Annotated in this window: 53 protein-coding genes and 3 pseudogenes (2 of these 56 only partly in view); 23 read left to right on the top strand and 33 right to left on the bottom strand. The window is 65.9% G+C overall.

The genetic code is table 11. The features are described 5' to 3' along the window. From ACIBJI_RS29320 to ACIBJI_RS29295, 6 genes and pseudogenes are all read right to left on the bottom strand, one after another. Positions 1-581: the 5' portion of an ABC transporter permease gene (locus ACIBJI_RS29320; protein ID WP_364347387.1), read on the bottom strand. The gene continues 295 nt to the left of window position 1, outside the view; the window shows 581 of its 876 coding nt (coding positions 1-581); its start codon is at positions 579-581; its stop codon lies beyond the left edge, outside the window. A 29-nt stretch (positions 582-610) separates the two neighbouring features. Continuing rightward, complete coding sequence (locus ACIBJI_RS29315) at positions 611-2041, bottom strand: ABC transporter substrate-binding protein (protein ID WP_364347390.1); 1431 nt, start codon at positions 2039-2041, stop codon at positions 611-613. Between the two features lie 22 nt (positions 2042-2063). Then, the gene (locus tag ACIBJI_RS29310; RefSeq protein ID WP_327098653.1) at positions 2064-2291 is read right to left on the bottom strand and encodes a ferredoxin family protein; all 228 of its coding nucleotides are present in this window, start codon (positions 2289-2291) and stop codon (positions 2064-2066) included. Continuing rightward, positions 2291-4956 (bottom strand): annotated as a pseudogene (locus ACIBJI_RS29305) (fumarate reductase/succinate dehydrogenase flavoprotein subunit). Before ACIBJI_RS29305 ends, ACIBJI_RS29310 begins: the two are co-directional and overlap by 1 nt. Before the next feature lie 12 nt (positions 4957-4968). Then, entirely contained in the window at positions 4969-5787 is an 819-nt protein-coding gene (locus tag ACIBJI_RS29300) for a GntR family transcriptional regulator (RefSeq protein ID WP_364347394.1), read from the bottom strand. A gap of 122 nt (positions 5788-5909) precedes the next feature. Then, the gene (locus tag ACIBJI_RS29295; RefSeq protein ID WP_397086750.1) at positions 5910-6839 is read right to left on the bottom strand and encodes a LysR substrate-binding domain-containing protein; all 930 of its coding nucleotides are present in this window, start codon (positions 6837-6839) and stop codon (positions 5910-5912) included. A gap of 147 nt (positions 6840-6986) precedes the next feature. On the opposite strand from ACIBJI_RS29295, the gene ACIBJI_RS29290 reads away from it, so the two are divergent. The 3 genes from ACIBJI_RS29290 (at position 6987) to ACIBJI_RS29280 (ending at position 9514) form a co-directional block, all read left to right on the top strand. Then, the gene (locus ACIBJI_RS29290) at positions 6987-7985 is read left to right on the top strand and encodes a YeiH family protein (protein ID WP_397086748.1); all 999 of its coding nucleotides are present in this window, start codon (positions 6987-6989) and stop codon (positions 7983-7985) included. Positions 7986-8173: 188 nt separating this feature from the next. Continuing rightward, positions 8174-8425 (top strand): DUF6228 family protein, encoded by a 252-nt coding sequence (locus ACIBJI_RS29285; RefSeq protein WP_364347403.1) that lies wholly within the window; start codon positions 8174-8176, stop codon positions 8423-8425. Positions 8426-8539: 114 nt separating this feature from the next. Then, the gene (locus ACIBJI_RS29280; protein WP_397086746.1) at positions 8540-9514 is read left to right on the top strand and encodes a helix-turn-helix transcriptional regulator; all 975 of its coding nucleotides are present in this window, start codon (positions 8540-8542) and stop codon (positions 9512-9514) included. Between the two features lie 113 nt (positions 9515-9627). Here the strand turns inward: ACIBJI_RS29280 and ACIBJI_RS29275 are convergent, their stop codons facing one another. The 3 genes from ACIBJI_RS29275 to ACIBJI_RS29265 form a co-directional block, all read right to left on the bottom strand. Next, positions 9628-10158, bottom strand: coding sequence for a hypothetical protein (locus tag ACIBJI_RS29275; protein WP_397086744.1), 531 nt, complete (start codon positions 10156-10158; stop codon positions 9628-9630). Positions 10159-10329: 171 nt separating this feature from the next. Next, positions 10330-13938 carry a cobaltochelatase subunit CobN gene (gene cobN, locus ACIBJI_RS29270; RefSeq protein WP_397086742.1) on the bottom strand — a complete coding sequence of 1203 codons (3609 nt, stop codon included), beginning with the start codon at positions 13936-13938 and terminating at the stop codon, positions 10330-10332. A 178-nt stretch (positions 13939-14116) separates the two neighbouring features. Beyond that, complete coding sequence (locus ACIBJI_RS29265) at positions 14117-14557, bottom strand: nuclear transport factor 2 family protein (protein WP_364347415.1); 441 nt, start codon at positions 14555-14557, stop codon at positions 14117-14119. Positions 14558-14665: 108 nt separating this feature from the next. On the opposite strand from ACIBJI_RS29265, the gene cobG reads away from it, so the two are divergent. Together cobG and ACIBJI_RS29255 are read left to right on the top strand one after the other, a co-directional pair. Then, positions 14666-15880, top strand: a complete 1215-nt coding sequence (cobG, locus tag ACIBJI_RS29260) for a precorrin-3B synthase (protein WP_396955550.1) — start codon at positions 14666-14668, stop codon at positions 15878-15880. A gap of 134 nt (positions 15881-16014) precedes the next feature. Next, a complete protein-coding gene (locus ACIBJI_RS29255; protein WP_396955611.1) occupies positions 16015-16527 on the top strand; it encodes a hypothetical protein in 513 nt (170 codons plus the stop codon). A gap of 16 nt (positions 16528-16543) precedes the next feature. Here the strand turns inward: ACIBJI_RS29255 and ddaH are convergent, their stop codons facing one another. Further along, a complete protein-coding gene (gene ddaH / locus ACIBJI_RS29250; RefSeq protein ID WP_396955610.1) occupies positions 16544-17419 on the bottom strand; it encodes a dimethylargininase in 876 nt (291 codons plus the stop codon). 171 nt (positions 17420-17590) lie between these two features. On the opposite strand from ddaH, the gene ACIBJI_RS29245 reads away from it, so the two are divergent. The 4 genes from ACIBJI_RS29245 to ACIBJI_RS29230 all read left to right on the top strand — a co-directional run bounded on the left by ACIBJI_RS29245 (position 17591) and on the right by ACIBJI_RS29230 (position 21064). After that, the gene (locus ACIBJI_RS29245; protein ID WP_040691444.1) at positions 17591-18028 is read left to right on the top strand and encodes an Lrp/AsnC family transcriptional regulator; all 438 of its coding nucleotides are present in this window, start codon (positions 17591-17593) and stop codon (positions 18026-18028) included. A 104-nt stretch (positions 18029-18132) separates the two neighbouring features. After that, positions 18133-18759: a precorrin-8X methylmutase gene (locus tag ACIBJI_RS29240; protein WP_396955549.1), complete on the top strand. Its 627-nt coding sequence runs from the start codon at positions 18133-18135 to the stop codon at positions 18757-18759. Next, complete coding sequence (gene cobJ / locus ACIBJI_RS29235; protein WP_396955548.1) at positions 18756-20402, top strand: precorrin-3B C(17)-methyltransferase; 1647 nt, start codon at positions 18756-18758, stop codon at positions 20400-20402. Before ACIBJI_RS29240 ends, cobJ begins: the two co-directional genes overlap by 4 nt. Before the next feature lie 107 nt (positions 20403-20509). Further along, positions 20510-21064: a dihydrofolate reductase family protein gene (locus ACIBJI_RS29230; protein WP_364347435.1), complete on the top strand. Its 555-nt coding sequence runs from the start codon at positions 20510-20512 to the stop codon at positions 21062-21064. Positions 21065-21107: 43 nt separating this feature from the next. Here the strand turns inward: ACIBJI_RS29230 and ACIBJI_RS29225 are convergent, their stop codons facing one another. Beyond that, positions 21108-22334: an MFS transporter gene (locus ACIBJI_RS29225; RefSeq protein WP_364347438.1), complete on the bottom strand. Its 1227-nt coding sequence runs from the start codon at positions 22332-22334 to the stop codon at positions 21108-21110. Next, the gene (locus tag ACIBJI_RS29220; protein WP_364347441.1) at positions 22334-22975 is read right to left on the bottom strand and encodes a GntR family transcriptional regulator; all 642 of its coding nucleotides are present in this window, start codon (positions 22973-22975) and stop codon (positions 22334-22336) included. The genes ACIBJI_RS29225 and ACIBJI_RS29220 overlap by 1 nt, the downstream gene beginning before the upstream one ends. Before the next feature lie 102 nt (positions 22976-23077). On the opposite strand from ACIBJI_RS29220, the gene ACIBJI_RS29215 reads away from it, so the two are divergent. After that, positions 23078-23608, top strand: a complete 531-nt coding sequence (locus ACIBJI_RS29215) for a PadR family transcriptional regulator (RefSeq protein WP_364347444.1) — start codon at positions 23078-23080, stop codon at positions 23606-23608. Position 23609: 1 nt separating this feature from the next. Here ACIBJI_RS29215 and ACIBJI_RS29210 read toward each other — a convergent pair whose 3' ends face one another. From ACIBJI_RS29210 to ACIBJI_RS29190, 5 genes are all read right to left on the bottom strand, one after another. Continuing rightward, the gene (locus ACIBJI_RS29210) at positions 23610-24353 is read right to left on the bottom strand and encodes a cobalt-precorrin-6A reductase (protein ID WP_397086760.1); all 744 of its coding nucleotides are present in this window, start codon (positions 24351-24353) and stop codon (positions 23610-23612) included. After that, entirely contained in the window at positions 24350-24931 is a 582-nt protein-coding gene (locus tag ACIBJI_RS29205) for a hypothetical protein (RefSeq protein ID WP_397086740.1), read from the bottom strand. The genes ACIBJI_RS29210 and ACIBJI_RS29205 overlap by 4 nt, the downstream gene beginning before the upstream one ends. Positions 24932-25029: 98 nt before the next feature. Then, on the bottom strand, positions 25030-26271 hold the full coding sequence (gene cbiE / locus ACIBJI_RS29200; RefSeq protein ID WP_396955545.1) for a precorrin-6y C5,15-methyltransferase (decarboxylating) subunit CbiE: 1242 nt from the start codon (positions 26269-26271) through the stop codon (positions 25030-25032). Next, positions 26268-27023, bottom strand: a complete 756-nt coding sequence (locus ACIBJI_RS29195) for an SDR family NAD(P)-dependent oxidoreductase (protein ID WP_396955544.1) — start codon at positions 27021-27023, stop codon at positions 26268-26270. Before ACIBJI_RS29195 ends, cbiE begins: the two co-directional genes overlap by 4 nt. A gap of 43 nt (positions 27024-27066) precedes the next feature. Beyond that, positions 27067-27591, bottom strand: coding sequence for a hypothetical protein (locus ACIBJI_RS29190; RefSeq protein ID WP_364347456.1), 525 nt, complete (start codon positions 27589-27591; stop codon positions 27067-27069). 138 nt (positions 27592-27729) lie between these two features. Here ACIBJI_RS29190 and ACIBJI_RS29185 point away from each other — a divergent pair, with 138 nt between their 5' ends. After that, positions 27730-28140 carry a PPOX class F420-dependent oxidoreductase gene (locus ACIBJI_RS29185; RefSeq protein ID WP_364347459.1) on the top strand — a complete coding sequence of 137 codons (411 nt, stop codon included), beginning with the start codon at positions 27730-27732 and terminating at the stop codon, positions 28138-28140. Between the two features lie 156 nt (positions 28141-28296). On the opposite strand, the gene ACIBJI_RS29180 is transcribed toward ACIBJI_RS29185, so the two are convergent. Further along, a complete protein-coding gene (locus ACIBJI_RS29180) occupies positions 28297-29424 on the bottom strand; it encodes a Xaa-Pro peptidase family protein (protein WP_364347462.1) in 1128 nt (375 codons plus the stop codon). An 89-nt stretch (positions 29425-29513) separates the two neighbouring features. Here ACIBJI_RS29180 and ACIBJI_RS29175 point away from each other — a divergent pair, with 89 nt between their 5' ends. Beyond that, the gene (locus tag ACIBJI_RS29175) at positions 29514-30485 is read left to right on the top strand and encodes a 5'-3' exonuclease (RefSeq protein ID WP_364347465.1); all 972 of its coding nucleotides are present in this window, start codon (positions 29514-29516) and stop codon (positions 30483-30485) included. 304 nt (positions 30486-30789) lie between these two features. Here ACIBJI_RS29175 and ACIBJI_RS29170 read toward each other — a convergent pair whose 3' ends face one another. The 7 genes from ACIBJI_RS29170 to ACIBJI_RS29140 form a co-directional block, all read right to left on the bottom strand. Next, positions 30790-31515, bottom strand: coding sequence for a DUF4333 domain-containing protein (locus ACIBJI_RS29170; RefSeq protein WP_364347468.1), 726 nt, complete (start codon positions 31513-31515; stop codon positions 30790-30792). Between the two features lie 150 nt (positions 31516-31665). Further along, the gene (locus tag ACIBJI_RS29165; protein ID WP_364347471.1) at positions 31666-34404 is read right to left on the bottom strand and encodes an RNA helicase; all 2739 of its coding nucleotides are present in this window, start codon (positions 34402-34404) and stop codon (positions 31666-31668) included. Positions 34405-34406: 2 nt separating this feature from the next. After that, positions 34407-35360, bottom strand: a complete 954-nt coding sequence (tatC, locus tag ACIBJI_RS29160; RefSeq protein ID WP_397086738.1) for a twin-arginine translocase subunit TatC — start codon at positions 35358-35360, stop codon at positions 34407-34409. A 105-nt stretch (positions 35361-35465) separates the two neighbouring features. Beyond that, positions 35466-35738, bottom strand: a complete 273-nt coding sequence (tatA, locus tag ACIBJI_RS29155) for a Sec-independent protein translocase subunit TatA (RefSeq protein ID WP_364347477.1) — start codon at positions 35736-35738, stop codon at positions 35466-35468. A 197-nt stretch (positions 35739-35935) separates the two neighbouring features. Further along, complete coding sequence (locus tag ACIBJI_RS29150; protein ID WP_364347885.1) at positions 35936-36967, bottom strand: 2-dehydropantoate 2-reductase; 1032 nt, start codon at positions 36965-36967, stop codon at positions 35936-35938. Positions 36968-37001: 34 nt separating this feature from the next. Further along, positions 37002-37979: a YafY family protein gene (locus ACIBJI_RS29145; protein WP_364347480.1), complete on the bottom strand. Its 978-nt coding sequence runs from the start codon at positions 37977-37979 to the stop codon at positions 37002-37004. 70 nt (positions 37980-38049) lie between these two features. Continuing rightward, complete coding sequence (locus ACIBJI_RS29140) at positions 38050-39045, bottom strand: YafY family protein (protein ID WP_364347483.1); 996 nt, start codon at positions 39043-39045, stop codon at positions 38050-38052. Positions 39046-39133: 88 nt separating this feature from the next. Between ACIBJI_RS29140 and ACIBJI_RS29135 the strand changes: the two genes are divergently transcribed. Continuing rightward, positions 39134-39430, top strand: coding sequence for an MTH1187 family thiamine-binding protein (locus ACIBJI_RS29135; protein WP_397086736.1), 297 nt, complete (start codon positions 39134-39136; stop codon positions 39428-39430). A gap of 160 nt (positions 39431-39590) precedes the next feature. Here ACIBJI_RS29135 and pafA read toward each other — a convergent pair whose 3' ends face one another. The 5 genes from pafA to dop all read right to left on the bottom strand — a co-directional run bounded on the left by pafA (position 39591) and on the right by dop (position 44856). Beyond that, on the bottom strand, positions 39591-40949 hold the full coding sequence (pafA, locus tag ACIBJI_RS29130) for a Pup--protein ligase (RefSeq protein ID WP_364347489.1): 1359 nt from the start codon (positions 40947-40949) through the stop codon (positions 39591-39593). 176 nt (positions 40950-41125) lie between these two features. After that, entirely contained in the window at positions 41126-41905 is a 780-nt protein-coding gene (gene prcA / locus ACIBJI_RS29125) for a proteasome subunit alpha (protein ID WP_364347492.1), read from the bottom strand. Beyond that, the gene (gene prcB / locus ACIBJI_RS29120) at positions 41902-42783 is read right to left on the bottom strand and encodes a proteasome subunit beta (RefSeq protein WP_397086734.1); all 882 of its coding nucleotides are present in this window, start codon (positions 42781-42783) and stop codon (positions 41902-41904) included. Before prcB ends, prcA begins: the two co-directional genes overlap by 4 nt. Further along, on the bottom strand, positions 42780-42974 hold the full coding sequence (locus ACIBJI_RS29115; protein ID WP_014351559.1) for a ubiquitin-like protein Pup: 195 nt from the start codon (positions 42972-42974) through the stop codon (positions 42780-42782). Before ACIBJI_RS29115 ends, prcB begins: the two co-directional genes overlap by 4 nt. A gap of 382 nt (positions 42975-43356) precedes the next feature. Continuing rightward, entirely contained in the window at positions 43357-44856 is a 1500-nt protein-coding gene (gene dop, locus ACIBJI_RS29110; RefSeq protein ID WP_040691614.1) for a depupylase/deamidase Dop, read from the bottom strand. Between the two features lie 138 nt (positions 44857-44994). Between dop and ACIBJI_RS29105 the strand changes: the two genes are divergently transcribed. The 5 genes and pseudogenes from ACIBJI_RS29105 to ACIBJI_RS29085 all read left to right on the top strand — a co-directional run bounded on the left by ACIBJI_RS29105 (position 44995) and on the right by ACIBJI_RS29085 (position 49275). Continuing rightward, complete coding sequence (locus ACIBJI_RS29105; RefSeq protein WP_397086732.1) at positions 44995-46209, top strand: DUF418 domain-containing protein; 1215 nt, start codon at positions 44995-44997, stop codon at positions 46207-46209. Between the two features lie 197 nt (positions 46210-46406). Further along, complete coding sequence (locus tag ACIBJI_RS29100; protein WP_397086730.1) at positions 46407-47165, top strand: hypothetical protein; 759 nt, start codon at positions 46407-46409, stop codon at positions 47163-47165. 10 nt (positions 47166-47175) lie between these two features. After that, positions 47176-47703 carry an NUDIX domain-containing protein gene (locus ACIBJI_RS29095; RefSeq protein WP_364347505.1) on the top strand — a complete coding sequence of 176 codons (528 nt, stop codon included), beginning with the start codon at positions 47176-47178 and terminating at the stop codon, positions 47701-47703. A 162-nt stretch (positions 47704-47865) separates the two neighbouring features. Further along, positions 47866-48168: pseudogene (locus tag ACIBJI_RS29090) on the top strand (NAD(P)-binding domain-containing protein); the annotation flags it as partial. 93 nt (positions 48169-48261) lie between these two features. After that, complete coding sequence (locus tag ACIBJI_RS29085; protein ID WP_397086757.1) at positions 48262-49275, top strand: DUF4873 domain-containing protein; 1014 nt, start codon at positions 48262-48264, stop codon at positions 49273-49275. Here the strand turns inward: ACIBJI_RS29085 and ACIBJI_RS29080 are convergent. Then, positions 49272-50141, bottom strand: a complete 870-nt coding sequence (locus ACIBJI_RS29080) for an alpha/beta fold hydrolase (RefSeq protein ID WP_397086728.1) — start codon at positions 50139-50141, stop codon at positions 49272-49274. The two genes, ACIBJI_RS29085 and ACIBJI_RS29080, sit on opposite strands and share 4 nt — an antisense overlap. 45 nt (positions 50142-50186) lie before the next feature. Between ACIBJI_RS29080 and ACIBJI_RS29075 the strand changes: the two genes are divergently transcribed. The 5 genes and pseudogenes from ACIBJI_RS29075 to ACIBJI_RS29055 form a co-directional block, all read left to right on the top strand. Beyond that, positions 50187-50963 carry a helix-turn-helix domain-containing protein gene (locus ACIBJI_RS29075; protein WP_397086726.1) on the top strand — a complete coding sequence of 259 codons (777 nt, stop codon included), beginning with the start codon at positions 50187-50189 and terminating at the stop codon, positions 50961-50963. 110 nt (positions 50964-51073) lie between these two features. Continuing rightward, positions 51074-51370, top strand: coding sequence for a fatty-acid--CoA ligase (locus ACIBJI_RS29070; protein WP_397086724.1), 297 nt, complete (start codon positions 51074-51076; stop codon positions 51368-51370). Between the two features lie 21 nt (positions 51371-51391). Then, entirely contained in the window at positions 51392-52564 is a 1173-nt protein-coding gene (locus ACIBJI_RS29065) for a helix-turn-helix domain-containing protein (protein ID WP_364347520.1), read from the top strand. A gap of 307 nt (positions 52565-52871) precedes the next feature. After that, positions 52872-53690: a helix-turn-helix domain-containing protein gene (locus ACIBJI_RS29060; protein ID WP_396955540.1), complete on the top strand. Its 819-nt coding sequence runs from the start codon at positions 52872-52874 to the stop codon at positions 53688-53690. 55 nt (positions 53691-53745) lie between these two features. Beyond that, positions 53746-53946 (top strand): annotated as a pseudogene (locus ACIBJI_RS29055) (sterol desaturase family protein); the annotation flags it as partial. Between the two features lie 11 nt (positions 53947-53957). Here ACIBJI_RS29055 and ACIBJI_RS29050 read toward each other — a convergent pair. Continuing rightward, positions 53958-54746, bottom strand: a complete 789-nt coding sequence (locus ACIBJI_RS29050) for an FkbM family methyltransferase (protein ID WP_364347526.1) — start codon at positions 54744-54746, stop codon at positions 53958-53960. Next, positions 54740-57671, bottom strand: the 3' portion of a protein-coding gene (locus ACIBJI_RS29045) for a non-ribosomal peptide synthase/polyketide synthase (protein WP_397086723.1). 21503 nt of this gene lie beyond the right edge of the window; the window shows 2932 of its 24435 coding nt (coding positions 21504-24435); the start codon falls outside the window, past its right edge; it ends in the stop codon at positions 54740-54742. Before ACIBJI_RS29045 ends, ACIBJI_RS29050 begins: the two co-directional genes overlap by 7 nt.

Genomic DNA, 57671 nt, shown 5'->3' with positions numbered 1-57671 from the left:
AGCGTGCGAGCGGCTTCTTCCCACACCTTCGGCAGGGCGTGCATGGCATGGATGGTGCTGACCGCTACCGGGAAGAATGCCGCGAAGAAGGTGATGAAGACGATGCCCTGCTCCCCCGTCGGGAACAGCAGAATAGCCAAGGGCACCAACGCGATTGCCGGTATCGGCCGGAATACCTCCAGTATCGGTCGCACCAGCGCGCTGACCATGTATGAGCGACCGATCGCCATACCGACGAGCACACCGCCCACCGTCGCCAGCCCGAAGCCGATCAGAATTCGGCGGATGCTGGAGACGATATTGCTGTAGTAGGAATGGGTGCCCAGCTGAGTTCGGAACGAGTCCAGAACCTCCGCGGGCGTGGGGATCTTGTCGAAGCGCAGCCAGAACACCACCTGGTTCGCCGTGAGCAGATACCACAGCAAAACCAGCGCGCCCAGCGGTACCGCAGTGAGCAGTGCCGTGCGCAGTCGGCCAGGCAGCACTACCCGGACGGGCCGTCCGGTCGATCGGTGGGTGGTCGCCTCCGTTTCGGCAGACGTTGCCGGGATTGCGGCAACCGGTTCGGCGGATACCGTCATATCGAACCTCCTGATCTCGTGTCGGATGTCTAGCGGGCCAGCAGTGCTGCGGCGTAGTCGATTACGGCTGCGCCCGGATGGCCGCCCGCATAGGCCTGGGCGTCGGCCTTGACCGCGAACGGTTTCAGCCGCTCGTCGGGTGCGGCCGCGGGATCACTCACCCAGGTGGCGGTGGCCGCGAAGATCCGCATTCCGGACGCGGTATCCGGGACATAGCCGACCCGGGCCGAGCCGCCGTGCTGGGCGATCAGGCGAAGCAAGCAGGTCGGGGTCTTGGCCACCGAGGTGGTGTCGGCACCTTCGAACCACACCTCGGAAGCGGTCGCCGTATTGTCGACGGCGCCCCCACAGACCGAGTCGATACCGGTCAATCTGCTCGGGGCGCTGGTCGAGGCGCGCTGGGTCTCGTAGTCGGATCCATACAGCGCCCGAACGTATTTGTCGTTGACGAACTCGCCGAGATCCAGATCAGCCAGCGCACCGAGCCCCTTCAAGAAGGGCAGCAATTTGCCGAGCGCATCGACCTGCTGGGGCTTGATGGTCGGATCGAAACTCACCAGGCCATTGGGGCCGTTGTACAAGTACACGACTTCTGCCGGTATTCCGGTGATCTCGGCGACCCGCTTCGCGGCGGCCAGCGGATTCTGGTTCAGATAATCGGTGGTCTCGCGTTGCGCGGCGAGGAATGCCGCGACGATATCCGGGTTCGCCTCGTCGAATCGCTTATTCGCCACAACCGCATGGAAGGTCGGAATGTTGGCGCTACCACCGTCATAGAGCAATCTGGCCTTACCGTCGAAGACGAGCTTCTGCGGCCACGGCACGAACTGCGCCAGCGCCGACACCTGATCGCCCTGCAGTGCCGACGCCCCGACGGCCGGGTCCTGGCCGAGCAGTTTCACATCGTCCAGGGTGAGCCCGATCCCGGACAGGCCGGTGGCGAGCATGCCGTGTGCGGCGGAGCCGACGCTGGTCGAAACGACCTTGCCGCGTAGATCCGCCAGGGTCGCCGCAGGTGATTCCAACGGAACCACTACCTGATTCAGTGATCCGCGCAGGTTGTAGCCGGTGACCGCGATCAATTCGGACTTCACGTCGGCGTGATCGCGCGTCTTCGACCCGTTGACCAGGATCGGAGCATCGCCCATCGACCCGATATCGACCTGGCCCGCCAGCATCTGCGCGGTCAGCGGGGGCCCGGCGGCGAAGTCCTTCCATTCGACCTTGTACGTCACACCTTTCGACTTGCCGAGTTCGGCCAGCTTGGCCTCGAACGTGCCGCGATCACGCAACAGCGTGCCCGCGGTGACGGTATTGATGGTCTTGGATTGATAGCCGATATCGACAGTGATCGTTTTGCCGTCGCTGCCGGAGCCGCAGCCGGCGACGACGGTTGTCGCGGTCGCGGCACCGAGCAGCAGCGCGAGCCGGCCTCGAAAGGTCGTGCGTGGTGTCCTCATCGTGGTGTTCCTTCGCCCGCGATCAGCGCAGCAAGTAGGGGATGTTGACGGTCACGGCGCCGACCGGACAGCGGGCCGCGCACGGGCCGCAATACCAGCACTCGTCGACGTGCATATACGCCTTGCCGGAATCCGGGTGGATCGCGAGCGAATCCAGTGGGCACATATCGACGCACAGGGTGCAGCCGTCGATGCATTTCTGTTCATCGACGGTGACCGGAACGTCGATTCGGGAGTTGACCAGAGCCATCAGATTTCCTTCCGAGAGTTGGCGATGCCGATGCGAGCGAAGGCGCGGACATCGGCGTCCGGGTCCTCCAGTGCGGATTGCAGGGCGGCGGTGACCTCGGGACGTTCGGCGATCCGTTCGGCGAGTGCACGCACAGCCGCTTTGCGGACATCGAGGTTGTCGTCGGCGACCGCCGAAATCAGGTGAGGTGCGGCGTAATCAGGGTCGACAACCGCCAGTGCGTTCGCCGCGCCCTGGCGGACTTGCCAGGCCGGATCGGTGATCGCGGTCGCGGCGACCGCTGCCGCCTCCGCAGTACATCCGGTTTCGGCCAGCCCGGACAGCGCGGCGGCCCGCACGAGCGCATCGTCGTCAGTAGCCAGTCCGACGAGCGTCGCCGATCCTCGTGGATCGCCCACCGCGGCAACGCCTTTGGCGACCGCGATGCGCACGAGCGGATCGGGGTCGGCGGCCGCTGCGTCGAGTTCGGCCAGTGCATCCACCGAGGTGAGCCCGCTGACCACCGTACGGCGCACCTCGGCATTCGGGTCGGCGAGCAAGCCGAACAGTTCGGCGGCGTCGACCCGACGGTGTCGCCACAGTGCGCCGATCGCCGCGGAGCGTACGGCGGGTTCGGCCGCCGATACGCAGCTTCGCAGTGTCGCATCGAATTCCACGCCGGGAACCAGCACCTCGAGCAGTTCGGTGAGCAGACCGATGGCGGCGTGGCGCACGGTGACATCGACATCGGCCAGACCCCCCGCGATCATCGGCGTGGCCGCCGCCCACTCCTCGGTGGTCTCGCTGAGCACCGACAGCGCCGTGCGGCGGACCTCTGGATCCGGGTCGACCAGAAATGGTCGAAGTTGGGTAAGCTCGGGACACTCATCGGCCAGATCCATCAACTGGAGCAAGCGGGCACTCATCGGGCACCCCATGCGCCGACCAACTCCGGTGCCGCCGCATCGGGCACGCCGTCGGGCCGGACGAATCCGGGCACCGGCACGATGTAGGGGGCGACCGGCCGCGTGGTGAACTCCATCGCCCCTGATTCACCGCGGAACAGGTTGAGGTGACAGAACCATTCGGCATCGTCGCGCTCCGGCCGATCGGAGCGCTGATGGTAGAGCCCCCAGCGGCTCTCGGTACGCCGCAGTGACGCACGCGCGGCCATCTCGGCGCAATCCCGGATGAATGTCACCTCCGCACAACGCATCAGCTCATGCGGGGTGTGCGCGCCCATCCGCTCGATATCGGTGTGCATCCGCTCGAATGCCTCCAGCCCGAGCGTCAGATAGCGCTGCGTTTTCGGTGGCTGCAGATAGTCGTTCACGAAGCGGCGCAGTTTGTATTCCACCTGCTGCTGCGGCGGACCGTCCGGGTTGGTCAGCGGCCGATAGATCAATGCGTGCGCGGCCGAGATCTGGTCCTCAGGCAGTTCGGGATGTGCCGCGCCGCTGGCATAGTCACTCGCACTGCCACCGGCGATATCGCCGTAGACGAACGCGCCGATCATGTAGTTGTGCGGGACCAGCGCCATATCGCCTGCCGCGTACAGTCCGGGCACGGTGGTCGCGGCATATTCGTCGACCCAGACCCCGGATGCGGAATGCCCACTGCACAAGCCGATTTCGGAGATGTGCATTTCGATATCCCGCGTCCGATAGTCGGTTCCGCGTCCGGTGTGGAAGGTGCCGCGGGTCGGCCGCTCGGTGGTGTGCAGGATCCCCTCGATCTGCTCGATCGTCGCATCCGGCAGATGGCTGAGTTTCAAATAGATCGGCCCTCGAGCGCTGTCGAGTTCGCGCTTGACCTCCGCCATCATCTGCCCGGACCAGTAGTCGCAGTCGACGAACCGGTTGCCATCGGCGTTGACCTGGTAGCCGCCGAACGGATTGGCGACATAGGCGCAGGCCGGACCGTTGTAATCCTTGATCAGCGGGTTGATCTGGAAACATTCGATACCCGACAGTTCCGCGCCCGCGTGGTAGGCCATCGCATAGCCGTCACCGGCGTTCGTGGGATTCTCGTAGGTACCGTACAGATAACCGCTGGCGGGCAGACCGAGCCGGCCGCACGCCCCGGTGGCCAGGATGACCGCGCCGGCCGAGATCGTGACGAATTCACCGGTGCGCGTATCGAATCCGACCGCGCCGACCGCCCGTCCACCGACGGTCAACACCCGCACCGGCATGACCCGGTTGTTGATCGTCACTTTCGCTCGGACATCGCGGGCGCGCAGTGTGCGATAGAGCACCTTCTTCACATCGCGCCCCTCCGGCATCGGCAGCACATAACTGCCGGACCGGTGCACCTTGCGCACCGCGTATTCGCCGTGCTCATCCTTCTCGAACTTGACCCCGTAGCTCTCCAGCCGCCGCACCATGTCGAAGCCGCGCGTCGCGGTCTGATAGACGGTGCGCTGGTTGACAATTCCGTCATTGGCCACCGTGATATCGGCGACGTAATCCTCGGGGCTCGCCTTGCCGGGAACGACGGCGTTGTTCACCCCGTCCATTCCCATGGCGAGCGCACCGGAATGCCGCACATGCGCTTTCTCCAGCAACAGGACATTCGCGCCGTGCTCGGCCGCGGTGAGTGCGGCCATCGTTCCCGCGGTGCCGCCGCCGACGACGAGTACATCGCAGCTCAGCTCCCTGCGCTGCGCAACCGGTGGGATATCCATTGGCATCGGAGATCAGCCCCTTTCGTTCGGTTCGGCCACACCGCGATTCGGTGTGACCGGAATGCGATGCAGTCGGCCCGACAGCGAGAACCGGTCCCCGCGATAGCGGACGTACTCCAGGTCGATGGGCCGGCCGGAGTCGGTGTAGGTGAGCCGTTCCAGGAACAGCAGCGGCGAACCCGCGCGGACCTCCAGGAGGCCGGCGACCGTCGGATCCGCGGCTACCGCCTCGATCGAAACCGCCGCCGAACCCAGCGGTAGGCCGAGTTCGGCCTCCACCAGACCGAATACATCGGAGCCGGTCAGATCCATCGTCAGCAGCGGCGCGCCGATATCGGCGGTGAGGTAGCTGGCGTCCAACGACAGCGGTGTGCCGTCGAGGTAGCGGATCCGCTCCAGCGCGACCACCGGTGTCGCCGGTTCGAGCTCGAGCCGCTCGGCCACGATGGGTGTCGCAGGGACGACCTCCGCCAGCAGCACCCGGTTGACGACCCGATCCGTGCCGGTCTCGAAGGTCTCGGCAAGACCACGCAGCCGGTCCAGCCCCTGCACCGCCTTATCGGATACGACGAAGGTGCCCGCCCCGGGAACCCGGTCGACCAGACCCTCATCGCGCAGCAATGCCAGCGCATCACGCACAATATTGCGGCTGGTATCGAAGTCGGCGGCCAATTGCGCCTCCGACGGCAGTGGCCGATTGCCGTAGATACCACTGCGGATACGTGCCCGCAGGATGTCCCGGATCCGGCGAGCCGGCGCCGAGCGCCTACCGGTGCTCGGATCCGGGGCGCCCGCCCTTGCCGGATTTCCCGAATGCGTTCTGCCTGTCATGCGGCAAATGCTGCGAACCGTTCGTTACGTGCGACGTTTCCCGCAATTACCGAATGGTTACGCCAGTTATCGGCACCGGCGCAGGGCCGCTACCTGGGCAAATTCCTGCGACGGCCGGAGTATCACCAGTTGGATGCGCGATGGGCTTCCAGCTCCGCCGCATATTTCACCAAAATCTCGGCGGGGCCCGACGGTGGCAGTTGATGCCGCCAGATGGCCCGAAACTTTCTGGTCAAGGCCACCGGGGTCGACAAGCGCACCTCGATGAGGGCGCCCGCCGCCAGGGCCGACGCGGCGATCAGCTTGCTCACCACCGCGGGCGCCACACCGCTGCATGCGGCCGAGATGATCGCCACCGCGGAACCGAGTTCGGCGGCGGGCAGCGCCGGCTGGCATTCGGCGCTCAGGATTTCCCAGACGGCTTCCCTGGTGCCCGATCCCGATTCACGCCACAGCAAGGCAGTTGTCGCAAGCTCCCGTAGGGCGACCGGTTTGCGACGGGTCGCCCACGCATGCGTCGGCCCGACGACCACCACCAATTCATCCGCGCCGAGCACCCGGCTGCCGAGGTCACGCGGTTGATGCGGACCCTCGACGAACCCCAGATCGGCCTCGGCGCTACGGACCATAGCCTCCACCTGCCGGGTGTTGTCCACCGCAAGGGAAACGGCCACATCCGGGCAGGTAGCTCGTAAGGCATCGAGCCACTGCGGCATCCGATGGTCGGCGATGGTTTTCGAGGCGGCGACTCGCAGCCGGGACACGTCAGCGGCATGTAATGCGGTCACACCATCCACGAATGAACGTGCGGCCTCGAGCACCGGCAGGGCGTGGCCGACCACGACCCGCCCCGCGTCGGTCAGTTCCGAGCCGGTCGGCCCGCGCTCCAGCAGACACAATCGCAGCCTGCGCTCGAGCGCACTGATCCGCATACTCGCGGCGGGTTGGGTAATGCCGTGCCGACGTGCGGCCGCGCCGAGGCTGCCGAGCTTCGCGACGGAAACCAGCAAATCGAGTACGTCCAGATCGGGCGTTCCGGGCGGCAGGGTCATGAGGTCCGATTATGGGTGGGCGCGCCGCATGCGGCACCCGGAGCGATTCGCAGCCGCCAGCGCATCCGGCCGCCCATCAGCGCTGCTGATGAGCTCCACCCGCCCCGACGGCTACCGGCGAAGCAGCCCGCTCACAATCGTGAAGGCGTGACGTCGCTACGCCGAAATCTTCCCGGGATCCTGCTCGCGGCCGTTGTCGCCACTGCGGCGACCATCCTCGGCAACGCACTGCCGATGGTGGGCGCACCTGTCGTCGCGCTACTCGCTGGCGCGGCGATCGGCGTGCTGGCGCGCCGATCGGTCGAGGAAGCAGGGATATTCGCGCCCGGCCTGGCACTCACCCGCAAACGCCTGCTCGGCGCCGCAATCGTGTTGCTCGGCCTCGGGCTGCCCTTCGGCTCGGTACTGACAGTTGGACGGCAGACAGCGGTGGTGCTGATCGGAACCATCGTCGTCGGCGCGGTGGCCGCGGTCATCATCGGCAGAATGCTTGCGCTGGAACAGGAATCGGCCATCCTGGTCGCGGTCGGGACGATGATCTGCGGTGCCTCCGCCATCGCCGCCGCCACTGCGGTTATCAAGCCGGATAAGGACCGGGTCGCCTACGCCCTCGGCACGATCTTCGTGTTCAATATCGTTGCCGTACTGCTGTATCCACCACTGGGGCACGTGCTCGGTCTATCCCAGGAGGCATTCGGACTCTGGGCCGGTACCGCCATCAACGACACCTCCTCGGTGCTCGCGGCGGGCGTGATATTCGGCCCTGCGGCAGCGCATTTCGCGGTGATCGTCAAACTCGTCCGCAGCCTGATGATCGTTCCGATGTGTCTCGGCCTACAGCTGGCTCGCCGAAAGGCAGGTGAAACTATGAAAACCCCACTGTGGCGGACCTTCCCACTGTTCGTCGTCCTCTTCCTGATCGCATCGCTGATCGCCGGGCTCGGTGCGGTGCCCGCATCCTGGTCGGCCCCGCTCGGACACCTCAGCGCGTGGCTCATCGCCGCCGTACTCGCCGCCATCGGGACTGCCCTTACCTGGCAACATGTCCGCATCGCCGGACCGCGCCCGCTCCTTTTCGGCGGAGCAATCGCCCTCATCCTGGCCGTGACCAGCCTGGCACTTCAGACCGCTACCGGCTGGCGCTGATATTCGCCGCATTTTTGCTCTGTTCTCGTCACGAGGATCACTCTCGATGCCATTGCAGAAGATTTTGCTCCGCATTTCCTAGGGGCGCGGAAATGTAATGCGAGAGGTCATCAGGGCTCCGCCGAGCAGGGTGGATAGCGATAGCATGCGGTGATGGAGTGCGACTGCAACTCGGTTGCGCTCCCGGCATGGCAGTATGCCTGGGTGCTCCGGGTAACGGGACATGGGCTCGGCTGTGGAACCGGGCCGATCCTTGCGGCGATGGCTCGATCCAGGTCTGCGCCCAGATCGGCGCTCCCGGGCTGCTCGCCACCGTGCATCAGGTGACGCTGGCAGTCATGGGCGACAGCGATCTCGTCTCGTTCTTCGACGAACTGGCTGGCAACTTCACCGGCTGGGACGGTGTCCGTGATCGCTGTGGCTCGCCCTCGACGGGGTGATCGCGATCGGCGGAACAGGTAGAACATCCCGCCGAGAGCGTCTGCTCGTAGGACAGTAACTCCGCCACGTCCCTGCGGAAGAATTCCTTCCGCGATTGCTGCGATGATCGAGCAATGTTGGAGACCTCGGCGCGGTTGTTGCGGTTGTTGTCGTTGCTACAGATGCATCGGGATTGGACTGGGCCTGCGTTGGCTGAGCGGCTCGGGGTTACGACGCGGACCATTCGTACGGATGTCGAGCGATTGCGGAAGCTCGGGTATCCAGTGGATGCGACGCCGGGGGTTGCGGGCGGGTATCGGTTGGGGGCCGGGTCTTCGCTGCCGCCATTGCTTTTGGACGACGAGGAGGCCGTAGCAGTGGCGGTCGGGTTGGCGACGGCGGCGAATGGGGCGGTGACCGGGATCGAGGAGACTTCGGTGCGGGCGTTGGCGAAGCTGGAGCAGGTGCTGCCGTCGCGGCTGCGGCATCGGGTTCGGGCGCTGACCGCCGCGACCGTGCATGTGCCGCATCCGGGTCAGTCGAATGTGGACGCGGGCGTGCTCACCACTGTCGCCGCGGCGATCCGGGCCAGCGAGCGGCTGCGGTTCGATTACGAAACCCATTCGGACACAGTTGAACAACGACCGCCATCGCGGCGTGAGGTGGAGCCGCATCGGCTCGCGCATTGGAACGGCCGCTGGTATCTGGTGGCGTGGGATGTCGGTCGCGCCGACTGGCGCACCTTCCGAGTCGACCGAATAGCGCCGCGGACACCGAACGGTGCACGATTCACCCCGCGCAGCGTTCCCGAAACCGAAGTGGCCGAACGGATACAGCGCGGTGTCGGCGCGGCGACGTGGCGCTACCGCGCCAAGGTGCGGGTGGCGGCCCCGGCTACCACTGTGCGTACGCGGCTACCGGCAGCCGTGACAGTCGAACCCGATGGCCCGAATCACTGTGTGATCCAGGTCGGTTCGGATACGCCACATACGTTGACGTTGTATCTCGGACTACTCGATGTCGACTTCGAAGTCCTGGACGCACCCGAACTCGCCTCGCACCTGCGCTCAACGGCCGAGCGGTTTCGCAAAGCTGCGGGTGGAAATTGAAATGCGATGCGTCCTGAATTTCGGTGAGCGGCAACCCCGGTCGGACGAATTCTCCGGAATGCCCGGCCGGGAGTACCCGCTCGAGGCTTAATCAAACAGCTCGATTTACCTCATTACTGATTGGCGCCGGCGATGCCGCCGATGATTCCGCCGATGACACATCCGGGCAGGAATCCGACGATAAAGAACAGCAGTCCGATCAGTGCGCCGACAGCGCATCCGATCAACACACCCGCGACCGTGGTGCCCGCATCACCGATGAACTGCAGCGGGGCCGATTGCGGTGCCGGAGCATTGACCGGTGTCAGCGTCAATGTCGTTGCCGCGGCATCGACTTCGGGTGTGACATGCACCTGCTGGCCCGCCGCCGTCTGCAGTGTGGTCGGCACGGTGGCGACCATGACCCCGTCCGGTGCGAGCACCGTGATGCCGGCATCGGGCGTCAGGACGAACTTGCCCGAGGCCAGTGTGATGGTCGCGTCGGAGCGGTCGGTCGCGACCGCCGCGGTGTATTGGACGCCGTGATCCACGCCGCTGAGCACTGTTTCCGACGATACTTCAGGCGAGCCGTAGGCGGTGGCCGCGGTGATGCCTGTCGCGGCAACGGTCAAAACCGTTGTCGCCACCAACTTTTTGATCTTCATTTTGATTTCCAATCATCCAGCCGATTCGATCGATGTTTCCGAGAAACGGACATCGGACATCAATCATCATGCGCCCTCGGCACACTCGGCGTCGTGGGAATCATGAAATCGAAATACGTTGCAAGATCAAAAAATTGGAATACCCGAGGAACTGGGGTATTGCATTACCGGCTATTCAAGTTCACCCTCGGTCTCCAGGTAGATCTGCCGCAATCGGTCCAGTGTTGCCTGCTCCGGATGCTCCCACAACTCCCGTTGCGCCGCCTCCAGCAGACGCTCGGCAATGCCGTGCAGCGCCCATGGGTTGGACTGCTCCATGAACTTGCGGTTCTCGTCATCGAAAACGTAACTCTCCGCAAGCTTTTCGTACATCCAGTCGGCCACTACATTGGTGGTGGCGTCGTAGCCGAACAGATAGTCGACGGTGGCCGCCATTTCGAAGGCGCCCTTATAGCCGTGGCGGCGCATCGCCTCGAGCCAGCGCGGATTCACCACTCGGGCACGGAAGACGCGCGAGGTCTCCTCCGAGAGCGTGCGGGTGCGCACGGCATCGGGGCGGGTGCTGTCGCCGATGTAGGCCTGCGGATTCTTACCGGTCAGCGCGCGCACGGTGGCGACCATGCCGCCGTGATACTGGAAGTAGTCGTCGGAGTCGGCGATATCGTGTTCGCGGGTGTCGGTGTTCTTGGCGGCCACCGTGATCCGCCGGTATGCGGTGCGCATATCGTCGGCGGCGGGTGCGCCGTCGAGGTCGCGGCCGTAGGCGAACCCGCCCCACGCGGTGTAGACCTGTGCGAGGTCGTCGTCGGTGCGCCAGCTCTTGGAGTCGATCAGTTGCAGCAGGCCCGCGCCGTAGGTGCCGGGTTTGGAGCCGAAGATGCGGGTGGTGGCGCGGCGCTTGTCGCCGTGTTGGGCGAGATCGTTCTGGGCGTGGGCGCGAACATAATTCGACTCGGCGGGCTCGTCGAGGTCGGCGACCAGTCGGACCGCGTCGTCGAGCAGTGCGAGCACATGTGGGAACGCATCGCGGAAGAAGCCGCTGATGCGGACCGTGACGTCGACGCGCGGACGGCCCAGTTCCGCCAGCGATATCACCTCGAGGGTGGTGACGCGGCGGCTCGCCTCATCCCAGACTGGGCGGACACCCAGCAGCGCAAGGACTTCCGCGATGTCGTCGCCGGAGGTGCGCATAGCGGAGGTGCCCCACACCGACAGCCCGACCGAGCGCGGATATTCTCCGTGATCGGCCTTGTACCGATCGAGCAGGGAATCCGCCATGGCCGACCCGGTCTCCCAGGCCAGTCGTGATGGGACGGCCTTCGGATCGACCGAGTAGAAATTCCGACCGGTCGGCAGCACATTGATCAGGCCACGCAATGGTGATCCGCTCGGCCCGGCGGGAATGAAGCCGCCATTGAGCGCGTGCAGGATTCGGTCGATCTCGATACCGGTCTGACGCAGGCGGGGCACGACTTCGGTCGCGGCGAAGCGCAGCACGGCGCGCACCGCGGCGAACGTCGGGTCGGTCGCGGGCGCGGTCGATGAGTCGACAATTCCGTCGACGGCGTCTACGGACCAGTCGGCAGCTTGCAGTGCGGAGAGCAGCTCACGCGCTTGGGTCTCCACCGCATCGACCCGCTCGCGCACCTCGGTGCCGGATTCGTTCAGCCCCAAGGCTTCCCGCAGACCCGGCACATTCCGCTCGCCACCCCACAGCTGACGCGCGCGCAGCATGGCAAGGACCAGGTCGAGTTCGGTCTCCCCCGCCGGCGCCTGCCCGAGGATGTGCAGACCGTCGCGGATCTGCACATCCTTGATCTCGCACAGCCAGCCGTCGACGTGCAGCAGCATATCGTCGAAGACATCCTCGTCCGGGCGTTCGGCCAGGCCCAGGTCGTGGTCCATCTTCGCCGCACGCATGAGCGTCCAGATCTGCTGGCGGATGGCGGGGAGTTTGGCCGGGTCCAGGGTGGAGATGTTGGCGTGTTCGTCGAGCAGCTGCTCCAAACGCGAGATATCGCCGTAGCTTTCGGCACGGGCCATGGGCGGGATGAGATGGTCGACCAGGGTGGCATGCGCGCGGCGCTTGGCCTGGGTGCCCTCGCCCGGATCGTTGACCAGGAACGGGTAGATCAGTGGCAGCTCACCGAGGGCAGCGTCGGTGCCGCAGGAGGCGGACATGCCGAGGGTTTTGCCGGGCAGCCATTCCAGGTTGCCGTGCTTGCCGAGGTGCACCATGGCGTCGGCGGCGAATCCCTCGGGCGCGGCGATCCATCGGTAGGCGGCGAGGTAGTGGTGACTTGGCGGCAGATCCGGGTCGTGGTAAATGGCGACCGGGTTCTCGCCGAAGCCGCGCGGTGGCTGCACCATCAGCACGATATTGCCGAAACGCAATGCGGCGATGACGATTTCGCCCTTAGGATCGGCGGAGCGGTCCACGTAGAGTTCGCCGGGAGGCGGTCCCCACGCCTCGATGACCGCTTCGCGTAGATCCTCGGGGAGGGTGTCGAACCAGCTGCTGTACTGGTCGGCGCTGATGCGGATCGGGTTGCCTTCGAGCTGTTCGGCGGTGAGCCAATCCGGATCCTGACCGCCCGCGGCGATCAGCGCGTGGATCAGCGCGTCTCCGTCGCGCTCCGCGAGGCCCGGGACCTCGCTCTCGTCGCCGAGGTCGTAACCGGCCGCGCGCATCTCGGTGAGGAGCCGGATCGCGCTGGCGGGAGTGTCCAGTCCGACGGCGTTGCCGATGCGCGCATGCTTGGTCGGGTAGGCCGACATCATGATGGCGATGCGGCGCCGTTCGGCCGGGATGTGGCGTAGCCGCGCGTGCCGGACCGCGATACCGGCGACCCGGGCCGCGCGCTCGGGATCGGGCATGTAGGTGGACAGTCCGTCGGCGTCGAACTCCTTGAACGAGAACGGAACCGTGATGATGCGGCCGTCGAATTCCGGGACGGCCACCTGGGTGGCGACGTCCAGCGGGGAGAGCCCATCGTCATTGGCCTCCCATTGGGCGCGGCCGCTGGTGAGGCACAGGCCCTGCAGGATCGGCACATCCAGTTCGGCGAGGGCCGCGACATCCCAGGCCTCGTCGTCGCCACCGGCCGATGCGTTGGCGGGCTTGGTGCCGCCTGCCGCGAGCACGGTCACCACCAGTGCGTCTGCGGTGCGCAAGGTGTCCAGGAGTTCCGGTTCGGCGGTGCGCAGAGATGCGCAGTACAGCGGCAAAGCTTTCGCGCCCGCGTTTTCGATTGCCGTGCAGAGCGCATCGATGTAGGCGGTGTTTCCCGCGAGATGCTGTGCGCGGTAATAGATTACGGCCACAGTCGGGGGATGTTCGGCCGTTGCGCTCGGCGTGCGCTGTAACTCGCCCCAACTCGGCAGTTGCACCGGTGGTTCGAAGCCGTGGCCGGTGAGCAACACCGTATCCGAAAGGAAGTTGTGCAGCTGACGTAGATTTTCCGCACCACCGACAGCGAGGTAGTTGTGCGCGTCGGCGGCCACACCGCCGGGCACCGTCGAGCATTCCATCAGCTCGGCGTCGGGTGCGATCTCACCGCCGAGCGCCACCATCGGCACCCCGCTGGCGCGCACGGCGGCGAGCCCATCTTCCCAGGCGCGCTTGCCGCCGAGGATCCGCACGATCACCAGATCGACGCCGTCGAGCAGCGCGGGCAGGTCCTCGACCAACAGCCGAGCCGGATTCCCCCACCGATATTCCGCACCGCTCGCACGCGCGCTCAATAGATCGGTATCGGACGTCGACAGCAGCAAAATCACAGGTGGCAGCCTTCCTCGGGTGACGCGCCCATCGGTTACAGTGCTCGCCGGAGAGGGTCTGGCTTTCGACAGTGGCGCGACCGCACCGGAGTTCCACCGGTTTCCTCATCGCCCGCCGAGCAACCCAGATGCTAGCCCGCCGCTTCGCGCCGCTCGTCGACGGTCATCTACTCTGCGCTCAGGTCAGGTCGGCGTTTCCGTCGATCACCTTCAGGTGGTAGTGGAATTTGTCGACCCGCCAGCCCGCGGCGGTGCGGTCGGCGCCGATGCTGTAGCTGCCGACGAAGGTACGCGTCTTGCCTTGGGACGCATCATTTTTCACGTGCACCGCGATGGCGTCGGCGTGGACTTCAGCGTGGTCGCCCTGCAGGTCGACCAGGTAGTTGCCCGCCTGGTGATGAAGACCGTCGAGGTCGGCCAGGCCCGTGCGCCAATCGCCGACGATGTCGGCCGCGGGTCGCACCGCCACCTCGCCACCGAAGCCACCATCGAAGTCGACCTTCGGCGTAAACACCTCCGCGAGCAGGTCATCCCAGCGCTTCTGATCGGTGTAGACGAACATCCTGGTGACGACGTCGATGATCGCGAGTCGGTCGGCAACGGAGGAGATTTCACTCATGCGGCCAACCTTAATGGCGGGCAGGGGTGGACGCCGACTGGTCAGTCGCTATCGAGCGTCGTAGTCGTCGCTGATTGCGTGGCCGCGGGGTCGTAGGCTGGACGGGTCATGAAGCGTGCGAATCCTGATTCCTGCCCTGGTGTGCTGCGGCTGCATCAGGCGGCCGACGGGCCGTTGGCTCGGATTCGGCTGCCCGGTGGGCGGCTGGAGCCGGGGCAGTTGCAGGTTTTGGCCGAGGCAGCCGTCGAGCTCGGCGATGGGAATATCGAGCTGACCTCACGGGGCAATGTGCAGGTGCGGCAGGTGCGTGATGCGGCCGTGCTGAGTGAGCGGTTGGCGAGTGCCGGGCTGTTGCCGAGCGATACGCATGAGCGGGTGCGCAATATTGTCGCGTCACCACTGTCGGGGCGGATCGGGGGCTGGGCGGATGTACATGCGCTCGTTCCGGCGCTCGACACGGGTTTGCGCGCCGCACTGCGGTTGGCCGAACTGCCCGGCCGCGTACTGTTCACCCTCGACGACGGTCGCGGCGACATCAGCGGCCTCGGTGGCGACATCGGCGTACATGCCACCGCCGCCGACGAATTCGCGCTCGTGCTGGCCGGTAGTGATTCCGGAATCCGAGTATCCACGGCCGACGCGGTCCAGGTAATGCTGGCCGCAGCGCACGCCTTCCTCGAGCTCGGCTCGGGTCAATGGCGGCTGCACGAAGTCGACGACGGTGTGCGGCGGATGATCGAAATCCTCGGCCTGCCCCCCGGACCCGACCGCCTGGAATTCGGGGTCTCCCATGACATTCCGATCGGCTGGCTCGACCAGGACAATGGTCTGGTCAGCCTCGGCGCGGCCGTTCGCCTCGGCTCTCTGCCCGCCCGCATCGCCGAATTCATTGCCGCCGTCGAACGCCCCATCTTCATCACCCCCTGGCGCGGCCTGGTGATCACCGATCTGGCGGAATGGCCCGCCGAACAGGTCGTTCGCGTACTGGCCCCCATGGGCCTGATCTTCGACGCCAATTCCCCCTGGCTCCAGGTCAGCGCCTGCGCAGGCCAACCCGGCTGCGCGAAAGCGCTCACCGACGTCCGCGCGGACGCCACCGCCGCCGTCGAATCCGGTCGCGTACTGCTCCCCACAAACCAGCCCGGCGCAGAGAGCAATTCCAGCGACGTGGCAGATCTCGGCGCGACCATCGAAGTCCACAGCGCCGACGACGTCACGGTCGCAGGCCGCCAACACTGGTCCGGCTGCGACCGCCGCTGCGGCCGCCCCCGCGGCCCGGTCACCGATATCGTCGCTACCGAAAACGGTTACCGCATCGGCTGACATCCGCCCAGCAAACAACCAACCAGGCACCACATAATCTGGTTCTTCGGCACGGCCCGTGGCACGGTGAGGTCAGCTGATGGCCTGTGGTAAGGAGGGTTCCGGTGGCGCTGGGTGATGCGGAGATCGACGCTATGTCGGCGCAGGAGCGGCGGGAGTTGATTCGACGGTTGCAGTTGCCGCCGGAGCGGGTATTGCCTCGGCCGGAGATTGTGCGGCTTCATCGACGGGTGCGGTTGACGCTGATGGTGGGTGGGTCCATAGCGTTGATTCCGTGGATCGGGTATCTCGCGGTGTCGCTGCCGCCCGATTATCAGGCCCGCAATTGGACCCTGACCTGGGTCGGGTTCGACATCCTGCTGGTCATCATGATGGCGACGACCGCCTACCTGGGCTGGCAGCGCAAGCAACTGCTCATACTGCCCGCATTCGGCACCGGTCTGTTGCTTCTCGTGGATGCCTGGTTCGACATCACGACCGCCAACCCTCGCGACGTCTGGTTCTCCGTCGCAATCGCCTGCTTCGGCGAAATCCCCCTCGCCGTGCTACAGATCAGCGGCGCACTGCTGTTGTTCAAATTCGTCGCCGAAGTCCATCCGTTGGCCGAACCGGGCGTCAGCGGTTGGCGCACCAAACTCCCGTTCTGACAGCGATGCTCGCGCGTTACGAAGCAACTGCGGTCGGCGCACTCCGCGGGTCCTCGTGTATCTCCAACGTGCAGCACTTCACTCCACCACCGGCCTTCAACAACTCCGACAGATCGACGCCAACCGGGTTGTACCCCTGCACACGCAACTCCGAAGCCAGGTTGTCGGCACGACTGCTGATGAAGACATTCAGCCCGTCGGAGACACCGTTGAGCCCCAGAACCACGGCGTCGGCATCGGTTGCGAGGATGGCGTCCGGGTAGAGCTCGGCCAGTATCGCCTGACTGGCAGCAGTGAAGGCGGGCGCGAAGTACGCGACATTCGTGTCATCGAGGACCATCAGCGCTGTATCCAGATGATAGAAGCGCGGATCGATCAGTTCGAGCGAAACCACCGGCAGATCGAAGTACCGCTCGACCTCACGGTGCGCGGCAATCGAACTCCGGAATCCGGTCGCGGCCAGCATGCGCTCACCGACCAGCAGGAAGTCACCTTCGCCCTCATTGATTTCCTGCGCCCCGACCAACTCCACTAGCCCCTGCTGCGCGAACCAGCGGTGATACGCCGGACCTTCCGCAGCCCGCTCGGCATGCGTAAACCGCGCCGACATCGCCCGATCACCCACGATCAGCCCGCTATTCGCGGCGAAAACCATATCGGGCAGACCGGGCTCGCCTGGCACCACGTCGATGCGATGGCCGTAGTGCTCGAACGTCGCGCGCAATGTCTCCCACTGCGACAGCGCCAGCACCCGGTCGACGGGTTCCTGCGGATTCATCCACGGATTGATCGAGTAGCAGACATCGAAGTGATCCGGGCGGCACATCACGAACTGACGTGGCTGTCCCTGTCGAGCGACCTGCGAGCAGTCGCTAGCGGAGGGCCGCCGCACGGGCTCGAAACGGAGGGTGGCTACAGAGGTCAACGTGTCTCCCGGAGGTAGGCGCGGGTTATTCCGCTGACACGAAGGTAATTCGCCTAGTATTGCGCCAGAAACAATGATTCATTGCGCATGATCGGTGGAATTCGGCGAATCATTGCGTCGATCGGAAGTGGGTGTGGCGTGGATGACATCGACCGGCAGATTTTGGCGCACCTGCTCAAATCGGCGCGCGCCTCGTTCCAGGAGATCGGCGCGAAGGTCGGATTGTCCGCGCCCGCAGTGAAGCGCCGCGTCGACAAGATGGTCGCCAGCCGCCAGATCACCGGCTTCACCGCGCTGGTCAACCCCGCCGCCCTCGGTTGGACCACCGAGGCCTACGTCGAGGTCTACTACCGCGACAACATCACCCCCGCCGAACTCCGCCGCAGCCTCGAACCGATCCCTCAGGTAGTCGGCGTCTGGACCATCGCGGGCGAAGCCGACGCCCTGGTCCACGTCATGGCAACGGACATGGCCGAAATCGAATCCACCGTAGAACGCATCCGCGAAAACACCCGAGTCGGCCGCACCCGCAGCTCCATAGTCATGTCCCGAATCCTCGAACGCCCGCGCACCTGATCCGCCGGGAATGCATTCATGCAGGGACTCTCGACGTTTGCCGTCACCGTCGCATTCTCGACCCGCGCCGAGTCGAGGGAAGGAGTGCTCATATGGTGGGGGGCATGTCCGATGTTTACGTCACTGATGGGGCCGAGATTTATCGGCGGTCGTTTGCGATGATTCGGGCGGAGACGGATCTGAGTGGGTTTCCGCAGGATGTGGCGCAGGTTGTGGTGCGGATGATCCATGGGTGCGGGCAGGTGGATCTGGCGGGGGACGTGGCGTTTTCGCCCGGCGTGGTGGCGGCTGCGCGGGGGGCGCTGCGGGCGGGGGCTCCTATTCTTTGTGATGCGCAGATGGTCGCGTCCGGTGTGACGCGCAAGCGGTTGCCTGCCGACAATGACGTGATCTGCACTCTCGCCGACCCACGGGTACCGGAACTGGCTGCGGCAATGGGCAATACGCGGTCGGCCGCGGCGCTGGAGTTGTGGCGCGATCGCCTCGAGGGCGCGGTGGTCGCCATCGGGAACGCACCGACCGCGCTGTTCCATCTGCTCGACATGATCGATGCGGGTGCGCCGCGACCAGCCGCCATCCTCGGCATTCCGGTCGGCTTCGTCGGTGCTGCCGAATCCAAGGACGCGCTGATCGAATTCGGCGGGGTCGAATATCTGACGGTGCGTGGGCGGCGCGGTGGCAGCGCCATTACCGCGTCGGCACTGAACGCGATTGCGAGCGAACAGGAATGAGCAACGGCAAGTTGTGGGGCGTCGGACTCGGCCCCGGTGACCCGGAGCTGGTGACGGTGAAGGCGGCGCGGGTAATCGCCGAAGCCGATGTCATCGCCTTCCACAGCGCACGCCACGGCCGCAGCATCTCGCGTGGCATCGCCGCGCCGTACATGCGCGCGGACCAACTCGAAGAACACCTGATCTATCCCGTGACCACCGAGACGACCGACCACCCCGGCGGCTATCAGGGCGCCATCGACGAGTTCTATGAACGGGCCGCCGAACGCCTCGCCACCCACCTGGCGGCGGGCCGGTCCGTCGCGCTGCTCGCCGCGGGTGATCCGCTGTTCTACAGCTCATACATGCATATGCACCGTCGCTTGGCCGACCGGTTCGAAGCCGAGATCATCCCCGGCATCACCTCGGTGAGCGCGGCCTCGGCCGCCCTCGGCACCCCCCTCGTCGAGGGCGAGCAGGTGTTGACCGTCCTGCCGGGCACCATGCCCACCGAAGAACTCACCCGACGCCTCCGCGATACCGACGCCGCCGCCATCATGAAGCTCGGCCGCACCTATCCCGGTGTGCGCCAAGCTCTCTCGGATTCCGGCCGCCTCGCCGACGCCTACTACATCGAACGCGCGAGCAGTACCCGTCAACGCGTACTCGCCGCCGACGATGTCGACGATGCGGATGTACCGTATTTCGCGATCACCCTCGTTCCCGGCCCACGGCCGACAACCCCACTGCCCCTTGCGCATTCGGTGCGCGGGCAGTCGCAAACCATCGGCGCGGCCACCGACCTTCTCGGCACCGCGGCAGTCTCGCCCGAAGCTGTGGACAGCGAATCCCGCACTGCCCGGACCGTTCCTTCCGACAGCTCTCGGGTCGAGGAAACCTCGAGCCATTTCAGTGGTTCTACCGGTGAAGTCGTCGTGGTCGGGCTCGGCCCGGGCTCACCCGACTGGACCACGCCCGAAGTCGAACGCGCACTCGCGGACGCCACCGATCTGGTCGGCTACACGACCTACATCAATCGGGTGCCGTCGCGTCCCGGGCAGCGCAGGCATGCCAGCGACAACCGGGTCGAATCCGAACGTGCCGCCATGGCATTGGACCTGGCAAAGCACGGGGCCAAGGTCGTCGTCGTCTCCTCGGGTGATCCCGGGGTTTTCGCCATGGCGGCCGCGGTACTCGAGGAATCCGCCGATCCGCAGTGGCAAGGGGTGCCGGTGCGGGTACTGCCCGGACTCACCGCGGCCAATGCCGTGGCCAGTCGGGTCGGCGCGCCGCTCGGCCACGATTACGCGATGATTTCGCTCTCGGATCGACTCAAGCCGTGGGAGGTTGTCGCGCAACGACTTTCCGCGGTCGCCGCGGCCGATATGGCGATCGCGATCTACAATCCGGCCTCCAGTCAGCGCATGTGGCAGGTCGCGGCGATGCGTGACGTGCTGCTCGAACACCGCAAGCCCGACACCCCCGTGGTGCTCGGTCGCGATGTCGGCGGACCCACCGAATCCGTCCGTGTGGTCACCCTCGCCGAGTTGGATCCGGCCGAGGTCGATATGCGCACATTGCTGATCATCGGCGCCTCCACCACTGCCGTCGTCGAGTCCGACCAGGGCACCAGGGTCTACACCTCGCGTCGCTACCAACGCTGACTCGATTCCGCAAGAAACCGCGCACATTCCGACACGGGTCCGGCCACGCTGAAGTATGAACAACAGCGGGCCGGACAGGACCGCGACAACCCGGAAAGGCAATCCGAATGCGCAAGCTGAAGCTCCAAGTCCAGACCACCATCGACGGCTACATGTCCGGCCCGAACGGCGAGATGGACTGGATGACCTTCCAGTGGTCCGATGACCTCGCCGCCCGCGTCACCGCCATCACCGCCGAATTCGACACGATCGTCCTCGGCCGCAAACTCGCCGAGGGCTTCATCCCGCATTGGGCCTCCAAGCCCGAACACGAGCCCCAGGCGGCCATCGACAAGATGAACAACACGCCCAAGGTCGTGATCTCCGACAGCCTCACCGAATCGCCCTGGGAGAACACCGTCGTCGCGGGCGGCGACCTCGCCGAGACCATCAACCACCTCAAGGCCCAGGCGGGTGGCGACCTCATCGTCTACGGCGGTGCCACCCTCGTCGCGAATCTGATCGCCGAGGACCTCATCGACGACCTGCATCTGTTCGTCAGTCCGACCGCGATCGGCGCGGGCCTGCCGGTCTTCCGCGGCACCACCCGACTCGACCTGGTCTGCGCCACCGGATTCGAATGCGGCGTGACCGAACTGCACTACCGGCCGAAGAGCGCCTGACTGCAGCCTCGTCGGGGATGTGTATCGGCATCCCCGACGGTTCTCAGGTGCGGTAATTCCGAACGACGAGTGCCAGACATCCTGCCGCACCCACAACGGCGGCCGCGAACATTGTCGGGTATCCCAGGCCGAAAGACTCGTGTAGGAATGCCAGCAGCGCGGGAACGCCGAAGCCGAGGTAGCTCACCGAATAGAACACCGCGGTCAGTCCGGCGAGGTCGTTGGGACGGGCGATGCGTTCGATCTCCTGTAGTCCAGCGACAAGCCCGATTCCATATCCGGCACCGAGCACGACAGCGGTAACGATTGTGAACACAAGGGCCGACGCACCCGAAGCCCATGCGGCCGAGATCATTCCACACACGACCAACACCAGCGCCACAACAGCGGCACGGGCAGTGCCCGGTCGATCGATCCGTCGTGCCAGCGACTGGATCGCGAAACCACAGCCCAACGTGATCACCGTGATCAATGCCGAAAACGCGATGGGCGCACCGTGCACCTTCGGCGCCATCAGAGTCGGCAGCACCGCGTAAGCCGTTGCCGCAGAAGTGAACAACCACAGCGCGACCGGCAGCGCGACATACCGGAACCTGCGGTGCGCGGCCGCCGGAACCTTCAGCTCATTGATCAATCGGCCCGAATTCAGCTGCGGCGATAGAGTTTCCGGTGCGCGAGCCACCCATACGACCGCAATCAGACACAGCATCACATTGATCAGATACGCCAACGTATTCGGCAGCGGCGCCCACTGCGCGAGAACACCGGCCACTCCGGCACCGACGGCGAACCCACCGGTCAGGCTCATCGCCGAACGTCGCGCCCCGGTCCCCGCGGGCAACTTCGGCCCGAACGGCGGCTGCGAAAGTTCCTTCAGCCAACTACTTCCCACTGCCATCGCCAACCCCAGCGCCACTCCGCACAGCACCCGCCCGGCCGATAACGACGGCACCGATGCCGATCCGAAGGCCAGCAGCAAAGAACCGGCCGCACCGACCAATGGCGCCGGGCGAAGCAGCATGCGGCGGCCGTAACGGTCCGAGAGCGGTCCGCCGATCAGTAAGGCGGGCACGATGCCGAGCACGTAGCAGAACAGCAGCAGGTCGACCGTGGTGACCGGCACTCCGTTGCCCTTGTACAGAACCAGCAGCGGCGTGAATTCGTTTCCACCCCAGGCGATCGCGAACATCGCGGCCGCGACGCCCCACCAATGCCGCGCACTCTGCCGTAGCCCCGACGGCCGAGTGTCGATGGCGAGGAGCGTTGCCATTAAAGGCCTCTCATTTCCAGCTGGTGCACGCCGGACATGTGGTCGACGAGCGCGGTGGCGAATCCGGCCGCGTCGCCGGTTTCGATCAGATCGACCAGACGCGTGTGCTGTTCGACAATGCGGGCGGTATCGGTCGAACCCCGATGCAGCGCAGCGCTGTTCATGCGACGCTGCCGCTCCCGCAGTGAGTCGTAGAACCCGGTGAGCAACGGATTGCCCGCGGCGACGACATAGCTGCGGTGAAAGTCGGTGTCCGCCACCGCGAATCGATCGAAGTCGGCGGCGACGGCCAGCTCGCGCTGCCGGTCCAGCGAGGCGTGCAGTTCGGCGATCAGCGCGGACCGCTCCTCCGCAACCACCGCCCGGACCGCTCCGGTCTCTACGACATAGCGAGCGTGCACGACGTGTTCGGCCTCGGCCGGTGGAATCGGCACCACCAGCGCGCCCCGCTTGGGATACAAGCGCATCCACCCCTCGACCTCGAGTCGTAGGAATGCCTCCCGCACCGGAGTCCGCGACATGCCGAGGTCGGTGGCGATCTCGCCTTCGCTGATCAGCTCCCCACCGGGCAACGCGCCGGTCAGGATGCGTTCCTTGACCTCGCGATAGGCGAGTTCCGCGGATGAATACGTCTTAGACACAAGTTGAATCTTAGCGACACGTCACCAGGTCCCCGACCAGGCCATGGGTGAGCGTCGTATAACATTCCACTATGGAACGTTGAGAGCGAAGGGAGCAGTCCGTTGGCGAACACCTCGACACAACGCAAAACGCTGAATTCCACGGCGGCCTCGCTGCTCGGATTTCTGCACGACGGTCCGATGTCGGGCTGGGATCTGGTGACTCAGGCCCAGGACCGGATCGGCGACTTCTGGACCGTTACCCAAAGCCAGGTCTACCGGGAACTGGCCGCCATGGACGCGGCCGGACTCGTCGCAAAGGGTGAGGCCGGTGCGCGCGACCGCACGCCGTATCAGATCACCGACGCCGGTCACGAAGCGTTCCTGGAATGGATCGCCCGCGATCCGGGCGCCGAGACCATTCGGGTGCCGCTGCTACTGACCTTGTCCTTCGGGGAGCACGTCGATCCCGCGCATCTCGATCGAATCATCGGCGCCAACAAGGAGATTCACCAGCAGCGCCTCGACCGCTACCTCACCGAAGAGCACACGGACATGCCCCCCTATCAACGGGCCACTCTGGAATTCGGCATCGGCTACGAGCGCACCGTACTCGCCTGGTTCGACCGCCTACCGGAACTGCTCGGCCGTTGAATCAGCGGGATGCGATAGCCCGCAACCACGTCCACGCCGCGTCGACGGTTTCCACGACTACCGCGCCCGGCGGCAGCTCGGGGCGGTCGACGACGACCACGAGAAGGCCCGCCGAGCGCGCGGCGTCGAGTTTGGCGGCGGTCTGATCGCCGCCACTGTCCTTGGTGACCAGCACGTCGATCCCGTGTCGCGCCAGCAGACGCTGCTCATCCGCGGGTGAGAAAGGCCCTCGCGCGAGGAGCAATTCGTGGTGCGGCGGCAGCGCGCCGGTGGGCGGATCGATGGCACGGATCAGAAACCACTGCCGCGTCAGGCCCGCGAAGGCCGCGACACCTTGGCGGCCGATCGTCAGGAAGACGCGCTCCCCCAGCTGCGCCACCTCCTGCACTGCCGCATCGAGATCGGGCACCCGAATCCACCGATCACCGGGCTGTTCGGACCATCCCGGCCGGCGCACATGCAGTATCGGTAGTCCGAGATCCGCTGCGGCACCAGCCGCATTCGCACTGATCGTGCCCGCAAACGGATGTGTGGCATCGATGACGCCGGCGATCTCGTTATCCACCAACCACTTCCGCAGACCCTCGCCGCCACCGAAGCCGCCGATCCGAACCGGCCCCTCCGGCAGCAGTGGGTCGCGAACACGACCGGCGAGCGAGGAGATGATATCGAATCCTCGCTCGCCGGAAGCGATATGGGCGATTTCCCTGGCTTCCCGGGTGCCGCCCAGAATCAGAGTTTTCAGGGCTGCCCGCTGAAGTAGGCGATGCCCGCATTGATCAGATTCGGACCACCCGCGATGAGCAGGCCGATCAGCGCACCCACCGGCAGACCGATGCCGAAGAAGAAGAATCCGATGATGGCGCCGATCAGCGCACCGAGCGAGGCGCGCTGCAGTTCGCTGAAGAACCACTCCTGTGAGGAGATGGCCTCTGCGCTGATCGCGGCGGTCGACTCGACCTGCGGGGTCAGCGTCAGCTTCTGACCCGCGGGGTCGATGGTTGCCGCGATCGGGATCAGCTGGTCGCCGACCTGCGCGCGCAGCGGAATCGAGGTGATGACCGCGCCTTCGGTGTTCTTCACCGTGACGTACTTCTGGTCGGCATCAAGGCTGAACGCACCGCCGGTGACGGCCGCTAGAATCGACTTGTCGACCAGCTGCACCGCGTAGTTCACGCCATGATCCTCACCCTGCACGGCCGGCACGGCCTGGCTCTGCACGGCCGGCGCGGGTGCCACCGGAACGGCGCCGGATGTACCCGCCGCAATACCGGTGGCCGCAACGGCCATCATCGCGGTGGCGGCAAACTTCTTGTACTTCATAAATCTCCCCAATAGGACAGGAATCCGGCGATAACGTCCGGATCTCGGGCACCGACCCTACCGCTGGAGCGAGTCCGATTCACCCGCAAAGCGAGGTTTCAGACAGAGCCGCCTTTCACAACTGCCCACTGGGTGACGGGCAATTGCGGCCGCCAGGTGGTGAACTTGCCGAGGGCTTCGGCCCGGTAAATCTGAAACTTCCGCAGTTCACCGCCGTGCGCGACGACCCAATTCAGTAGCATTGCTTCGGATTCCGCCGTCACGGCATTCGCCACCAAACGGCCACCCTGGCGTAGATGCGACCAACATGTCTCGATTACGCCATCTTGAGTGAGCCCGCCACCGATAAATATTGCGTCGGGAGGCGCAGATTCGGTAGATTTTCCGATATCGGTGAGTATCTCTCCACGCACACCGATATATGGAACACCAAGGGCGGCGGCGTTGTCGGCGATCTGCCGCCGCCGGTGTTCGAGCCGCTCGAAGCTCACCGCCCGACAACTCGGATGCGTGCGGCACCATTCGATCGCGATACTGCCCGACCCCCCGCCGACATCCCACAGCAACTCCCCGGGCGCGGGTGCAAGCGCGGCCAGTGTCAACGCCCTGACCTCGGATTTGGTGAGTTGACCGGCACCACCGAAAAGCTCGTCCGCCAGTCCGGGCACGCGCGTCGCGCGCAGGTGTTTCGGATCGGCGACGCAGTCGATCGCGACGATATTGAGCGGATCACCGACGGCAAGCTCCCACCCTGCCGCGCGATCGCGCACCACCCGTTCGCGCGGGCCGCCCAACTGCTCGAGCACGGTCAACGTCGATTCCCCGAACCCACTGTCCCGCAACAGCTCCGCGAGCTGTCGCGGTGTGCGCTCGTCCGCGCTCAGCACCAGCACCCGCCGCCGGTCCGCCAACTCGGGCAACACCGTCTCCACCGGCCGCGCCACCGCACTCACCACCGGAGTATCCGCCAACGCCCACCCCAGCCGCGCACATGCCAGCGATGCCGATGACGCCTGCGGAAATACCCGCAGGTGGTCCGCCCCGAACAGCCGCACCAATGTCACCCCGATGCCATAGAACATCGGATCCCCGCTGGCCAGCACGCATATCTGCCGACCGGTCCGGTCTGCGAACAAACCGGGCAGTGCGGGGACCAAAGGGGAAGGCCACTCCCGCCGCGCCACCGTAACGTCCTGCGGAATCAACTCGAGTTGCCGCGCCGAACCGAATACCACCCCGGCGTCGGAGACCGCTTCGCGCGCGGCCTCGCCGAGCCCGCTCCACCCGTCGGCGCCGATACCGACTACGGCGATCGGCGGCCCATTCCACACTGCCGTCACCGCGGCATCCGACGCCAGATGGGTTGGGGCAGTAGGTGGATCGCGAAGATGACCGGACGCAGGATGCCGGGAACCCAGACCCGACCGACACGGCGCCGCAGACCACGCACGACCGCATCCGCCACCTGATCGGGGGTGCTCGACATCGGGGCCGGGTCCATGCCGTCGGTCATCCGGCCGATCACGAACCCGCAACGCAGCAGCAGCAGATGAACACCGCTGCCGTGCAACGCATCCGCGAGACCGCTGGCGAATCCGTCGAGCCCCGCCTTCGCCGAACCGTAGACGTAATTGGCCCGACGCACGCGCGCGCCCGCGAACGAGCTGAAGACGACGAGCTGCCCGCTGCCCTGTGCGCGAAGCAGATTCGCGAGAACGGTGAGCACGCTGATCTGCGCGACGTAATCGGTGTGCACCACCGCGATCGCATGCGCCGGATCGCGTTCGGCCCGCGCCTGATCCCCGAGCACCCCGAACGCGACCACGGCGACCCCGATCCCCCCGTATTCGGCCGCGATCTTCTCCAGCAGAGCGGGATGACCGGCCGTATCGTCCGCATCGAATTCGACGGTATGCACTGCCGTCGCCCCTGCCGCTGACACCGCGGCACTCTCCTGCGCCAACTCCCCGCTGCGTCGCGCCGCGAGTATCACCACTCGCCCCGGCGCCAGCCGCAGCGCCACCTCGAGCCCGATCTCACTGCGGCCCCCGAGTACCAGCACCGGCCCCTCGGCAATTCCACGCGATCCCATGCCGCCAGTCTCGCACCCCACCCCGATATGCCGATCCGGCAGGTCAGACGATCTCGAGCTGGTAGGACGCCTCGACCCAGAAGCCGCCCGGCTCGTATTCACCGCCGAAGGTCAGGATGTAGTCGCCGCGGAGCAGGTCGTCCAGCCGGCACCAGAGTCCCCAGGCCGTCGCCTTGAAACTGCCGGTTACCTGGAACGGGCCACCGGCTGCCGCGTTGACGCGGAATGCCGTGCGGTTGGTCACTTCCCGCAGCGGCAATTCGACACCGTTGAGCTCAGCGTGACCGCTCGCCGTCGGGGCCACCGGCGGGCGGCTGCCGAATTGGAAAAACGACCTTTCGACCTTCTGGAACATGTTGAAGGCGGGAAAGAAGATCGGGCGACCATAGGGCACGGAGCAGCTTCGGCTGACCTTGCCGCCGAACGTTCCGGCGAGGAACCAGACATCGTCGGGCTGACCTTCGGCCGCGCAGGCTCCGGTCTCGTCGCAAACCGGATTCTTGGCGATCGGAATCGACATGGCCCACTGCCACCATCGGGCGGCCAACTGGATATCCGCGCTCTGCATCCCTGAACCCCTCGATTGTCGAACTCGGGGTCAGAATATCCGAGCACGCACGGAACACCGAACTGACCAGTTGGTACCGCAAATGCCGACTCGGTATGTGCCGATGCCGGGCGGCCCGCATACCGCTACGGTCAGGGGATGCCGACCAGCACAGCACAGCTGTCCACTGCCGCACTCGAATTCGTCGCCGAGCGCCACCTCGCGACGCTGACCACCCTGCGCGCCGATGGCACGCCCCATGTGGTCGCGGTGGGTTTCACCTGGGATCCGGAAGCCGGGATCGCGCGAGTGATCACCAACGACGGCTCGGTGAAGGTACGCAACGTGCGGCGCTCCGGCTACGCGGCGGTAAGCCAGGTGGACGGTATCCGTTGGATCACCCTGGAAGGCCCGGCCACAGTGCTCGACGATCCGGCCAACGTCGCAGAAGCTGTCGACCGTTATGCGGGCCGCTACCGAGTCCCCCGCGAGAACCCGACCCGCGTCGTCATCGCCATCCAGGTCCAGCGCGTACTCTCCAGCAGCACCCTCGCCCCCACCCCAGCCTGAGCGCGCGGCCGTCGCCGACTAGCCGGAGCCGTTGTGCCCCGGTGTATTTCGCCGTTCCCTCGGCTCACGCGCCCTGGCCGACTGCCACCGCCACCAAGCCGAGGCGTGGTAGACCGACGCCTCGTGACAATCAGTCCCAGTCAACTCTGAGGCGCCTCAGAGAACCGTCAACTCATGGGGCCGCTGGTTCATCGACTCGCAGCCGTCCTCGGTGACCACGACGATGTCCTCGATGCGTGCGCCCCAATCGCCGCGGAAGTAGATCCCCGGCTCGATGCTGAAAGCCATGCCGGGTTCCAGGACCAGACTGTTGCCTTCGACGATGTAGGGCTCCTCATGGACCGACAGGCCGATGCCGTGGCCGGTGCGGTGGACAAAGGCGGGGCCTAACCCGGCTTCGGTCAACAGGTTTCGGGCTGCGGCGTCGACGGATTCGGCGGTGACACCGGGACGGACGGCGGCGACCGCGGCGGCTTGGGCGCGCTCCAGTTCCCCGAATTGCGTGGCAACGGTCGGCGTGGGTTCTCCTAGGACGTAGGTCCGAGTCGAGTCCGAGTAGTAGCCGGGGTCGACCGGCCCGCCGATATCGATTACCACCACATCTCCGGCCGCGATGCGACGGTCGGAGACGCCGTGGTGCGGGTCGGCACCGTGTGGCCCGCTACCGACGATGACGAAAGCGGCCTCGGTATGCCCCTCCTCGACGATCGCCGCCGCGATATCCGCGCCGACCTCGGCCTCGGTGCGCCCGACCTGCAGGAACTCTCCCATCCGCGCATGCACCCGGTCGATGGCCGCACCCGCGCGGCGCAGTGCCTCGATTTCGGCCTGGTCCTTGATCATTCGTAGTTCCCGCAGCACCGGCGTGGCCGAGGCGGGCAGTCCACTGACGGATTCGGCCAACGGCAGCAGATGCAGTGCGGGCATGACATCGGTGACCGCGACCCGGGACCCGACGTGCAGCGACGACTTCACGAGCTGATAGGGGTCGACGCCGTCGACCCAGTCCAGCACCTGCAGACCGAGTTCACCCGCCGCCGAACCTTCCAGCGAAGCCAACTCGAGCTTCGGAATCACCACCGACGGGGTGGCGCCATCGGCCGTGATGACTAAACAGGTCAGTCGCTCGAAGGATTCCGCCGCCGAGCCGATGAGGTAGCGCAGATCCGGCCCCGGCGTAATCAATAGTGCATCCAGATGAGCGGCGCGCATCAATTGCACCGCTCGTTCGAGTCGATCACCGTAGACATCCGCCGCGAATCGGGACTCCGTGTGCGAGCTCATACCGCCCGACGTTACCCGCCGCCGACATCGAGCCGAATGCGAATACCGATCACCCGAGGTTGTCATCGCGTACAGGTAGCCTCAGCGGCGTGAACACTGCGACTTCCGGTGGGCCCCTGCTCTTGCTCGATGGCGCGAGCCTGTGGTTCCGCGCGTTCCACGCGATTCCGGAGAAGATCACCGCACCCGACGGCCGATCGGTGAACGCGCTGCGCGGCTTCACCGATATGGTCGCCTCGCTCATCACCAAACACAAGCCGAGCCGACTGGTCGTCTGCCTGGACCTGGAATGGCGTCCCACATTCCGGGTGGCGCTGGTGCCGACCTACAAGACCCACCGACTCGACACCGCCGCCGATGCGGCACCCGGCGCCGAGGACGTGCCGGACACCCTGACCCCGCAGGTAGAGATGATCCTCGAGGTGCTCGCCGCGGCGGGCATCGCCACCGGCGGCGCGGTCGGACTCGAGGCCGACGACGTGCTGGGTACCCTGGCCACCGCCGAGCGCACCGATCCGGTGGTGGTCGTCAGCGGCGACCGTGACCTGCTCCAACTGGTCCGCGACGCTCCGGCGCCGCCGGTGCGCGTGCTCTACGCCGGTCGCGGCCTGGCCAAGGCCGAATTGTTCGGCCCAGCCGAGGTATCCGCGAAATACGGTGTGCCGCTGGAGAATGCCGGTCCGGCCTATGCGGATATGGCGACCCTGCGCGGTGACTCCTCCGATGGCCTGCCCGGCGTCGCCGGTATCGGTGAGAAGTCTGCCGCGATGCTCATCTCCCGCTTCGGCTCGCTCGACGCGCTCACCGCGGCCGTTGACGACCCCGCCGCCGACCTGGCCCAGGGCATTCGCGCCAAACTCCGCGCCGCCGAGACCTACCTCGAAGCCGCCGCCCCGGTCACCCGCGTGGTCTGCGACGCCGATGTGGAATTGTCCCGCCCCGATACTCTCCCCACGACCCCCGTCGACCCGGACCGGCTCCGTGAACTGGCCACCGCCTATAACGCGGAGAGCCCGATAACCCGCCTGGTCACAGCGCTGACCGCTGCGCATTCGGCGTAACCGCCTGGCCACGCACAAGATCGGGGACCTCGCATACCCAGTAATGGCCTCGCAGAGGTTGTGCAGTTTGTGCGAGGCACTCACTACCGCTGCGCCACCACAGCAATGTCCATTCCGAGCAGCCCGACGACCGCGCATTCCGCAAGAGCCGGGAACTAGGCACCCGGCACCGCCATGCTCGACTCAACAGTTGGGCCTACCCCGAGCAGAACCTAGGCACCGTACCCACCTCGACACGTCTACCTACGACGAGCAGCGGGGCCGCCCCACCGACACCCGCTCGCCAATCTCGACCGCATAACCGTCAGTTCGGGCGGCCGACCTCGTAGGTCCCGTCGTCCTTGGTGATCTTGACGGTGACCTTCTTCTGCTCACCGCTCACCTTCAGGTCACAGCTGAAGGTCGCGTCGACCTTGACCTGCTGGCCGGAGGGGCAGGAGACATCGGCGACGTCCTGGATTCCGTAGGAATCCGAGAGCACCTTCTTGACGCCGTCCTGAACGGCGGCTTGGTCGAGCTCATCCTTGCTGGTCAGCACGAGCACCAGCACCACGATGGCGCCGATGACGGCAAGCGCGAGCACACCTAGGCCGATGAACAGGCCCTTGCTCTTGCCGCCGCTGCTCGGCTGCGGGGTCTGCTGCTGCCACGGCTGCTGCTGGCCCTGCTGCCAGGGCTGTTGCCCCTGCTGCGCGGACCAGTCCTGCTGGGTCGGCTGCTGCCCCCACTGCGGCTGACTCGGCTGACTCGGCTGAGGCTGGCCCCACTGCGGCTGGCTCGGCTGGCTCTGCGGGTTGGGCTGACCCCACTGCGGCTGACTGGGCTGGCTCTGCGGATTCGGCTGACCCCACTGCGGCTGCTGCGCGTTCGGATCGCCCCACTGCTGGGTCGGCTGCGACTGCGGGGTACCACCCCACTGCTGAGTCGGCCCGGCTGCACCGGGTGCCTGCTGTCCGCCCCACTGCTGGGTGGGATCGTTGCGTCCCTCCCCGGGACCAGGGGCGTCGTTCGGTCCGTACGGGCCGCTCATCTGGTTGCCTCCACTCGCATCGTTATACACACGGTAGCCCCCCGCGTGAGACTCGTCGCACGACAGGACCGATCCGGTATGAGGTGCGATCCTGTCCGACTCCTCCGCCACGGTCGGTACGCGAAAGAAATCAAATCACAATCGAATCGGCTACGCGGCGTCCACGGCTACGACACCCCGTCGGATCGCGCGGACGGCCTTGGCCGCGGTCCCCGCGACCTCGACATCGTCGGCGGTTGCGTGGATCTGATCGAGCAGATCGATCACCTGTCGGCACCACCGCACGAAATCGCCCGCCGACAGCGGCGCGTTCTGATCACCGCTGGCCAGCAACGACTCGGCCAACCCATCGCCGCGGGCCCATTTGTAAACGCCTGTCACGAAACCGAGATCCGGTTCGCGGGTGGGCGGCAGTCTGTGCCGTGCCTCATCGGAGCGCAACTCGCTCCACACGCCGACGGTCGCGCCGACCGCCCGGCGAATCGGTTCGGTCGGCCCGCTGACGCCGAGATAGCCACCCTCCTGGCGGGATTCGTACACCAGTATGGAAACCACCGCCGCCAATTCGGCCGGACCGAGCCCGCGCCACAGCCCCTGCCGCAGGCATTCGGCGACGAGCAGATCGCTTTCGGCGTAGATTCTGGCCAGCCGACGCCCGTCGACGGTCACCTCGCCCGCGTCCACGAACCCGCGCTCTTCGAGCAGACCGAGGATCCGATCGAAGGTGCGCGCCAACGAATTGGTGGTCGCGGCAACCTTTTGGCGCATCGTCTCGGTCTCGCGCAGCAGCCGGTTGTAGCGCTCGCCGACCCGGCTCATCTGTTCGCGATCGGGCCGGGTGTGCGCCGGATGCGAACGCAGACTGCGCCGCAAGGTCGACAGCTCGCGGTCCTCGCCTGCCTTCGAACGGTCACCGCGCCGCGATCGCCCCGGCGCCGAGATTCCGGTGCTACGCAATGCCGAGGCCAGATCGCGCCGTGTCCGCGCCGTGCGGTGATCGATCTTGCGTGGCAGCCGCATATGGCCCAGGGTTTTCGCGGGCACCGGGAAATCGGCGACCGACACCCGCCCCGCCCACTTGTCCTCGGTCAGTACCAGCGGACGCGGATCCCCCGGCGTGGCATCCGGCTCCAGAATCACGGCGAGCCCGGCCCGCCGCCCGGACGGAATGGCCACCACATCGCCGCGCCGCAGGGACACCAGCGCGTCGACCGCTGCCCCGCGCCGATCGGCCCGACCCTGCTGTTCGATCTGACGTTCGCGCTGCTTGATCCGCTCGCGCAGAGAGATGTATTCCAGGAAGCCGCCGTCCTCGCCGCCGAGCTGATCGCGCAGTTTGCGCAACTGCCCCTCGTTGCGCTCGATCCCGCGCACCAATCCCACTACCGACCGATCGGCCTGGAACTGCGCGAAGGACCGCTCCAGCAGCGCCCGCGACTCGTCCGCGCCCATCCGGTCGATCAGATTGATCGACATGTTGTAACCCGGCCGGAAGGAACTGCGCAGCGGATAGGTCCGGGTGGATGCCAGACCTGCGACCGCACTGGTGTCGACCTCGGGCTGCCACAGCACCACCGCATGGCCCTCGACATCGATTCCGCGGCGTCCGGCCCGGCCGGTGAGCTGCGTGTACTCCCCCGGCGTCAGTTCGGCGTGCGATTCGCCGTTGTATTTGACCAGCCGCTCGAGCACCACCGTGCGCGCGGGCATATTGATGCCCAATGCCAGTGTCTCCGTAGCGAATACGGCCCGCACCAGACCGCGCACGAACAGTTCCTCGACCGTGTGCCGGAAGGCGGGCAACATGCCCGCGTGATGCGCGGCCAGGCCCCGGTGCAGGGCCTCGCGCCATTCCCAGTAGCCGAGCACCTCGAGATCGCCTTTGGGCAGATCCCCGGTGTGTTTCTCGATGATCGCGTCGATCTCGTCGGCCTGGTCGTCACGACTGTGTTTACCCACCCCGCCGGCTCCGCCGACTGCCGTCCCCGAGAGATCCAGTCGCGAACGCAGGCATTGGGCAAGAGCCCCATCGCATCCGGCCCGGCTGAAGATGAAGGTGATCGCGGGCAGCAGCCCTTCCTCATCGAGCTTGGCCAGCACCTCCGGTCTGGGCAGCGGCCGGAAGTTGCGATTACCACCGCGACCACGCGGTCCACCCCAGCCGTTCATCCGGTCCGCCGCCTCACGCTGGCGGATGTAGCGCACCAGATCCTCGTCGACCAGCACCTTCTGTTCGCTGGAGTTGGTATCGAACAGATCGAACATCCGGCGCCCGACCATGACGTGCTGCCACAGCGGCACCGGGCGGGTTTCGTCGACGACCACCGCGGTATCGCCGCGCACGGTCTCCATCCACGCGCCGAATTCCTCGGCATTGCTGACCGTCGCGGACAGGCTGACCAGCCGCACATCCGGCGACAGATGCAGGATGACCTCCTCCCAGACCGCACCGCGGAAGCGGTCGGCGAGGTAGTGCACCTCGTCCATCACCACATACGACAGTCCGCGCAGCGCGTCCGAGGAGGCGTAGAGCATATTGCGCAGCACCTCGGTGGTCATCACGACCACCGGCGCGTCCGGATTGATCGACTGGTCACCGGTGAGCAGTCCGACCTGGTCACGCCCGTGCCGCTCGGTCAGATCGGCGAACTTCTGGTTCGACAGCGCCTTGATCGGTGTGGTGTAGAAACACTTTCCGCCCGCCGCCAATGCCAGGTGCACCGCGAATTCGCCGACGACGGTCTTACCCGCGCCGGTAGGGGCACAGACCAGCACGCTGTGCCCACCCTCGAGGGCTTTGCAGGCATTGCGCTGGAAGGGATCCAACCCGAAAGTCAGCTCGGCGGAGAACTTTGCCAGCTCGCCCGCCTGCGACTGGTGATACGTCACGGTCAGAGGGTATCGGAGTAGTCCGACACGGGTCGTGCTGATTTCGCCGAGGGTTCCGAGATCGAATCGGCCGGGTTGATCGGATCGGGGCCGGAGATCGTGGAGGCTTCCTCATCCGAGAGTGCCGCCAATTCCTCGGCCTCCCGACGCGCGCGCCGCTTGTCGTTGATCCGAGAGAACTGGATGGCAACCTCGAAAAGCACCGTGAGGGCCAGCGCCAATGCCAGCATGGAGAAGGGATCCTGCGGAGTCACGATCGCGGCGAAGACGAAGAGCCCGAAGACGATTCCGCGCCGCCACTTGGCGAGCTTGTCGTAGTGCAGCACCCCGACCAGATTCAATCCGACTACCAGCAGCGGGATTTCGAAGCTGACACCGAAGATGACGAGCAGCTGGATGATGAAGCTGAAGTATTGTGTACCGCTCAGGGCGGTGATCTGCGCGTTGTTGCCGATATTCAGCAGGAAGCTCAACGCGTGTGCGACAACCCAATACGCGAGTACGGCGCCGGTCACGAACAGCGCACTGCCGGAGGTGACGAATCCGACCGCGTACTTGCGTTCCTTCGCGTACAGACCGGGCGTGATGAAGGCCCAGATCTGATACAGCCACACCGGGGTGGCCAATACCACGCCCGCTGTCATGCCGACCTTCAACCGCAGCATGAACTGTTCGAACGGCGCGGTCGCCAGCAGGCGGCAGGCACCGTCGGCGGTGAGCACGGCCCGCGACGAGGCGGGCAGTGAACAGTAGGGTCCGGTGAGCAGCGAACCAAGGCTTTCGACGCCGAAGATCGTGTGCGCGTACCAGAAGAAGCCGAACAGCGTGGTGACGACGACCGCGGCGATCGAGACCAGCAGCCGACGGCGCAGCTCCTGCAGATGCTCGACCAACGACATGGTGCCGTCGGGATTCGTCCTGCGCTTACTGCGCCGGGGATCGAACGGAATTCGCATGGTGGTGTGTTGGCCCCTGAGGTCGACGGTGCCCGCGGCGGTCGGCGGGCAACAGCACTACGCCCGGAGCGAGTTCGCTACTCACCCCGGCGGCAAAGGCTGGGCTCAGAGCGACTTCGGCTGTGCCTGGGGCTCGGCCTGCGGCTGCGCGACCGTCGGCTGGACCGCCGAGGCCTGCGGCAGTTCGGCGGCCGGTTGCTGGACCGGTGCTGCACTTGCCTGTGCGCTGCTCTCGTTCTGCATCTGGCTGACTTCGCTCTTGAAGATGCGCAGCGAGCGGCCCAGGCTGCGGGCGGCATCGGGCATACGCTTCGCGCCGAAGAACATCACGAAGACCGCGGCGATGATCAGCCAGTGCCAGATGCTCAGACTGCCCATAATGAAACCTCCAAAGAATGTGGTAGCTCCGATGCTACCGGACTATGACATGCGAGAACGCCCGCGTCGGTGTGCTCCCCCACCTCTTCGATCCTTTTGCCGGACGTGGGTGCGTCGATGGTTTCGTAGCAGGCCAGCGGTCGAGTGGTGTGCCTATTTCTGGGGGTGCCCAACGAGTTATCCGTGGGGTCACGAAATCAGCCGTCCTTTGTGCCGGCCGCCGATCGCAATTGCTCCAGCAGTTGCGGCCCGGTCCAGTCGCGCCGGCCACCCTGTTCGGCGGCCACGATCAGTTCGATGAGTCGCTGATTGACCGGTGTCGGCAGTCCCACCATCACGCCGAGGCTCACGATCTCCCCGCACAACCAGGAGATTTCGGTCTTGCGACCGAGTTCGAGGTCATCGGCCATGGACGAGCGCGCCTGCGGATCGATGGCCAGCACCGTTGCGGCGACCCGGCGGAAGATTCCGTCCGGAACGGTCAGCAGCCGCGCCATCCATTTCGGCGGCAGCGGCGTCAGCCGGGCGGGGCGAATTCGCGCTCGGCTCATCGCGGCGAGCGCCTCGCGCTGAGTGAGGGCCAGGCAGCGCCGGAAGTCGCGGTCGGACAGTTCCTCGCGCAGCGGCCGACCGGACAGCGCATTGATCGGGTTGTTGAGGTTGAGCAGCAGCTTCGCCCATTGCACCGGCAGCAGGTCCGGATACCGCCGCAGTGCCAGACCGGCCCGCGCGAATACCTCGGTGAACTGTGCCAGCGCCGGATCGTCCTGCACCGCCAGTCCGCCCTCGGTACCGCGGTGGAACCGGCCGTCGGGATGATGCACGACGTTGAACATCACCATTCCTGCCAGCACCACGCAGGTCGGCAGGGTTTCGCGGATCACCGCATCGTTGCCGACCCCGTTCTGCAGGCTCAGCACCACGGTGCCGGGACGGATCTTGCCGTCGAGATCGCGCACGGCCGCCGCGGTCGCCGCCGACTTCACGGTGACCAGCACCAGATCGGCGGACCCGACATCCTCCGGCGTGGTCGACACCCGCACCGCATCCCTCGCCACCGCGACGTCACCGCCGTCGAGGTCGGTGAGCCGCAGCCCGGACGCACTGATCTCGTCCAGCACCCGCTGCCGACCGACGAATGTGATATCGGCGCCGGCCGCCGCCAGCTTTCCGCCGACAAAGGAACCAATGCTTCCGGCGCCCAGGACCAACACCCGAGGGGGTGCCATCACATCAATCACGCCGGTCCAGCCTCCGTGCGATTCATCTGGTCTCCAGGAAACCGGCCGCTTCGTAGGCGGCAAGTGCGGCGTTCGAGCGTTCGCGCACCGCGGTGATCAATTCGGGTGGGCCGAGCACCGTGACGCCGGAACCGAAGCCGAGCAGCAGCCGCGCCATCCAGTCCATGGTGGCGAAGCGCATGGTCGTCTCGATGCTGCCGTCCGGGTGCACCGCCATCCGATGCATCGGGTATTGATCGAGCACCCAACCGTAGTCGCCGCGAATACGCAAGCGCGCCAACGGAACCGCGGGATCGTCTTGGAACAGGTCGAGCGCGGCAGCCTCCTCGGTCGCGTGGCTCGGCGGTCGGGCGGGCTCGTCGAGTTCGGTGGCCGCCTCGATCCGATCGAAGCGGAACAGGCGCACACCTTCGGCCTCGCGGCACCAGGCCTGCAGGTAACTGTTGTTGTCCACCAGGACAATACGAATCGGATCGACGACACGCTCGGATACGACATCGCGACTCGCCGAATAGTAGACCAGCCGCAGCGCACGCTGGCGGGCCAGCGCGGAACGCACCGTCGAAACCGCCGGTGCCTCGGTCGGCAGATGCTCGCGGGCATCGTAGGCGGTCTTACCACCCACGATGGCCGATTCCAGTTTGGCGATTGCCGCATGCGCCGCGGTCGGATCGACCATGCCCGGCATATCCACGATCGAGCGCAGCGCCACCAGCAATGCGGTCGCCTCGGTGGAGGTCAGCCGCAGCGGCCGGTCGATGCCCGCCGAGAAGGTGACCTCGATGCTCTCCTCGGAGAACGACAGGTCGATCAGATCGCCCGGCCCGTAACCGGGCAGGCCGCACATCCACAGCTGGTTGAGGTCGCTCATCAGCTGCTTGGTGGTCACGCCGAGATCGGCGGCGGCCTCGGCGGCACTGATCCCCGGATTCGCAATGAAGTACGGAATCATGTTGAGCAGCCGTGAGAGCCGAACCGAAAGTCGACTGCGCTCGTTCATGACCGCACCTCGCTGGCTCTCGGTTCGGTCATGACCGAGCGATGTTCGAATGTGTTTGTCGTTCGCTCGCTCATGCGGTGACCTCCGTATGGTCGAAGACCGAACGCAATCGCGCCACCACATCCGCGCGCAGTTCCTCGGGTGCGAGCACCACGGCATCGGGACCGAGTCCGGTGATCAAGCGCGCCAACCAATCTCGGGATCGGATGGGCAACTCGACGACCACCCCACGGCGTTCGCCGATGGTGCGCTCTTCCAGCACGGGTCCGAGCCGGCGGATCTCACGGCCGTGGCCTTCGGCCACCCACACCGTCGCGGTGCCGGTCACCGGTGCGCTGCCGGTGACGGTGCCGACGATCTCACGCAGATCCACGCCCTCGGGTTTGCCGACCGAATTGGGCGGGCCGTAGGCGGTCACATCGTCGCCGATCCGCGATAGCCGGAAGCTGCGGACCGCGTTCCGATTCCGGTCGTGTCCGACCAGATACCAGCGGCCATTGTGGGTGACGACACCCCAGGGCTCTACATCACGCATGACATACGGCTCGTTGATCGCACCCCGATGTTCGAACCGTACCGCCTGACCCGCATCGATCGCGGCCAGCAGCTTGCCGAGCACCGCATCCGAGCCCCGGGTGCGCGCCGGAACCGCGGGCACCGAGGCCACCGCGGCATCGGTCTCGACGTGGATTCCGGCCGCACGCAACTTCAGCAGCGCGCCATCGGCTGCTGCCGCCAGCTCCGGCGACTCCCACATCTGCACCGCGACCGCGACAGCCGCCGCTTCCTCACTGGTCAGATCGATATCGGGTAGTTCGTAGGCGTCGCGGTTGATCCGATAGCCCTCCACCGTCGAAAACCGGCTGACCTGCCCGACCTCCAAGGGAATCCCCAGGTCACGCAGCTCGTTCTTATCGCGCTCGAACATTCGGCTGAACGCTTCGTCGCTGGCCGAATCCTCGTACCCCGCGACGCTGTCCCGAATCCGCTCCGCGGTCAGGAATTGCCGGGTCGACAACAGCGCGATGACCAGATTCATCAGCCGCTCGACCTTGGATATCGCCACTCGACACAGGGTAATCGGCCCACCGGCGCGCCCGCGCGTCGGCGCGCGATTCACCGTATTCCGGTTGGTGCACCGCCATCATGGAGTCATGATCATCGCGTTCTCCGTGACACCGCTGGGTGCGGGCGCGGACGTCGGCCGAGCCGTCGCCGAAGCCGTCCGAATCGTGCGAGCCAGCGGTCTGCCCAACCGCACCGACGCCATGTTCACCACGATCGAGGGCGAATGGGACGAGGTGATGGCCGTGGTCAAGGACGCCACGGACGCGATACTCGCCGTCGCACCCCGTTGCAGCCTGGTCCTGAAAGCCGACATCCGCCCGGGCGTGACCGACGCGATGTCCGCCAAGGTCGAGACCATCGAGCGATACCTCGCCGAGAACTAGCCGCAAGCCCACGCTCACCAACGTCCTCGCACCCCCGTCGCACTCCTCGCAGAAGTCACAAACATGTGCGAGGCGCTGGGTAGATCTGCGAGGACGCAGACGCGGCCGATCGACCGACTGCGGCACGCTGCCCCTCGGACAGGCTTGGCGGCGGAAGCGGCTACATCGAGGCGATCAGCCGATCCACTCGCTCGTCCACCGAGCGGAACGGGTCCTTGCACAAGACCGTGCGCTGGGCTTGATCATTGAGCTTGAGGTGCACCCAGTCGACGGTGAAGTCGCGGCCCGCTTCCTGCGCGGCTGTGATGAAATCGCCGCGCAGTTTGGCGCGCGTGGTCTGCGGCGGGGTGTCCACGGCGGCGTCGACGGCCTCGTCCTCGGTGACACGCTTGGCCAGACCCTTGCGCTGCAGCAGGTCGAAGACACCGCGACCGCGCTTGATGTCGTGGTAGGCCAGATCGAGTTGGGCGATCTTGGGATCGGACAGCTCCATGCCGTAGCGGTCCTGGTAGCGCTGGAAGAGCTTGCGCTTGATCACCCAGTCGACCTCGGTGTCGACCTTGGCGAAGTCCTGCGCCTCGACCGCGTCCAGGGTGCGGCCCCACAGATCGACGACCTGGTCGATATTGGGGTCGCGGTCGCGGTTGCGCAGGTGCTCGACAGCGCGGGCGTAGTACTCACGCTGGATCTCGAGCGCGCTGGCTTGGCGTCCACCGGCGAGCCGGACCGGACGACGGCCGGTCAGGTCGTGGCTGACCTCACGAATGGCACGGATCGGGTTGTCCAGGGCGAAATCGCGGAACGAGACGCCCGCCTCGATCATCTCCAACACCAGCGCCGCCGTGCCGACCTTGAGCATGGTGGTGGTCTCGGACATATTCGAGTCGCCGACGATCACGTGCAGACGCCGGTACTTCTCGGCATCGGCGTGCGGCTCGTCGCGGGTATTGATGATCGGGCGCGAGCGGGTGGTCGCCGAGGAGACGCCCTCCCAGATGTGCTCGGCACGCTGGGACAGGCAGAACGTGGCCGCCTTCGGCGTCTGCAGCACCTTGCCCGCACCGCAGATCAGCTGACGGGTGACCAGGAACGGCAGCAGCACATCCGAGATCCGGGAGAACTCACCGGCCCGCACCACGAGGAAGTTCTCGTGGCAGCCGTAGGAGTTGCCTGCGGAGTCGGTGTTGTTCTTGAACAAGTAGATGTCGCCGCCGATGCCTTCCTCCGCGAGGCGCTGCTCGGCGTCGATCAGCAACTCCTCCAGCACGCGCTCACCAGCCCGGTCATGAGTGACCAGCTGCGCCAAGTTGTCGCACTCTGCGGTGGCGTACTCCGGATGCGACCCGACATCGAGGTAGAGCCGAGCACCGTTGCGGAGGAACACGTTAGAGCTACGGCCCCAGGAAACTACCCGGCGGAACAAATACCGGGCCACCTCGTCGGGGCTGAGCCGACGGTGTCCGTGGAAGGTGCACGTCACACCGAATTCGGTCTCGATCCCCATGATTCGTCGCTGCACACTATCGACATTACAGCCATGTCATGTACTCGCGTGGGGCTGCGGACAACCCTGGTGCATACGTCTTCACAACGATTTCGCACGTGAGCGAAATGTTCGGCGGAAAACCACCGCACGAAACGAAGGCCCTCCCGATGAATCGGGAGGGCCTTCGCAGCCGAATGATCGTGGTGGAACTACTCCGATTCGGGAGCGTCCTTCGACTCCGACTCGGTGTCCGCCGCCTCGGCCTTGCTCGCCGACTCACCGCCGGTCAACAACTGGTCCAAGGCCGCGCCCGCGACCCGGCGGAACGCCCGCCGGGGCCGCGCCTGTTCCAGCGTGGCGACCTCGAGCGATCCCACCCCTAGCACCCGCTTGTCTTTGTCCGCGGCATCGGGCACCCCGGACTTCAAGGCCTTCACCGCGACTGCCACCGCACCGGACAAGTCGAGTCCAGGCTGGTAGGAGGCTTTCAGCGCGGTCATGATCGGCTCGGTCGTGCCGCCCATCACCACGTATTCGCGCTCATCCACTATCGAGCCGTCGAAGGTGATCCGATACAGCACCGATTCCGGGGACTGTTCCGGGTAGCCGACCTCGGCCACACAGATCTCCACCTCATAGGGCTTGAGTTGATCGGTGAAGATCGTGCCGAGGGTCTGCGCGTAGGCATTGGCCAGGCCACGGCCGGTGACATCGCGCCGGTCGTACTGGTAGCCCTTCAGATCGGCCTGCAGGATGCCGCCGCGGCGCAGTGCCTCGAATTCGTTGTACTTGCCGACGGCCGCGAACCCGACTCGGTCGTACAGCTCGCTCACCTTGTGCAACGTCGCGGACGGATTCTCCGCGACGAACAGCACACCCTTGTCGTAGGTCAGCACGATCACACTGCGACCGCGACCGATGCCCTTGCGCGCGAGCTCGGTCTTGTCGCGCATGATCTGTTCGGCCGACGCGTAATACGGCAGTGTCATGCTGAGGCACTCCCCTCTTCCGCGGCCTCGCGATCGGCGACGATCGCCCGCGTGATCTCCTCCAACCGTGATTCGGTCACCTCGTCGGCGCCATCGTTGTCGATGACGATCGCCGTCGGGTAGATGCCGCGCACCAGATCCGGTCCGCCGGTTGCGGTGTCGTCGTCGGCCGCGTCGAAGAGCGATTCGACGGCGATCCGCAATGCGCGGTCCTCATCGATACCCTTGGCGTACAGCTTTTTCAACGACGATTTCGCGAACATCGAACCCGAACCGACCGCGGTATAACCGAACCGCTCCTCACTTCGCCCGCCGACCACGTCGTAGGACACGATCCGACCGGCCTTGTCCACATCGGTGGCGTGCTGGTCGTAGCCGACCAGCACCGGAACCACCGCCAAACCCTGCAGTGCGGCAGGGAGGTTGTCGCGCACCATCTTCGACAGCTTGTTCGCCTTGCCGTCGAAGGTCAACGAGACACCCTCGATCTTCTCGTAGTACTCCAACTCGACGGCGAACAATCGCACCATCTCGATGGCCATGCCCGCGGTGCCCGCGATACCGGCCGCCGAATAGGTGTCGGTGATGTACACCTTCTCGATATCCCTGCTGGCCAACAGGTTTCCCTGGGTGGCCCGCCGGTCACCGGCGATCAGCACACCACCGCGAAACGAGACCGCCACGATGGTGGTTCCGTGCGGAGCCAGCTGTTTCGCGGCGGCGCCACCGGAGGCTGTGCCACCCGAGATCGGGGTGGCACCTTCGATCGCGCCGAATCGGTTGCCAGGCAACAGTTCCGGTGCGTGCATGCGCAGGTGCTCGGTGAATGACGAGAGGGCGTGCCCCGGGTGGAGACGCAAGGGGTCACCTGCTGTCACTGGCCGCCCTTCTGCACATACGCGCGAACGAAGTCTTCCGCGTTCTCCTCGAGCACATCATCGATCTCGTCGAGCAGGTCGTCGGTATCCTCCGCCAGTTTTTCGCGGCGCTCCTGACCGGCGGCGTCAACGCCCTCCGGGCCCTCGTCCTCGTCGCCGCCCCCGGCGCGTTTGGTCTGCTCTTGTGCCATGGCAGCCGACCTCCTCTGTCCTCATCATGACCAGGGCTCCATTCTGAGCACGACCCTGATCATGAGCAATGTCCGTGCCCGTACATCAACACTACCCAGCCATTCTGACAACGTGCTCGGTTATCGGCCGCGCGGGCACGGCGTGTTCGCGACTGTGTTCGATTTGCAGCGCCTTCGGCGCTGCGTGTTCACGGCTCCCTGCTGTCGCGCGGCCGACCCTCTCGAGCGACCGGCAAGCAGTCGCCAGGGAGTGCCGTCGAGACTCCCGACTACGTCGCACGCGCTTCGACGACTCGGCCGCGAACTCCTCGCTAGTAAGACTCGCTCCGTCGTTGCTGCGATCGCGATAGCCGTTGCTACCTGGGCTTATTCGCGCGATTTGCTAAGTGGTCAGCTGTTCGACCAACTCAGCGGCGGTGTTCACGCCGTCGAGCAGCTTGCCCACGTGGGCCCTGGTGCCGCGGCGCGGCTCCAGGGTCGGGATGCGCACGAGTGAATCGCCGCCCAGGTCGAAGATCACAGAATCCCAGCTGGCCGCCGCGATATCGGCGCCGAATCGACGCAGACATTCGCCGCGGAAGTAGGCACGGGTGTCGGTCGGCGGCTTGGTCATCGCGTCGAGCACCTGCTGCTCGTTGATCAGGCGTTTCATCGAACCGCGGGCGACCAGGCGGTTGTAGAGGCCCTTGTCCAGGCGGACGTCGGAGTACTGCAGGTCCATCAGGTGCAGTTTGGGCGCGGCCCAGCTCAGCCCCTCGCGCTTGCGCATCCCCTCGAGTAGGCGCAGCTTGGCGGGCCAGTCCAGCAGGTTGGCGCATTCCATCGGATCGCGCTCCAGCAGATCCAGCACGTTGGCCCAGTTCTCCAGGATGTCCTTGACGCGCTCGTCGTCGTTGCCGCTGCGGGCCACGAATTTCTCCACCCGGTCCAGGTAGATGCGCTGCAGCGCCAGGCCGGTGAGTTCGCGGCCGTCGGTGAGGGCCACCGTGGCGCGCAGGGTCGGATCGTGGCTGATCTGGTGAACGGCGGTGACCGGGCGGGCCAGCTGCAGATCCGACAGATCCTCACCCGCCTCGATCAGGTCCAGCACCAGCGCGGTGGTGCCGACCTTGAGGTAGGTGGACATCTCGGCGAGGTTGGCATCGCCGATGATGACGTGCAGGCGGCGGTATTTGTCCGCATCGGCGTGCGGTTCGTCGCGAGTGTTGATGATGCCGCGCTTGAGCGTGGTTTCCAGGCCGACCTCGACCTCGATGTAGTCGGCGCGCTGGGACAGCTGGAATCCGGCGTGATCACCCGACTGTCCGATGCCGACCCGGCCGGAACCGCAGATCACCTGGCGCGAGACGAAAAACGGGGTGAGCCCGACGATGATCTGGTTGAACGGGGTGTCACGGCTCATCAGGTAGTTCTCGTGGGTGCCGTAGGAGGCGCCCTTGCCGTCGACATTGTTCTTGTACAGCTGCAGCCGCGGCGCACCGGGAACGCTGGACGCGTGCCGTGCGGCCGCCTCCATGACCCGTTCGCCCGCTTTGTCCCAGATAACCGCATCCAGCGGATCGGTGACCTCGGGCGCGGAGTACTCCGGATGGGCGTGGTCGACGTAGAGCCGGGCACCGTTTGTGAGGATCATATTGGCCGCGCCGACCTCGTCGGCGTCGATGACGGGGGCAGGGCCGTTCATCCGGCTCAGGTCGAAGCCGCGGGCGTCGCGCAGCGGCGATTCCACCTCGTAGTCCCAGCGCGTGCGCTTCGCGCGCGGCACCCCCTCCGCTGCGGCGTAGGCGAGAACCGCTTGCGTGGAGGTGAGAATCGGGTTGGCCGACGGCTCGGTGGGTGTGGAGATGCCGTATTCGACCTCGATACCGATGATGCGCTGCATACCGTCGAGCCTAGGCGACGCGTGGCCGCCGTCGGTCGCGACCGGCGGCATCGGCGATCTCGGGTGACATCGATGTCATACCGACGGTGGTACTTCCGGAGGATACGAGCAGGCCATAGCGGCCGGGATATTCGGAGCATGACCGATTCGATCGCCGAAATCGCGGGGCGGCACCGCAAGTCGGATGAGCCCAGCACCGTCACCTGGTCGAAGACTCCGACGCGGTTGGTTGCCCTGGACGTCTTGCGCGGCATCGCGATCCTCGGCACGCTCGGCACCAATATCTGGATTCTCACCCATCCCGAGGGCCTGGTCGGCTACATCGACGAGTTCGGCACCCCGGCGACCGGCTGGATGTGGTCGCAGCGAGTGCTGCAGCAACTCGCGCAGGGCAAGTTCCTCGGGTTGCTCACCATTATGTTCGGCATCGGCCTGGCGATCCAGCAGGGCTCGGCCGTGCGCGGCGGTCGACGGTGGCCGGGTAGCTATCCATGGCGAGCCGGGCTGTTGTTCCTCGACGGTGTGCTGAATTTTCTGTTCGTCGCGGAATTCGATGTGCTGATGGGCTATGCGATCACCGGATTGGTCGTCGCCTTCATTCTCGCGACAAGTGAACGCGCGCAACGTCGTTGGCTGACGATAGCGGCCGGGTTCCATATCGCTATGCTGACGCTCATCGGTATCGCGATGGCCGTTGCGAGCCAACAGGGTTCGACGCGGCGCCAGCCGCTGGATCCGAATCCCTATGCGAATGGATCATTCTGGGATCTGGTGCTGTTCCGGCTCGAGAATGCGGGCATGTTCCGCTTCGAGCCGATTTTCGTTTTCCCGATGTCGATCGCGCTGTTCCTCGCGGGTGCGCGGTTGTTCCGGGCCGGGGTGTTCCGGCCGGAAGGGGCGCGGATCCGCCGGCGGCTCATGATTATCGGATTCGCTGTCGCCGCGCCGATCGATCTTGCGGTCGGTGTGCTCGGGGGTGGTGATCTGGTTTTGTTGACCAGGTACGGCACGGCCCCGTTCGTCGCCTTCGGCCTGCTCGCGCTGGTCGCGGAGTTCTACCTGCGTCGTCCGCGGGTCGGCTTCGTCGGCAAGCGGCTCACCGAGGTCGGTCGGATGGCGCTGAGCTGCTACATCCTGCAGAATCTGGTCGCTTCGGTGCTGTGCTACGGGTGGGGTTTCGGACTTGCCGCGCGCGTCTGCCCGGACGCTCGGGTGCCGTTCACGGTTGGTATCTACCTGCTGGTCGCGCTGGTCATCGTGACCATCGCGCACCTGTGGTTGCGCCGGTTCGAGCGCGGTCCGGTCGAGTGGGTGTGGAATCTCAGCTACCGCGCACTGTCCCGCGAACGCTGAGTCACCGCTGCGCTGGCGTACATCGCCGCAGTTCAACACCCGAAACAGGGGCGAACGCGACCCAGCATCGGCCAAGTGCTGACAAGGAGAACACGAGTAGGGCACTACTCGTGTTCTCTTCGCGTCGATGGCTGATGCTGACGCCACGTCACCGAACTGCGTCGACGTATCGATTTCAGATGCACAGGAGGTGCGTAGTGTCGGAACCAGCCCGAGCAATGAGTAAGGACCACGCGTTCGCCGAACTCGAACGTCTCGCGAACGATGACCTGATCCGCTTCGACGGGCCCGCGTCACCGGCCCTGGTCGGATTCGCCGGTTTCGACCCACAGACCGGCCAGCCGCTACCGGGCAGTCTCGCCGGGGTGGTCATCCGCCACGGCAACACTCCGGTGGCCCCGCAACACCTCGATCCACGAAATGCACTGGCATTGGTGCGATTCTGTCGATTCCTTTCCGCGAATTTCGGTGTCACCGAGCTGCACACTCTCGGAATCGACGGCCGCGGAACGCATTCCGACGACTGCCACGGCCAGGGCCGCGCCGTGGATTTCGCCGGTGTCACCATGCCGGTCGGCGATGTAACCCGCCGGATCACCGTGGCAGCGCATTGGGGCACCGTCGAGACCGCGGTGACGCCCGGTGGAACGTGGCCGCGCGGCACCGGACCCCGGGTGCGTTATCGACTCGACGAACCCGATGCGAGCCCGCTCGGTGACCCGGACGGTGATCTGTTCGTCGCCGACTTCTTCCGCAGCGTCTACGACTTCGCGGCGGGCGAATGGCAGGACTGCTCGGATAGTCCCGATCCCGCCACCGCCATCTCCGGTATCGGCGATCCGAGTTTCATCCTGCATCCCGACCATCCGGACGACCACCCGCTTCCGGCTACGACCGGACGCGTGGCGCATATCGATCACATCCACTTCCAGATCGGCAAGTCCGGGACCGAGTAGCGTCGTCGGTGTGACGCTCGCCGACCGATATCCCTTGTTGCACACGCCAACCCGCTGGGAATGGGGCGGTTTGGACGTACGCTTCTCCACCGAACTGCCGTCCGACGAGCTGGTCACCAATATCCATGTCGTCTGCTTCGTCGGCGCCGATATCGTGCTGTGCCGCGACGATCGCGATATCTGGATCGTGCCGGGCGGTACCAGGGAGGCGGGCGAAACGATCGACGCCTGCGTGCGCCGCGAACTCATGGAGGAGGCCGGTGCCCGCCCGGTCGGGCCGGTGCGGCCCTTCGGCGCCCATCACACCACCACCGATCGGCCCGCACCGCGCTATCCATGGCAACCGCACCCACACAAGGCGTGGCTTTGGTGCACGGCGGATGTGCTGCTCGAATCCGCTCCGACCAATCCCGAGGACGGGGAGAATATTCTCGAGGTCCGCGCCTTCGCCCCCGAGGCGGCAATGCACCTTTCGCGCACCGATGGCGACCACATGGTCGAATTGCTCGCGCTCGCAATCGAATTCCATCGAGGCTGATCAGCCGAGTAGCGCATGGAGCCCGGTGAGCAGTCGCGATCGTCGTCTCGGCCATGCTGTGGATCGTCGTGCCATTCGTTACCCGCGGCTGCGCGGGGTGGTTGACGCGATGACGGATTCTATTGGGACCGTGCACTCGACTTCGATGACGAAACGGACCGCTGGCATGTACGGACCTCGGACGGGCGGCATTTCCAGCCGCGCGCGGTGGTGATGGCGCCGGGGCCGCTACACGAACCGAGCGTGCCGGCCTTCCCTGGCCGGGATATGTTCCGGGGACGTACTTTTCACTCGGCGCAGTGGGATCACGACTTCGAGGTAACCGGCAAACGGATCGCGGTCATCGGAACCGGTGCAAGTGCTGTGCAATTCGTACCGCAGATTGCCGAGCAGGCCGAGCAGGTGACGGTATTCCAGCGGACACCGCACTGGATCGTGCCGAAGCCGGATCGACCGCTGTCGCCGGCGGCGCATCGAGTATCCCGATATCTCCCAGGCGCGCAACGGCTCTACCGCTGGGCGATCTATTGGGGTTACGAGTCGTCGACTCCGGCGTTCATGAATCCGGAACTCATGCGTCGCGCGGAGGTGGTGGCGCGGGCGCATCTGCGTCGTCAGGTTCCCGACCCCCAATTGCGTCGCAGCCTCACTCCCGACCGGCTCGGGTGTAAGCGAATTCTGGTGTCCAACAACTACTATCCTGCGCTGCAGCGGGAGAATGTCGCGCTGGTGACCTCACCGATCGCCTCGATCACCGAGACCGGGATCATCACCGCCGATGGCATCGAGCAGGAATTCGACGCCATCGTGTACGGCACCGAGTTCAAGATTTCCGACCGGTTTGCCGATCAGCACATCGTCGGCGCGAACGGTCTCACTCTCCAAAAGGCCTGGCGCAATGGGATGGAAGGGTTCCTCGGTGTCGCCGTGCACGGCTTCCCGAATCTGTTCCTCATCATGGGCCCGAATTCCGGCGTTGGAAATCAGTCGATCGTCTTCATGATCGAGGCACAGGCTCGCTACATCCGCCAATGCCTGGAGCTGCTGCGAAAGACCGCCAACAGCCGGATCGAAGTCCGCGCCGCGACCCAACACGAGTTCAACCGGCGCCTGCAGTCGAAACTGGCTGGTACCGTGTGGAATTCGGACGTCTGCCCGAGTTCGTACCTGGACGAGCACGGGATGAATCGGGCCGCCTGGCCGGGTTCCAGCGCCTCCTACCGGCGCACCATGCGCCGACCCGATCCCGGTCACTACGACCTGACCGTGCCAGCGAATCATCAACCGGCACACGAGTATTCAGGGCCCGCACTACTCGACGCCCCTGGGGTGGAGGTTCCAGTCGAGGTCACCCTCAGCAGCCATCCGGATCCGATCGACGGCCGCTACCACTGGTACGGACGCGTCGCCCCGAGCGACGGTCACGATTTACCCGATCCCGGACGTGCCGAAGTGCTCCTCACGCTGCCCGGCGGCGAGCCGACCGCGGGTCGCCTCCAGGAGCGCGACCCCTGGGGCAACCTCCGTATCGTCGGGATCGGCACCCCGCCCTATCCATTGGCCGCTGCCTAAGTGGCAGGGCGCAGCAGCCATGCGCGCAACGCCTCGGTGACCTCGTCGGGGCGTTCTTCCATAATGAAGTGGCTGCCGCCGTCGATGCGGACCAGCGTGGCATTGGGGATTGCTTCGGCCAGTTCCTGGGCGGTGCGCAACGGGATGGCAGGATCACAGTCACCCCAGATGACGGTCGTCGGGCAGTTGATGGAACTCAGTCCAGCAGCCAGTTCCGGGCGGATCCGGACGCGATAACCTGCCCAGAAGTGGGCGTTCCAGCGGCGACCCGCCGCGGTGTCCAGGACCGCGAGGTATCGGCGCAGCTGTTCGATGTCGAAGGATCCATTGCGCACGTACGGTGCGAGACCGACCCTATGCACCCATTGAATCGCTCGTGCAGTGAGCAGCGGGCGCAGCGGTGCGATCCGTGCCAGCACGGTCAGCAAGCCGAACAATACATAGTACGGCGGTGTGAAAATACCCTGGGCCCGCGAATTCAGAATCGCGAAGCGGCGCACTCGTTCCGGATGACGCAGCAGAAACCCCAATCCGAGGAACCCGCCGTAGTCGTGACATGCCAGATCGACGCGCTCCAGGCCGAGCGCATCCAACATGCGGCCGATCCGCTCGACCTCACTGTCGTAGTCACAACTCAGCGCCGTATCCCGATCGGAAGCACCCCACCCGAGCCAGTCCGGTGCGATAATCCGCCGCGATAACGCGAGCGGACCGATCTGGTGCCGCCATGCGGCATGGCTTTCCGGCCAGCCGTGCAGTAGCACCAGCGGAACACCTTGCCCGACATCGACATAACGCAACCGCGCGCCGTCGACCGTCACCTCCCGCAGCTCGTACGTCGATTCCGCCTGCCCATCCAGCTTCATCCCTGATCTCCCGTCTGTCCCGCGATTTTCTGTATCGTCGCGGATATGGCGCGGTCGGCACTTCCAGAAACGTGCGCTCCCGAAACGGCGGTCACCTCGGCCCGGCTCTGGCTGCGGCTCGGACACGCGATCTACATCGGCCCCGGGATGGCCCTCGGGGCGCACTCCACCGCAATCGCCGGTCTCGGGCTCGGACTCGACGGCCCGTTCCGGGTCCGGGTCGCCGACGCTCCGGATATCACGGCCCGCAGCTTCCTGTTCCGCGCCCGCGTCACGCACCACATCCTGGACACCGATGTGCCCAAGCTCTTCTGCTTCTTCGATCCGACCTCGGAAAATATGGCCCGTTGCCTCGGCGGCATGCGCCGCAAGGTCAACGGCTACAGCGCCGACCACCGCAACGAGGCCGAACTGATCGAGCTGTGCGCCGACCCGGCACCGGATATCGACCGTCTGCTCGAGCTCGCCAGCATCCCGGTCCCGACCATCCGCGATCCCCGCATCGCCGCCGTCGCCGCGGCCATCCGCGCTGACCCCACCCAGCAGCAGCGCGCCGCCGAAAAGGCAAGTGCCGCAGGACTATCCACCTCCTACTTCCTGCGTACCTTCGCCGAACAAACTGGCACCAGCTTCCGACGTTACGTGCAATGGGCGCGGATGCTGCGCGTCGGCAGGGCATATGCCGCGGGCCACGACCTCACTCGTGCCGCCGTCGACGCGGGCTTCGCCTCCCCTTCGCATTTCAGCGATACGTTCCGCGCAATGTTCGGTCTCACCCCTACCGCCTTCTCGACCATCAACGGCGCGCTCCACATCGACTGATCTATACGTCGAAATAGAGATCGAATTCGGCCGAAAGCTATTTGTCCCCCAAGGCCGCAGTCTTGGTTTCATCGACAGTCCCGGCGGGCCACCCCGCCCGGACACGCGGTGTGCGGCTTTCCAAGCGAATGCTCGATCCCGACCGGGGGCCGGCTTTCGCCCAGCGCAACGGACTCGTCGCAACCACCGTCTCCGAATTCGCGAAGAATCCGGAGGTCTTGTCCGCAATCGAGCAAGGTGTGACCGCCGCCAATGGCAAACTCTCCCGGGTGGAGCAGATCAAGAAGTACATCGTGCTACCCGAGGTGTCGGAGCCCGGAAGCGATGTCCTGACGGCGACCGGCAAACTGAAACGCACCCCGATCGCCGCCCGCTACACCGACACGATCGAGCGCTTGTACTCGTAAGTCCGGGACGGGAGAGGTTCAATGACGCCAACGCGGACCCGGGTCGTCGGAGATCTGCATCGAAGAGCCGCATCGCTGGTCGATGGGTTCTACCGGAACCTGCCACCGTATCCGCGGATACCGCAGCCACTGGTGGAGACCGATTTCGCACGCGGCACGAAACTCAATGTCGACCTGTTCTTCGAATATCTGCGGCGCGGCACCGAACCCTCCGAAGAGGACACCAGCGAGCTCGTCGAACTGGCCATGGACCGGGTCCGCGACGGCACGCCACTGCCGCAGGTGCTGGAGCGATATCGGCTCGGCTCGGCCTTCATCTGGGAGCGACTGCGCGAATCGGCCACTCCCGCCGAGCAGGAACTGCTGCTCGACGCCTCGCTGACGCTGCTGAAGTACATCACGCTGGTCATGACCCGCATCGCGGGCGCTGCCACCCAGCGCTCGCACGATCCGCGCTGGGAACTGCTCGAACGCCGTCGTGGCATCGCCGATGCCCTGCTCACCGGACGCGATCCGGTGGAGTGGGCCAATGATCCGGTCATTCCGGTCGCGGACGCCTTCCTCGTCGCGGTATTCCGCCTGTGCGGCACCCGCGGTGGGCACGCATCGGCGCTGCGGCACCGGGTCGAGGCGATTCCGGGCGTCTTCCAGCGGCTGGACGCGGGCGGGTGGACCGTATTGATCCCACTGCAACCCGGCGACGACGGTACGGCCGCGATCAGCGGTCTCATCGCGCGACTACCGGCACATCAGCGCGATCAGGCACCGCCCTACTGGGTCGGCGTCGGCGCGGCGGCGAGCAAGACGCAGATCCCGACGATCTTCGCCGAGGCGCGCGTGTTGGCCGAACTGGGGCGGTGCCTGAACCGTCGCGAAGTCCTCTGCTGTAGAACGGATTTGCAGTTCGAGTACACGGTGGCGGTCAGCGATGCGGCACGGCCCGGGCTGGCGTCGGTGCTCGCGCCCCTCGATACACAGCCGATGCTGGCACAAACCTTCGAAATGTTCGCCGACAGCGGATTCAACCAGCTGGCGACGGCACGTCAACTCAACGTGCATCGCAATACGGTCACCTATCGCCTGTCCCGCGTACACGAACTCACCGGCCTCGACCCGCATCGCCCCGCCGACGCCATGACCCTGTCCGCGGCCCGACTTGCCCGCCGCCTCGAATCCGCTGCCTTCGCCCCCTGACCGGGCTCCGGTGAGGAACTGCGCGCCACACCCGGATTCCGTGCCGCCGCCGACCTCACCCCCTGGCCATCGTTCGTCTGCGGCGCGATCGACCACGGCTTCACCTTGCTCTACAGCATCGATCACGCGTTAAGCGACGGACTCTCGCTCGTCACCACCATCTTCGAATTGCATTCGCTCTCCGCGCGACCCTTGATCTCCGAGTTCCTCGATCGCGTCGCCGTTACCCTGACAGCGGCCGCTCGGCCGGGATAGTCTCCGTGAGGGATCCGATTCGGGATTCGCAGCCACCCGGGAGCATCCGATGATGAAGGCTCTGGTTACCGACGGGGCATCCACCTCGCCCCGATCCGTCCACTATGTCTCCGGGTCGCCCGGCGAATTACGTTGGGAGGGTACAGCATTGCTGCGCGCGGGCGTACTCGCCTTCGGCGGCACTATCGGCCCCACCGCATTGCACGCCCATCACGCCGTCCAGGTGGTCGCCGCATGTACGCCGGTGGTTGTGGTGGACGCGTGCGGGATTCGGCATCGCGGCACGCATGTGATCGTGCCCGCCGACGCACCACATCGCATTGCCACCGGCGCAGAGCACGGCACCGCGATCTATCTCGATCCGGAGTCCGTCGCAGGCGCGGCCGCCGACCGCAGAGCCCATACCTACGGGTGGGCCGACTGCGAACATTCGCTGCCCATCAATCCGGAGCGGGAACCACTCGCCGAACTGGTCGCCGAGGTCGTCGACGATCTCGAACGCGACAATTCGCACAGCATCGAGGACGAGCGCCACGACGCGGTCACCGAGGTGCTGCAATTGCTGCCGTCCATCGTCGGCGACGGACCGATCCGCGGCGCGGATGTAGCGCGCCGGGTCGGCATTTCCGCGACCCGACTGACCCATCTGTTCACCGAACAGGTCGGAATTCCCTTGCGGCCCTACATTCTCTGGCTCCGACTACATGTTGCGATCACCCGCGTCCGCTCCGGCGACGATCTCACCGCCGCCGCCCACGCCGCGGGTTTCGCAGATAGCTCCCACCTGACCCGCACCTGCCGCCGCACCTTCGGACTGCCGCCGTCGGCCCTGAGCCGCCGCGTCGATTGGGATCTCGGCGACGCCCGATAGGTCCAGCCGAATCGTTCAAGTCACTCCGGGCACGGCCGACCAGGCTTGCCCATATGACACCAATTTCGGCCTGTTCACCCTGATCTGGAATCACCTGTTCCGCACCTACTCCTATGATCCGGCGCGGCGCTTCGAATCCGAGGATCTCGGTATGGCGGCCAAACCCGACTACCCGACCGGCTATGTCGACCAGCTCATCTACCCGTTCACATCGGACGGCGGCTGTGGCCTGGACCGACACCCCTGCACGCACTGACGTGACCGGCATCAGTCGGCGCGGGGCCTGGTCGCGAACACCTCGTGTATTTCGGTTCCGATCAAACGTGGATCCTGCTGTATCTGCGCCGACATACCGTGCCGATCGAACAGCTCGCGGACTTCCTGCAGGCGGCCCTCGAGGTCGTGGACCTCGGCGACGACGGCGTGAATACATCGCCAGTCCGCATCGGTGATGCCGCGCAAGACTTCCAATTCTGCCCGCTCCACATCGACTTTGAGCAGGCCGATCTCCCTGCCGCGGCAGTGTTCGTCGAGTATCGCCGAGACAGTGGTGACCTCGACCTGCAAAGGCACGCCGTCGTGCAGTCCGGTGGTGATGAGTGCGATGGCCTTATCGTCCAGGCCACTGTTGCGCAGATAGATACGGGTGGCTTGGTCGTCCGCCTCACGGTCGGCGAAGAAACCGGAGTTCGCCGTGGCATGCGGGTACCAGGTGAACGGCCGGGTGCCCGACGTCGCGCCGAGCGCGATCTGCAGGGGGATGCCGCCCGGGACATGCTCTGCGATGTTGCGGTCCAAGCAACGAAAGGTCATCGGCGCGGGCTCGACGGCGATGACCTGGATCCCGGGGCAGGTGTCGGCGAACATCATCGCGGTCAGGCCGATGTTCGCGCCGATATCGAGGGCGATGTCGCCGGGTCGAAGACATTCGGCGGCCCGCCGGTAGAACCCGCCTGTCGAGGTCGTCTCGCCCCACAACATGTGGGCCTCGGCCGGGCTGGTGCAGGTCACCGTTCTGCCGTCGTCCAGACGCAGTTGCTGCAAAGTGGTCAGCATTGTTCCATGAACCTTTCCAAGACAGGGCCGACGATGGCCAGCACATGCGGATGGCTCAACTCGAGGTGGCGGGCGTCCAGGACGACGTTGTGTACCTCGCCGCTGACGTAGGACCGCCACGTCTGGGCGAGCTCTTCGGGGTCGGCGTGGTCTTTCCCGGCGGTGAAGAACATCAGGTCGCCGTCGAAGACGTGCGGCCGGTGCGCGGCGGAGATATCGCTCGCGGTCTGGAAGCTCTCCATCACCCGATCGGTCTGTTCGGCGGTGAACAGGCCGGTCGCGACCACCTGGTCGCGGATGATGTTCCAGGCTTGTTCATGGCTGCTCACCTGCAGCTCGTCGCCGAGGCCGAACAGCTCTCGCCAGCCGCCGAGCAAATCGGCCATCAGCTGTCCCGGCGCGGGCTGGTCAGCGCGCGCCGATTGCGGCGGTGCCTCGGCGGCGCAGTCGAGCAAGGCCAGCATCCCGACCCGGTCACCGTCGCGCTGCAGCCGGACCGCCATGGCGTGCGCGATCTGCCCGCCCAACGACCAGCCGAGCAGGTGATACGGACCCGTCGGTTGCACGCGGCGAATCTCGGCCACATAGCGGTCGGCCAGTTCATCGACCGACCGCGCATCCGGTTCACCGGAGACGACGTGCGGATCCTGCAACCCGAAGACCGGGCGATCCGGATGCAGATGTCCGACGAGGCCGCCATAGAACCAAGCCAGACCGCCCGCTGGGTGCACGGCGAATACCGCCGGTCCGGATCCGCTCCCGCGCAGCGCAAGCAGCACCTTCAGCCCGGAGTTGCCTTCCGCGTCCTCGGACCGGCGCGCCAAGGCTTTGGGCGTCGCATCCTCGAACATCCAGGGCAACTCGATCGTCACACCGCGAGCACTCAACTCGGTCACTGCCATGGTGGCCAGCAGCGAATTGCCGCCCAAATCGAAGAACCCATCGGTCACCCCGACCCGCGGGGCTCCCAGAACCTGCGCGTACACGTCGGTGAGCACCTTCTCGGTGTGCGTGCGCGGCGCGACGAACCGCTGGACCGCTCGTTCGAAATCGGGCGCGGGCAACTCTTTCCGATCGAGCTTGCCGTTGACCGTCAGCGGCAGATCGGGCAGGACCATGATCACCGACGGCACCATGTAGCTGGTCAGCACTTCGGCGGCACTCGCGCGGACCTCGCCGGGATCGATCCGCTGCCCGTCGCCGCCCACGACGTAGCCGATCAGCTGATCTACCTCCCGCTCGTGGCGGTGCACCGCCACGGCGGCCCGCGACACCGCCGGATGCCGCAGCAGCGCCGACTCCACCTCGCCCAGTTCGATCCGGTATCCACGCAACTGCACCTGCGCGTCGGCCCGGCCGACGTAGGTCAATTCGAGCCCCTCGGTGGTCTCGAGCCAGCGCCCGACATCGCCGGTGCGATACAACCGGCCGCCGCGCGGGTCGAACGGGTTCGCCACGAAACGGCTCGCGGTCAACGCGGGCGCGCGCAGATAGCCGCGCGCGAGTTGCCTTCCGGCGACATAGATTTCGCCACCGACACCGATCGGCACGGGCTGCAACCGGTCGTCGAGCACATATACCCGTAGCCCCGGCAGCGCAGCCCCGATCCCGGACGCACCCGCGCCGTCGACCTCGGCGAAAGTCACATGCACAGTCGTCTCGGTGATGCCGTACATGTTGATCAATCGCGGCGCTCCGGGCCGGTGCGCGGCGAACCAGCCGGTCAACCGCGTCGCATCCAATGCCTCACCGCCGAAGACGACGTACCGCAGCACGAGATCGCCGCAGCCGCACCCCGATTCGCGGTACTGTCGCTCGGCGTCGACGAATCCGTAGAACGCCGACGGGGTTTGGCTCAACACCGTGACCCGCTCACGCGCCACCAGTTCCACCAACGCCTCCGGCGACCGGGAGGTGGGGTAGTCGACGACGACCACCCGGCCGCCACTCAGCAGCGCGCCCCACATCTCCCACACCGCGAAATCGAAAGCGTAGGAATGGAACAGCGTCCACACGTCGTCGGGGCGCAGGTCGAACCGCTCGGCGGCGTGGGTGAGCAAGGTGACGGCTTCGCGGTGGCTGACGGCCACTCCCTTCGGCGTGCCGGTCGACCCGGAGGTGTAGATCACGTAGGCGAGGTTGTCCGGCCGCGCGCCCGCTGGCAACGGGCGGTCCGAGACCACGTCCATGGCCTCTTCGATCAGAACCGTCGGTGCCGCGTATTCCGGTACGTCCGTTGCGAACTCGGCCGAGGTCAACACCGTGGCCGGACGCGCGTCGTCGAGGATGAACCGCAAACGCTGCGGGGGGTTGGCCGTATCCAGCGGCAGATATCCCGCGCCCGCGCGCACCACCGCGAGTAGGCCCACGACCAGTTCGATCGAACGCGGCAACGCCACTGCCACCAGGGTTTCCGGGCCCGCACCGTGCTCGGCGAGCCGAACCGCGAGCCGGGTGGCGCGCCGATCCAACTCCGCATAGCTCACCTGCGAGACACCGTCGGTGACCGCGATCGCATCGGGCTGGGCCGAGACCCGGGTGGTGAACAGCCCAGCCAGAGTCACTTCCGCGACCGCGCCGCCGTCGACTCCGGCGGCCGCGAGGACTTCGCGCCGCTGGTCGGGGTCCACGATGTCGATATCGCCCACGGCGACAGCCGGATTCGCGGTCCCCTGCTCCAAAATTCGGGTGAACGCGCACGCGAAGCGAGACATCGTCTGCTCCACGAACAGATCGGCGGCGAAGGTCAAGCGGCCGACCATGCCGCTCGGTGCGCCCCCGGCGCCGAACTGTTCGACGAGTTTCACGTTCAGATCCGCGCGGGCCTGGTCGAAGCCTGTTTCGATCGGCTCGACGGTGAGCCCCGCCAGCTCCAACGCGGCCGCGCTGAGATCCTGGACATCGAGGGTCACCTGATATAGCGGC

The sequence above is a fragment of the Nocardia sp. NPDC050408 genome (assembly GCF_044458905.1).
In the GTDB taxonomy this organism is placed as follows: Bacteria; Actinomycetota; Actinomycetes; order Mycobacteriales; family Mycobacteriaceae; genus Nocardia.
Note: the sequence above shows the minus strand (reverse complement) of the source record. Positions and strands in the feature narration are given on the sequence as shown.

Excerpts from the sequence above, each read along its gene's own strand:
- ACIBJI_RS29315 (WP_364347390.1), bottom strand. The coding sequence starts at position 2,041 with ATGAGGACACCACGCACGACCTTTCGAGGCCGGCTCGCGCTGCTGCTC.
- ACIBJI_RS29310 (WP_327098653.1), bottom strand. The coding sequence starts at position 2,291 with ATGGCTCTGGTCAACTCCCGAATCGACGTTCCGGTCACCGTCGATGAA.
- ACIBJI_RS29300 (WP_364347394.1), bottom strand. The coding sequence starts at position 5,787 with ATGACAGGCAGAACGCATTCGGGAAATCCGGCAAGGGCGGGCGCCCCG.
- ACIBJI_RS29295 (WP_397086750.1), bottom strand. The coding sequence starts at position 6,839 with ATGACCCTGCCGCCCGGAACGCCCGATCTGGACGTACTCGATTTGCTG.
- ACIBJI_RS29285 (WP_364347403.1), top strand. The coding sequence starts at position 8,174 with ATGGCAGTATGCCTGGGTGCTCCGGGTAACGGGACATGGGCTCGGCTG.
- ACIBJI_RS29280 (WP_397086746.1), top strand. The coding sequence starts at position 8,540 with ATGTTGGAGACCTCGGCGCGGTTGTTGCGGTTGTTGTCGTTGCTACAG.
- ACIBJI_RS29275 (WP_397086744.1), bottom strand. The coding sequence starts at position 10,158 with ATGAAGATCAAAAAGTTGGTGGCGACAACGGTTTTGACCGTTGCCGCG.
- ACIBJI_RS29265 (WP_364347415.1), bottom strand. The coding sequence starts at position 14,557 with ATGAGTGAAATCTCCTCCGTTGCCGACCGACTCGCGATCATCGACGTC.
- cobG (WP_396955550.1), top strand. The coding sequence starts at position 14,666 with ATGAAGCGTGCGAATCCTGATTCCTGCCCTGGTGTGCTGCGGCTGCAT.
- ACIBJI_RS29255 (WP_396955611.1), top strand. The coding sequence starts at position 16,015 with ATGTCGGCGCAGGAGCGGCGGGAGTTGATTCGACGGTTGCAGTTGCCG.
- ACIBJI_RS29240 (WP_396955549.1), top strand. The coding sequence starts at position 18,133 with ATGTCCGATGTTTACGTCACTGATGGGGCCGAGATTTATCGGCGGTCG.
- cobJ (WP_396955548.1), top strand. The coding sequence starts at position 18,756 with ATGAGCAACGGCAAGTTGTGGGGCGTCGGACTCGGCCCCGGTGACCCG.
- ACIBJI_RS29230 (WP_364347435.1), top strand. The coding sequence starts at position 20,510 with ATGCGCAAGCTGAAGCTCCAAGTCCAGACCACCATCGACGGCTACATG.
- ACIBJI_RS29225 (WP_364347438.1), bottom strand. The coding sequence starts at position 22,334 with ATGGCAACGCTCCTCGCCATCGACACTCGGCCGTCGGGGCTACGGCAG.
- ACIBJI_RS29205 (WP_397086740.1), bottom strand. The coding sequence starts at position 24,931 with ATGAAGTACAAGAAGTTTGCCGCCACCGCGATGATGGCCGTTGCGGCC.
- ACIBJI_RS29195 (WP_396955544.1), bottom strand. The coding sequence starts at position 27,023 with ATGGGATCGCGTGGAATTGCCGAGGGGCCGGTGCTGGTACTCGGGGGC.
- ACIBJI_RS29190 (WP_364347456.1), bottom strand. The coding sequence starts at position 27,591 with ATGCAGAGCGCGGATATCCAGTTGGCCGCCCGATGGTGGCAGTGGGCC.
- ACIBJI_RS29185 (WP_364347459.1), top strand. The coding sequence starts at position 27,730 with ATGCCGACCAGCACAGCACAGCTGTCCACTGCCGCACTCGAATTCGTC.
- ACIBJI_RS29180 (WP_364347462.1), bottom strand. The coding sequence starts at position 29,424 with ATGAGCTCGCACACGGAGTCCCGATTCGCGGCGGATGTCTACGGTGAT.
- ACIBJI_RS29170 (WP_364347468.1), bottom strand. The coding sequence starts at position 31,515 with ATGAGCGGCCCGTACGGACCGAACGACGCCCCTGGTCCCGGGGAGGGA.
- tatC (WP_397086738.1), bottom strand. The coding sequence starts at position 35,360 with ATGCGAATTCCGTTCGATCCCCGGCGCAGTAAGCGCAGGACGAATCCC.
- tatA (WP_364347477.1), bottom strand. The coding sequence starts at position 35,738 with ATGGGCAGTCTGAGCATCTGGCACTGGCTGATCATCGCCGCGGTCTTC.
- ACIBJI_RS29150 (WP_364347885.1), bottom strand. The coding sequence starts at position 36,967 with ATGGCACCCCCTCGGGTGTTGGTCCTGGGCGCCGGAAGCATTGGTTCC.
- ACIBJI_RS29145 (WP_364347480.1), bottom strand. The coding sequence starts at position 37,979 with ATGAACGAGCGCAGTCGACTTTCGGTTCGGCTCTCACGGCTGCTCAAC.
- ACIBJI_RS29135 (WP_397086736.1), top strand. The coding sequence starts at position 39,134 with ATGATCATCGCGTTCTCCGTGACACCGCTGGGTGCGGGCGCGGACGTC.
- prcA (WP_364347492.1), bottom strand. The coding sequence starts at position 41,905 with ATGACACTGCCGTATTACGCGTCGGCCGAACAGATCATGCGCGACAAG.
- ACIBJI_RS29115 (WP_014351559.1), bottom strand. The coding sequence starts at position 42,974 with ATGGCACAAGAGCAGACCAAACGCGCCGGGGGCGGCGACGAGGACGAG.
- dop (WP_040691614.1), bottom strand. The coding sequence starts at position 44,856 with ATGCAGCGCATCATCGGTATCGAGGTCGAATACGGCATCTCCACACCC.
- ACIBJI_RS29105 (WP_397086732.1), top strand. The coding sequence starts at position 44,995 with ATGACCGATTCGATCGCCGAAATCGCGGGGCGGCACCGCAAGTCGGAT.
- ACIBJI_RS29085 (WP_397086757.1), top strand. The coding sequence starts at position 48,262 with ATGAATCCGGAACTCATGCGTCGCGCGGAGGTGGTGGCGCGGGCGCAT.
- ACIBJI_RS29080 (WP_397086728.1), bottom strand. The coding sequence starts at position 50,141 with ATGAAGCTGGATGGGCAGGCGGAATCGACGTACGAGCTGCGGGAGGTG.
- ACIBJI_RS29075 (WP_397086726.1), top strand. The coding sequence starts at position 50,187 with ATGGCGCGGTCGGCACTTCCAGAAACGTGCGCTCCCGAAACGGCGGTC.
- ACIBJI_RS29065 (WP_364347520.1), top strand. The coding sequence starts at position 51,392 with ATGACGCCAACGCGGACCCGGGTCGTCGGAGATCTGCATCGAAGAGCC.
- ACIBJI_RS29060 (WP_396955540.1), top strand. The coding sequence starts at position 52,872 with ATGAAGGCTCTGGTTACCGACGGGGCATCCACCTCGCCCCGATCCGTC.
- ACIBJI_RS29050 (WP_364347526.1), bottom strand. The coding sequence starts at position 54,746 with ATGCTGACCACTTTGCAGCAACTGCGTCTGGACGACGGCAGAACGGTG.